The sequence below is a fragment of the Pyrobaculum calidifontis JCM 11548 genome, from assembly GCF_000015805.1.
Classification (GTDB): domain Archaea; phylum Thermoproteota; class Thermoprotei; order Thermoproteales; family Thermoproteaceae; genus Pyrobaculum; species Pyrobaculum calidifontis.
Genome location: NC_009073.1, coordinates 1,932,523 through 1,986,754, shown reverse-complemented (window position 1 = coordinate 1,986,754; position 54,232 = coordinate 1,932,523). Strand labels below are relative to the sequence as shown.

General features: G+C 53.0%; 66 protein-coding genes and 1 tRNA gene (2 of these 67 running past the window's edge). 25 read left to right on the top strand and 42 right to left on the bottom strand.

Annotation, left to right across the window (positions count from 1 at the left end; genetic code table 11):
* Positions 1-554, top strand: partial view of a tRNA guanosine(15) transglycosylase TgtA gene (tgtA, locus tag PCAL_RS11390; RefSeq protein WP_011850822.1) — the 3' end only. The gene continues 934 nt to the left of window position 1, outside the view; the window shows 554 of its 1,488 coding nt (coding positions 935-1,488); its start codon lies off the left edge, out of view; the stop codon is at positions 552-554.
* Here tgtA and PCAL_RS11385 read toward each other — a convergent pair.
* From PCAL_RS11385 to PCAL_RS11370, 4 genes are read right to left on the bottom strand one after another with little or no spacing between them, the layout of a single operon-like run.
* Positions 538-1,251, bottom strand: a complete 714-nt coding sequence (locus tag PCAL_RS11385) for a proteasome assembly chaperone family protein (protein WP_011850821.1) — start codon at positions 1,249-1,251, stop codon at positions 538-540. The two genes, tgtA and PCAL_RS11385, sit on opposite strands and share 17 nt — an antisense overlap.
* Entirely contained in the window at positions 1,248-1,760 is a 513-nt protein-coding gene (locus PCAL_RS11380) for a transcription factor (protein WP_011850820.1), read from the bottom strand. Before PCAL_RS11380 ends, PCAL_RS11385 begins: the two co-directional genes overlap by 4 nt.
* A gap of 29 nt (positions 1,761-1,789) precedes the next feature.
* A complete protein-coding gene (hflX, locus tag PCAL_RS11375; protein WP_011850819.1) occupies positions 1,790-2,947 on the bottom strand; it encodes a GTPase HflX in 1,158 nt (385 codons plus the stop codon).
* On the bottom strand, positions 2,937-3,422 hold the full coding sequence (locus tag PCAL_RS11370) for a multiprotein bridging factor aMBF1 (protein WP_011850818.1): 486 nt from the start codon (positions 3,420-3,422) through the stop codon (positions 2,937-2,939). The genes hflX and PCAL_RS11370 overlap by 11 nt, the downstream gene beginning before the upstream one ends.
* A gap of 27 nt (positions 3,423-3,449) precedes the next feature.
* Here PCAL_RS11370 and PCAL_RS11365 point away from each other — a divergent pair, with 27 nt between their 5' ends.
* Positions 3,450-3,911: a PUA domain-containing protein gene (locus tag PCAL_RS11365; RefSeq protein WP_226951966.1), complete on the top strand. Its 462-nt coding sequence runs from the start codon at positions 3,450-3,452 to the stop codon at positions 3,909-3,911.
* On the opposite strand, the gene PCAL_RS11360 is transcribed toward PCAL_RS11365, so the two are convergent.
* Both PCAL_RS11360 and PCAL_RS11355 read right to left on the bottom strand, forming a co-directional pair.
* Positions 3,883-4,158 (bottom strand): hypothetical protein, encoded by a 276-nt coding sequence (locus PCAL_RS11360; protein WP_011850816.1) that lies wholly within the window; start codon positions 4,156-4,158, stop codon positions 3,883-3,885. The genes PCAL_RS11365 and PCAL_RS11360 overlap by 29 nt on opposite strands.
* Entirely contained in the window at positions 4,142-4,441 is a 300-nt protein-coding gene (locus tag PCAL_RS11355; protein ID WP_011850815.1) for a PDDEXK family nuclease, read from the bottom strand. Before PCAL_RS11355 ends, PCAL_RS11360 begins: the two co-directional genes overlap by 17 nt.
* A gap of 72 nt (positions 4,442-4,513) precedes the next feature.
* Between PCAL_RS11355 and PCAL_RS11350 the strand changes: the two genes are divergently transcribed.
* The 5 genes from PCAL_RS11350 to PCAL_RS11330 are packed head-to-tail and all read left to right on the top strand — an operon-like array spanning position 4,514 to position 6,925.
* Positions 4,514-4,756, top strand: coding sequence for an LSm family protein (locus tag PCAL_RS11350; protein WP_011850814.1), 243 nt, complete (start codon positions 4,514-4,516; stop codon positions 4,754-4,756).
* Complete coding sequence (locus PCAL_RS11345) at positions 4,753-4,911, top strand: 50S ribosomal protein L37e (protein ID WP_011850813.1); 159 nt, start codon at positions 4,753-4,755, stop codon at positions 4,909-4,911. The genes PCAL_RS11350 and PCAL_RS11345 overlap by 4 nt, the downstream gene beginning before the upstream one ends.
* 47 nt (positions 4,912-4,958) lie before the next feature.
* On the top strand, positions 4,959-5,552 hold the full coding sequence (locus tag PCAL_RS11340; protein WP_011850812.1) for a MarC family protein: 594 nt from the start codon (positions 4,959-4,961) through the stop codon (positions 5,550-5,552).
* Between the two features lie 34 nt (positions 5,553-5,586).
* Positions 5,587-6,507, top strand: a complete 921-nt coding sequence (locus PCAL_RS11335; protein WP_011850811.1) for an Mrp/NBP35 family ATP-binding protein — start codon at positions 5,587-5,589, stop codon at positions 6,505-6,507.
* Positions 6,508-6,544: 37 nt separating this feature from the next.
* The gene (locus PCAL_RS11330; RefSeq protein WP_011850810.1) at positions 6,545-6,925 is read left to right on the top strand and encodes a hypothetical protein; all 381 of its coding nucleotides are present in this window, start codon (positions 6,545-6,547) and stop codon (positions 6,923-6,925) included.
* Here the strand turns inward: PCAL_RS11330 and PCAL_RS11325 are convergent.
* Positions 6,906-7,592 (bottom strand): molybdenum cofactor biosynthesis protein, encoded by a 687-nt coding sequence (locus tag PCAL_RS11325; RefSeq protein ID WP_193322734.1) that lies wholly within the window; start codon positions 7,590-7,592, stop codon positions 6,906-6,908. The genes PCAL_RS11330 and PCAL_RS11325 overlap by 20 nt on opposite strands.
* Positions 7,593-7,680: 88 nt before the next feature.
* Here PCAL_RS11325 and PCAL_RS11320 point away from each other — a divergent pair, with 88 nt between their 5' ends.
* The 5 genes from PCAL_RS11320 (at position 7,681) to PCAL_RS11300 (ending at position 11,948) form a co-directional block, all read left to right on the top strand.
* Positions 7,681-8,955: an FAD-dependent oxidoreductase gene (locus PCAL_RS11320; protein ID WP_011850808.1), complete on the top strand. Its 1,275-nt coding sequence runs from the start codon at positions 7,681-7,683 to the stop codon at positions 8,953-8,955.
* Entirely contained in the window at positions 8,952-9,242 is a 291-nt protein-coding gene (locus PCAL_RS11315) for a ferredoxin family protein (RefSeq protein ID WP_011850807.1), read from the top strand. Before PCAL_RS11320 ends, PCAL_RS11315 begins: the two co-directional genes overlap by 4 nt.
* A gap of 4 nt (positions 9,243-9,246) precedes the next feature.
* Positions 9,247-10,041, top strand: coding sequence for an electron transfer flavoprotein subunit beta/FixA family protein (locus PCAL_RS11310; RefSeq protein WP_011850806.1), 795 nt, complete (start codon positions 9,247-9,249; stop codon positions 10,039-10,041).
* 1 nt (position 10,042) lies between these two features.
* Positions 10,043-11,083, top strand: coding sequence for an electron transfer flavoprotein subunit alpha/FixB family protein (locus PCAL_RS11305; RefSeq protein ID WP_011850805.1), 1,041 nt, complete (start codon positions 10,043-10,045; stop codon positions 11,081-11,083).
* Positions 11,084-11,174: 91 nt separating this feature from the next.
* Positions 11,175-11,948: a DNA polymerase sliding clamp gene (locus tag PCAL_RS11300; protein ID WP_011850804.1), complete on the top strand. Its 774-nt coding sequence runs from the start codon at positions 11,175-11,177 to the stop codon at positions 11,946-11,948.
* 61 nt (positions 11,949-12,009) lie between these two features.
* On the opposite strand, the gene PCAL_RS11295 is transcribed toward PCAL_RS11300, so the two are convergent.
* Genes PCAL_RS11295 through PCAL_RS11280 form a run of 4 tightly spaced genes read right to left on the bottom strand, consistent with a single transcriptional unit; the run spans position 12,010 to position 15,239 of the window.
* Positions 12,010-12,303, bottom strand: coding sequence for a succinate dehydrogenase (locus tag PCAL_RS11295; RefSeq protein ID WP_226951965.1), 294 nt, complete (start codon positions 12,301-12,303; stop codon positions 12,010-12,012).
* 56 nt (positions 12,304-12,359) lie between these two features.
* Entirely contained in the window at positions 12,360-12,782 is a 423-nt protein-coding gene (locus PCAL_RS11290) for a succinate dehydrogenase (protein ID WP_011850802.1), read from the bottom strand.
* Positions 12,779-13,489 (bottom strand): succinate dehydrogenase iron-sulfur subunit, encoded by a 711-nt coding sequence (locus tag PCAL_RS11285; protein ID WP_011850801.1) that lies wholly within the window; start codon positions 13,487-13,489, stop codon positions 12,779-12,781. The genes PCAL_RS11290 and PCAL_RS11285 overlap by 4 nt, the downstream gene beginning before the upstream one ends.
* A 1-nt stretch (position 13,490) precedes the next feature.
* Complete coding sequence (locus PCAL_RS11280; protein ID WP_011850800.1) at positions 13,491-15,239, bottom strand: succinate dehydrogenase/fumarate reductase flavoprotein subunit; 1,749 nt, start codon at positions 15,237-15,239, stop codon at positions 13,491-13,493.
* A 94-nt stretch (positions 15,240-15,333) separates the two neighbouring features.
* On the opposite strand from PCAL_RS11280, the gene PCAL_RS11275 reads away from it, so the two are divergent.
* Positions 15,334-15,939: a hypothetical protein gene (locus PCAL_RS11275; protein ID WP_011850799.1), complete on the top strand. Its 606-nt coding sequence runs from the start codon at positions 15,334-15,336 to the stop codon at positions 15,937-15,939.
* A gap of 25 nt (positions 15,940-15,964) precedes the next feature.
* Entirely contained in the window at positions 15,965-16,396 is a 432-nt protein-coding gene (locus PCAL_RS11270; protein ID WP_011850798.1) for a bis(5'-nucleosyl)-tetraphosphatase, read from the top strand.
* On the opposite strand, the gene PCAL_RS11265 is transcribed toward PCAL_RS11270, so the two are convergent.
* A complete protein-coding gene (locus tag PCAL_RS11265) occupies positions 16,386-20,129 on the bottom strand; it encodes a S8 family serine peptidase (protein WP_011850797.1) in 3,744 nt (1,247 codons plus the stop codon). The two genes, PCAL_RS11270 and PCAL_RS11265, sit on opposite strands and share 11 nt — an antisense overlap.
* Positions 20,130-20,199: 70 nt before the next feature.
* Here PCAL_RS11265 and pth2 point away from each other — a divergent pair, with 70 nt between their 5' ends.
* Positions 20,200-20,556: a peptidyl-tRNA hydrolase Pth2 gene (pth2, locus tag PCAL_RS11260; protein ID WP_193322733.1), complete on the top strand. Its 357-nt coding sequence runs from the start codon at positions 20,200-20,202 to the stop codon at positions 20,554-20,556.
* Between the two features lie 30 nt (positions 20,557-20,586).
* Positions 20,587-20,784: a hypothetical protein gene (locus tag PCAL_RS11255; protein WP_011850795.1), complete on the top strand. Its 198-nt coding sequence runs from the start codon at positions 20,587-20,589 to the stop codon at positions 20,782-20,784.
* Here the strand turns inward: PCAL_RS11255 and PCAL_RS11250 are convergent.
* Complete coding sequence (locus tag PCAL_RS11250; RefSeq protein ID WP_011850794.1) at positions 20,781-22,478, bottom strand: radical SAM protein; 1,698 nt, start codon at positions 22,476-22,478, stop codon at positions 20,781-20,783. The two genes, PCAL_RS11255 and PCAL_RS11250, sit on opposite strands and share 4 nt — an antisense overlap.
* A gap of 51 nt (positions 22,479-22,529) precedes the next feature.
* Here PCAL_RS11250 and PCAL_RS11245 point away from each other — a divergent pair, with 51 nt between their 5' ends.
* Positions 22,530-23,051, top strand: coding sequence for a transcription elongation factor NusA (locus PCAL_RS11245; protein ID WP_011850793.1), 522 nt, complete (start codon positions 22,530-22,532; stop codon positions 23,049-23,051).
* A gap of 27 nt (positions 23,052-23,078) precedes the next feature.
* The gene (gene aspS, locus PCAL_RS11240) at positions 23,079-24,365 is read left to right on the top strand and encodes an aspartate--tRNA(Asn) ligase (protein WP_011850792.1); all 1,287 of its coding nucleotides are present in this window, start codon (positions 23,079-23,081) and stop codon (positions 24,363-24,365) included.
* Here the strand turns inward: aspS and pcm are convergent.
* The 7 genes from pcm to PCAL_RS11205 form a co-directional block, all read right to left on the bottom strand.
* Positions 24,362-24,985: a protein-L-isoaspartate O-methyltransferase gene (gene pcm / locus PCAL_RS11235; RefSeq protein WP_011850791.1), complete on the bottom strand. Its 624-nt coding sequence runs from the start codon at positions 24,983-24,985 to the stop codon at positions 24,362-24,364. The genes aspS and pcm overlap by 4 nt on opposite strands.
* The gene (gene fen, locus PCAL_RS11230; protein ID WP_011850790.1) at positions 24,985-26,025 is read right to left on the bottom strand and encodes a flap endonuclease-1; all 1,041 of its coding nucleotides are present in this window, start codon (positions 26,023-26,025) and stop codon (positions 24,985-24,987) included. Before fen ends, pcm begins: the two co-directional genes overlap by 1 nt.
* A gap of 20 nt (positions 26,026-26,045) precedes the next feature.
* Positions 26,046-26,267: a hypothetical protein gene (locus tag PCAL_RS11225; protein ID WP_011850789.1), complete on the bottom strand. Its 222-nt coding sequence runs from the start codon at positions 26,265-26,267 to the stop codon at positions 26,046-26,048.
* Positions 26,264-28,459 carry a CDC48 family AAA ATPase gene (locus PCAL_RS11220; RefSeq protein ID WP_011850788.1) on the bottom strand — a complete coding sequence of 732 codons (2,196 nt, stop codon included), beginning with the start codon at positions 28,457-28,459 and terminating at the stop codon, positions 26,264-26,266. Before PCAL_RS11220 ends, PCAL_RS11225 begins: the two co-directional genes overlap by 4 nt.
* Positions 28,460-28,491: 32 nt before the next feature.
* Entirely contained in the window at positions 28,492-28,770 is a 279-nt protein-coding gene (locus PCAL_RS11215) for an elongation factor 1-beta (RefSeq protein ID WP_011850787.1), read from the bottom strand.
* Between the two features lie 32 nt (positions 28,771-28,802).
* Positions 28,803-29,000 carry a zinc finger domain-containing protein gene (locus PCAL_RS11210; protein WP_011850786.1) on the bottom strand — a complete coding sequence of 66 codons (198 nt, stop codon included), beginning with the start codon at positions 28,998-29,000 and terminating at the stop codon, positions 28,803-28,805.
* Between the two features lie 150 nt (positions 29,001-29,150).
* Positions 29,151-29,250: transfer RNA gene (locus PCAL_RS11205), tRNA-Ser, on the bottom strand.
* A 107-nt stretch (positions 29,251-29,357) separates the two neighbouring features.
* On the opposite strand from PCAL_RS11205, the gene PCAL_RS11200 reads away from it, so the two are divergent.
* Genes PCAL_RS11200 through PCAL_RS11185 form a run of 4 tightly spaced genes read left to right on the top strand, consistent with a single transcriptional unit; the run spans position 29,358 to position 32,817 of the window.
* Positions 29,358-30,779 (top strand): ABC transporter substrate-binding protein, encoded by a 1,422-nt coding sequence (locus PCAL_RS11200; RefSeq protein WP_011850785.1) that lies wholly within the window; start codon positions 29,358-29,360, stop codon positions 30,777-30,779.
* Positions 30,776-31,600 (top strand): carbohydrate ABC transporter permease, encoded by an 825-nt coding sequence (locus PCAL_RS11195; RefSeq protein WP_011850784.1) that lies wholly within the window; start codon positions 30,776-30,778, stop codon positions 31,598-31,600. The genes PCAL_RS11200 and PCAL_RS11195 overlap by 4 nt, the downstream gene beginning before the upstream one ends.
* Positions 31,597-32,403 carry a glucose ABC transporter permease GlcU gene (glcU, locus tag PCAL_RS11190; protein WP_011850783.1) on the top strand — a complete coding sequence of 269 codons (807 nt, stop codon included), beginning with the start codon at positions 31,597-31,599 and terminating at the stop codon, positions 32,401-32,403. The genes PCAL_RS11195 and glcU overlap by 4 nt, the downstream gene beginning before the upstream one ends.
* Before the next feature lie 27 nt (positions 32,404-32,430).
* Entirely contained in the window at positions 32,431-32,817 is a 387-nt protein-coding gene (locus PCAL_RS11185; RefSeq protein ID WP_011850782.1) for a universal stress protein, read from the top strand.
* Here PCAL_RS11185 and PCAL_RS11180 read toward each other — a convergent pair.
* The 3 genes from PCAL_RS11180 to PCAL_RS11745 all read right to left on the bottom strand — a co-directional run bounded on the left by PCAL_RS11180 (position 32,803) and on the right by PCAL_RS11745 (position 34,768).
* Positions 32,803-33,456: an endonuclease V gene (locus PCAL_RS11180; protein WP_011850781.1), complete on the bottom strand. Its 654-nt coding sequence runs from the start codon at positions 33,454-33,456 to the stop codon at positions 32,803-32,805. The two genes, PCAL_RS11185 and PCAL_RS11180, sit on opposite strands and share 15 nt — an antisense overlap.
* Complete coding sequence (locus PCAL_RS11175) at positions 33,449-34,120, bottom strand: DUF357 domain-containing protein (protein WP_011850780.1); 672 nt, start codon at positions 34,118-34,120, stop codon at positions 33,449-33,451. The genes PCAL_RS11180 and PCAL_RS11175 overlap by 8 nt, the downstream gene beginning before the upstream one ends.
* A gap of 93 nt (positions 34,121-34,213) precedes the next feature.
* Positions 34,214-34,768, bottom strand: a complete 555-nt coding sequence (locus tag PCAL_RS11745) for a UPF0179 family protein (RefSeq protein WP_011850779.1) — start codon at positions 34,766-34,768, stop codon at positions 34,214-34,216.
* Positions 34,769-34,796: 28 nt separating this feature from the next.
* Between PCAL_RS11745 and PCAL_RS11165 the strand changes: the two genes are divergently transcribed.
* Both PCAL_RS11165 and PCAL_RS11160 read left to right on the top strand, forming a co-directional pair.
* Positions 34,797-35,705: an RIO1 family regulatory kinase/ATPase domain-containing protein gene (locus PCAL_RS11165; RefSeq protein ID WP_011850778.1), complete on the top strand. Its 909-nt coding sequence runs from the start codon at positions 34,797-34,799 to the stop codon at positions 35,703-35,705.
* 3 nt (positions 35,706-35,708) lie between these two features.
* The gene (locus tag PCAL_RS11160; protein WP_011850777.1) at positions 35,709-37,460 is read left to right on the top strand and encodes a DUF460 domain-containing protein; all 1,752 of its coding nucleotides are present in this window, start codon (positions 35,709-35,711) and stop codon (positions 37,458-37,460) included.
* Here the strand turns inward: PCAL_RS11160 and PCAL_RS11155 are convergent.
* From PCAL_RS11155 to PCAL_RS11065, 19 genes are all read right to left on the bottom strand, one after another.
* A complete protein-coding gene (locus PCAL_RS11155) occupies positions 37,452-38,660 on the bottom strand; it encodes a methionine adenosyltransferase (protein ID WP_011850776.1) in 1,209 nt (402 codons plus the stop codon). The genes PCAL_RS11160 and PCAL_RS11155 overlap by 9 nt on opposite strands.
* A complete protein-coding gene (locus PCAL_RS11150) occupies positions 38,657-38,917 on the bottom strand; it encodes a U6 snRNA-associated Sm-like protein LSm6 (RefSeq protein WP_011850775.1) in 261 nt (86 codons plus the stop codon). The genes PCAL_RS11155 and PCAL_RS11150 overlap by 4 nt, the downstream gene beginning before the upstream one ends.
* A 31-nt stretch (positions 38,918-38,948) precedes the next feature.
* Positions 38,949-39,149: a DNA-directed RNA polymerase subunit N gene (locus PCAL_RS11145; protein WP_011850774.1), complete on the bottom strand. Its 201-nt coding sequence runs from the start codon at positions 39,147-39,149 to the stop codon at positions 38,949-38,951.
* The gene (locus tag PCAL_RS11140; RefSeq protein ID WP_193322731.1) at positions 39,146-39,586 is read right to left on the bottom strand and encodes a 30S ribosomal protein S9; all 441 of its coding nucleotides are present in this window, start codon (positions 39,584-39,586) and stop codon (positions 39,146-39,148) included. The genes PCAL_RS11145 and PCAL_RS11140 overlap by 4 nt, the downstream gene beginning before the upstream one ends.
* A 4-nt stretch (positions 39,587-39,590) precedes the next feature.
* Positions 39,591-40,151, bottom strand: a complete 561-nt coding sequence (locus PCAL_RS11135) for a 50S ribosomal protein L13 (RefSeq protein ID WP_011850772.1) — start codon at positions 40,149-40,151, stop codon at positions 39,591-39,593.
* Complete coding sequence (locus tag PCAL_RS11130; protein WP_011850771.1) at positions 40,148-40,516, bottom strand: 50S ribosomal protein L18e; 369 nt, start codon at positions 40,514-40,516, stop codon at positions 40,148-40,150. Before PCAL_RS11130 ends, PCAL_RS11135 begins: the two co-directional genes overlap by 4 nt.
* A gap of 25 nt (positions 40,517-40,541) precedes the next feature.
* A complete protein-coding gene (locus tag PCAL_RS11125; RefSeq protein ID WP_011850770.1) occupies positions 40,542-41,318 on the bottom strand; it encodes a DNA-directed RNA polymerase subunit D in 777 nt (258 codons plus the stop codon).
* Positions 41,319-41,762, bottom strand: a complete 444-nt coding sequence (locus PCAL_RS11120; RefSeq protein WP_011850769.1) for a 30S ribosomal protein S12 — start codon at positions 41,760-41,762, stop codon at positions 41,319-41,321.
* Positions 41,763-41,791: 29 nt separating this feature from the next.
* Entirely contained in the window at positions 41,792-42,226 is a 435-nt protein-coding gene (locus PCAL_RS11115) for a NusA-like transcription termination signal-binding factor (protein ID WP_011850768.1), read from the bottom strand.
* Entirely contained in the window at positions 42,219-42,524 is a 306-nt protein-coding gene (locus tag PCAL_RS11110) for a 50S ribosomal protein L30e (RefSeq protein WP_011850767.1), read from the bottom strand. Before PCAL_RS11110 ends, PCAL_RS11115 begins: the two co-directional genes overlap by 8 nt.
* Positions 42,525-42,557: 33 nt before the next feature.
* Positions 42,558-43,706 carry a DNA-directed RNA polymerase subunit A'' gene (gene rpoA2, locus PCAL_RS11105; protein WP_011850766.1) on the bottom strand — a complete coding sequence of 383 codons (1,149 nt, stop codon included), beginning with the start codon at positions 43,704-43,706 and terminating at the stop codon, positions 42,558-42,560.
* Entirely contained in the window at positions 43,694-46,348 is a 2,655-nt protein-coding gene (gene rpoA1 / locus PCAL_RS11100; protein WP_011850765.1) for a DNA-directed RNA polymerase subunit A', read from the bottom strand. Before rpoA1 ends, rpoA2 begins: the two co-directional genes overlap by 13 nt.
* Before the next feature lie 237 nt (positions 46,349-46,585).
* Complete coding sequence (locus PCAL_RS11095) at positions 46,586-49,969, bottom strand: DNA-directed RNA polymerase subunit B (protein WP_011850764.1); 3,384 nt, start codon at positions 49,967-49,969, stop codon at positions 46,586-46,588.
* Between the two features lie 30 nt (positions 49,970-49,999).
* A complete protein-coding gene (locus PCAL_RS11090) occupies positions 50,000-50,227 on the bottom strand; it encodes a DNA-directed RNA polymerase subunit H (protein ID WP_011850763.1) in 228 nt (75 codons plus the stop codon).
* A gap of 28 nt (positions 50,228-50,255) precedes the next feature.
* Positions 50,256-52,040, bottom strand: a complete 1,785-nt coding sequence (locus PCAL_RS11085) for a V-type ATP synthase subunit A (RefSeq protein ID WP_011850762.1) — start codon at positions 52,038-52,040, stop codon at positions 50,256-50,258.
* Positions 52,030-52,602, bottom strand: a complete 573-nt coding sequence (locus PCAL_RS11080; RefSeq protein ID WP_011850761.1) for a V-type ATP synthase subunit E — start codon at positions 52,600-52,602, stop codon at positions 52,030-52,032. The genes PCAL_RS11085 and PCAL_RS11080 overlap by 11 nt, the downstream gene beginning before the upstream one ends.
* 33 nt (positions 52,603-52,635) lie before the next feature.
* Entirely contained in the window at positions 52,636-52,926 is a 291-nt protein-coding gene (locus tag PCAL_RS11075) for a V-type ATP synthase subunit F (RefSeq protein ID WP_193322730.1), read from the bottom strand.
* 30 nt (positions 52,927-52,956) lie between these two features.
* Positions 52,957-53,454, bottom strand: a complete 498-nt coding sequence (locus tag PCAL_RS11070) for a CDP-2,3-bis-(O-geranylgeranyl)-sn-glycerol synthase (protein WP_011850759.1) — start codon at positions 53,452-53,454, stop codon at positions 52,957-52,959.
* A complete protein-coding gene (locus tag PCAL_RS11065; RefSeq protein WP_011850758.1) occupies positions 53,447-53,758 on the bottom strand; it encodes a C2H2-type zinc finger protein in 312 nt (103 codons plus the stop codon). The genes PCAL_RS11070 and PCAL_RS11065 overlap by 8 nt, the downstream gene beginning before the upstream one ends.
* 45 nt (positions 53,759-53,803) lie before the next feature.
* Here PCAL_RS11065 and PCAL_RS11060 point away from each other — a divergent pair, with 45 nt between their 5' ends.
* Positions 53,804-54,232: the 5' portion of a hypothetical protein gene (locus PCAL_RS11060; RefSeq protein WP_011850757.1), read on the top strand. The gene runs 21 nt beyond the window's last position; the window shows 429 of its 450 coding nt (coding positions 1-429); it begins with the start codon at positions 53,804-53,806; its stop codon lies off the right edge, out of view.

Below are 54,232 nucleotides of genomic sequence, written 5' to 3'. Positions count from 1 at the left end.
TAAGGCAGAGGATCCACGAGGGGACACTCTGGGAGTACCTAGAGGCGAAAGCCCGGGCACACCCCTCCCTATACAGATTCCTCAAAAAATTAAGCAAATTCCGCCGCTACATCGAGGCGCTGGACCCAGAGACGCACCCAAAGCCCCACGGCCTCTTCTTCTACCACGACACCTCACCCTCAAGACCAGAGCCGCTTCGACACTTCACAAGACTGGAAAACGTAGATCCGCCGTCGAAAAAGGCCCTCGTGGTTAAAGCGAGCACAAAGCCGTACAATCGGAGCTGGGAATACCGATATCTGAAAGAGCTAGTAGGCGAGCGTGTTCACATAATTTTCTACGACCCCGTCTTCGGCGCCGTGCCTGAGGAGTTGGCAGAGGTGTACCCCCTGTCCCAAAACGAGGCCGAGGGCGAGAGCGAAGAGGCGAGGGCGCGCCTCTACGAGTGGCTAAACCGATACGACGAAATATATACCTACGGCGTAGATATTCCCTTAGTGGGGAAAGCCGTGAGGCGCCTCTCTTCAATAGAGGATGCTAGATATATAGCTTAGATTCTTCGCGCTTTGCCTGCTCTTCTAGCCTACGACGCGCCTCCTCTAGCTCTCTCTCAAGCTCTTCGGCCATCTGCCTTAGTCCGCTTGTATTTACTGGGTAGTCGTACAGTTTTGAGAAGAAGTCAAGCGCCACGCTTGCTGCATATGGGTCGGCTGGCCTCGTTACGTCGGCATAGGGCAATATTACGAGAGCTGGGAAGTCTAGCTCTTCGAAGAACGAGGTGAGGAGGGCCAAGGGCCCCACCACCTGAAGCCCAGCCTCCAGCACTTTGGCTCCGCCCGTAGGTAGTCCCCTCCTCTCATAGGCCGAGGTGTAGACAATGCGGAGTAGCTCGTCCCCCCTCTTCAGCCTCCCGTCTAAGCCGCCGAAGAGGACGGCCACTTTGAACTCGTTAGCCGCGACCCAGTTGGCCAGTGCCCTTGTGTAGTCGTAGAGGGCGGCCTCGTGTATGCCGTAGTTGTTTACCACGCCGACGAGTCTGCCGCAGGAGAAAATCTCGTTTTGTAGCACAAGTCTCCCGCCCTCAATTGACACAATGGGGGGCTCGCCTCGGTATCTTACCACGCCGACGACTTCGCAGCCCCTCGATATGTACTTGGTGGCTATGTGGCCTACAATGCCGATTCCGGCAAAGCCTGTGACAAAGATCTCGTAGTCTTCCACAGGCTTGTAGATCCTAAATTCCACCCTCATATCTTGTCTAGTTTTTCAAAGACTTTGGTGAGCTTATTTATCTCCTCTACGTTTTCCACGTACTCGAGATGTGAGCCGCATATTGGGCACACTCCTCCCCGTTCCATGACCTCTTCGACGGGGTACCGCATGAAGCAGTTTGGACAGACGTAGAAGGCCTCCTCTGTCAAAGCCTTTATCATAAGCGAAATTTTTTCTCTCACGACCTTCGCCCTATACTTAACTGCTTGAGATATCACCTCGTCGTTTACATACCACGTATACTCGATCCTATAGTCCTCTGTGCTCCTCTTCTTCACGCCGACTAAGTTCTGCTTCATTAAGTACTGTAGGATTCTCCTCGTCTCGGCTGTTGAAATGTTGAGGAGGATTGCGATTCGGTCGTCGGTGAGCTCCTCCTTCCTATCATAGAGGAGCTCCACGGTCTTCCTCGCCAATCTGCCGTATTCGGCTGAGTCGAACTCAAGCGCTACGCTTTTTTCAACTATGTAAAGATACACGTCTTTCACATGTGCGACGTTTGCCCAGCTTTAAAAGCTTAGAACCTCCCCGCGTCTTCGGGGATTGGCACGAACACTACATCTCCGACACGTAGCCCCCTTGCCTCTCTGTCCTGTGTCTTTGTCAAAATGTAGCCCGGCACCTTGAAGAATAGGACGGCCTTTAGCGCCTCAATGCCGAAGCCCGTAAGCGCTGATATGGGGATAAACCAAGTGAAGTACTTCGCTAACACAGACCTCAGCTCTCTGACACGCCCTATGCCTATCCTGTCCACTTTATTTACAACCGGGATCACTCTGTCCCTTGAGACGCCTACCTCTCCCAGGGTCTCCATAGATGTCTCAAGCTTTCTGCTAAGCTCGCCAGGCGGATCGGACCCGTCTACGACTAGTAGCACCACGTCTGCCTCTGTGACCTCTTGGAGAGTCGAGTGAAACGACTCTATTAGGAAGGGGGGCAAGTCGTCTATGAACCCTATTGTGTCTGTGATCACAACTCTCTTGCCCCATAAGTCTAGGGCCCTGCTGTAGGTCTCCAGCGTCGCGAAGGGCCTGCCGTCTACTAGCTTGTCCTCGTTGGTCAACCTATTGAAGAGGGTAGTCTTCCCCGCACTTGTGTAGCCGGTTATGACCACCTCTGGCACGCCCGACCTCTTCCTCCGCTGTATGTGCATGGCCCTGTTTTTCCTAACTTCCTCAAGCTTTCTCTTTATCGTGGCCATGCGTTTGACCATGTGGCGGTAATAGGCGTCAATTATGTACTCGCCAGCGCCCATAAACCCCAGCTGCTCGCCCATCTTTGCTCTCCGCAGATATTCCTTTACTCTCGGGAGCTCGTACCTAAGCCGTGCAAGTTCAATCTGCAACTTAGACTCTGTGCTTCCGGCCCTCTTTTCAAAAATTGTAAGTATTAAGTAAACTCTATCCAAGACCCTCCTTTTAAACAATTTTTCCAAGTTGAAAACTTGTAGGGGAGTCAAAGTGTGGTACGCGACAAATATGTCAAAGTCGCGGAGCGCCACCTCCCGCGCTTTGCCTGTGCCTAGGTAAAACCTGGTGTCGGGTCTGCCAAACTGTGTAACAACGTCGACAACGTCAAAGCCCGCGGCCTCCGCCAGCGAGACGAATTCCTCAATTTTATTGCTCAGGGCCTGCTCCTTGGGGCCGACGTAGGCGAGAAGCGCCCTACTCTTCACCTTCGTCTCGTATTTCAGCGACCTCGCCCAAGGTGAGCCCCTTTTCAAGCTTGGCGCTACTGCTCGACGCGGTCTCCTCCCTGCTCTCGACAAGAATCCTAATCCCAAGCGCCTTTTCAATTTTTCTAGCAAGAGCTAGGTCGGGCTGTAGCTGGCCCGCCTCTATTCTCCTCAGCACCGTCTCCTTTATGCCCAACATAGCCGCCAAAGTCTCTCTTGAGAGACCCAAGTTCTCCCGCGCCCTCCTAATAACGTCGCCGAAGTCGTCGACTAGTTCCAGCTCCGGCAAGCGGCTACGCTGGGGCTGTGGAATTGGCTTAGCCGGCTTTTTCTGCTGTTGCGGCTGAGGCGTCTTGGACAGAGTCTTGCCGCCGTACTTGGCCGCACAACTACGGCACACGTACAACACTGCCCCATCTAGTTCTATGGCTATAGGCTCCCCCTCTATGGGCCGCCCACATATTTCGCAGTACACAAGGTGGACATGTTGCATATTTAAAACGTGTCTCTCCTCTACGTGTCCACCGCCGTCTTGGTACAACTGTCCTACCTATATGGCAGAGGAGTCGTGGAGAGACTTAGGGGCCGCAAAATCGAGGTGGAATATAACGCAAGCGGCAGAATACGCCGTGTGTACGTAGACGGCAGACTTGCCTTTGTGTTACGCAACAACGACGGCTATCTACTGCCCACTTTATACGGCGCCACATTTATAGACAGGTACGTAGTAGTGGGGGATGAGGCTGTTCAATATGTACAAGATGGGCGCAACGTCCCCGCCAAGTACATAACTGCAACGTCGCAGGATCTGCGGGCAAACGGCGAGGCTGCCGTGAGAGACTCCAGTGGGAGAATTATAGCCGTGGGGCGCATGGTCTACAGCGTAAGAGAGATAAGTTTGGGGAGGGGATACGCGGTGAAGGTCAGGGAATCCGCTAAAGGCTTGAAAGAGCCTCTTCAATAGATTTGAACTCGGCCACTAGCTCAGCCCCCTTGTACACCTCCACTTTTTTCACCACGCACTGTTGCAACACGTTCTGCGGAGTTATCCCGGGGAATACCCTAGACCAGGGCGCGGGCCTCCCCTCCTCGTCCAGAGCCTTGACCTCTCTGTCAACGCCAACTTTTCCGCGGCACTTGGCAAAGTGTATGACGAAGCGCACGCCTCTGCTTCTAGACGCCTCAACAAGCTTCTCAAATAGCTTCAGCATAGTACACATTGCGCGTTAGCCTTATCCTTCGCACAAAGTAGTAGGTCACTGTCCCGTCGTTGCTCACAAGGGCCAGCACCACGGGCATGGAGAGGGTCTCGCCCATGTTTATCACCTTGAGCATAGTTGATATACTTACCTCGACGCCCTCAACCATCACGTAGAAGAGGTACTTCTCCTTCTTCTCGCCTATGAACATGTTGTCGGCCAGCTGTTCTACTATGCGGAATCCTCGCAGCCGCAGATCTCTAAGTACCTGCTCAAGTAGTACGTCAGAGGCCACGTCTCAAAATGGCAGATATTATAAATGAGGAGGCGTCGATAAACTTTATATACTGCGCGGAAGTGGGGACCCATGGCCACGGATTTATCCAAGTGCTTCGCCACGCTGGGAGCCACTCTGCAAGACTCCATTGGGAAACAAGTGTTGGTAAAACTCCGCGACAGCCACGAGATCAGGGGCATACTGAAGGCCTTTGACCAACATGTAAACCTCCTCCTAGACGACGCCGAGGAGATCATAGACGGCAATGTGTATAAACGCGGCACCATAGTGGTGAGAGGAGAAAACGTCTTGTTTATTTCGCCTGTGTCATGAAGGGCACACCTTCGATGGGCAAGCACAACAAGGGGAAGACGCACATACGGTGCCCGAGATGCGGCAGACATTCATATAATGTGACAAAGAAGTACTGTGCTTCTTGCGGCTGGGGTCGGAGTAAGCGTTGGAGAAGGTACAACTGGGCCAAATGAGGAAGGCCCGTCATCGCTGAACTAGGTGTGGAGAAATCTGGGTTCTGATGGACCTCCACAGCTTAGCCCTCTCAATACTTGTGTTATATATCGTGGTTGACCCAGTTGGGAATATTCCACTTTTCATGGCTGTGACGAGTAGAATCGGGGAGGGGGCGCGTAGGAGAGTGCTTTCTCTCTCCGTGGTAGTGGCCTCCCTAATTTTGGCCTTCTTCGCCTTAGTCGGCGTAGAATTTTTCGCCTACTTCGGCGTGGGTCTGGGGGACTTCATGGTGGCGAGTGGCCTGGTACTCGCGGCCTTTTCTCTTCTTTACCTGTTGAGGCCTTATGAGGCCCCAGTGTCGGAGGGAGTTGAGGTGGCAGTTGTGCCTCTAGCCGTGCCGTATCTATCAGGCCCTGCCTCTATCTCGTACGTGTTAGTGCTGTCGAATCAGTATGGCAAAGTCTTCGCTCTAGTTGTAATAGTGGCCGTGGCGGCGCTTACATACCTGACGCTGTCTGCGTCGAGGTATGTGATGAAGGCCTTGGGCGTGATTGGGATAAGAGTCGTTGAAAAGATCATGCTCGTAGTAAGCGTGGCTATAGGGGTTTCCCTTGTGCGAAAAGGCGTGGCGCTGTGGCTCAGCGAAGGCGCCGTATAGCGAATTTATATATAGATATAACAGTTGTAGAATCATGAGCGTCAAGGTTAATATCCGTGGTCAAGCCTCTGCGCCCGGATCGCTTGCCCACGTGCTCAAGGGCGTTAAGTTAAAGCTTGTGACACTGTCGGGCAAGGGCGGCGTGGGGAAGTCGTTGGTGACGGCTTCTGTGGCCTTGGGCTTTGCCATGAGGGGGTACAGCGTCGGCATACTGGACGGGGACGTATATGGCCCCACGATCCCCAAGATGCTTGGACTCTCCGATAGCACGCTGTATGTGGATCAGAAAACTGGGAGAATACTCCCCGCGGTGGGCCCTCTTGGGGTTAAAGTTGTGTCTATAGAGTTTGCGCTGCCCAGCGACGACACGGCGGTAATTTGGAGGGCCCCCCTTGTGAACCAGGCTTTGAGAGACTTCATAGCCCAGGTGGAGTGGGGCCAGCTAGACGTATTGGTGGTGGATCTCCCGCCGGGCACCGGCGACGCGCCTCTCACCATTGCGCAAAGCCTCCAGGGGGGCCTCGACGGAAGCATCATTGTCACAATTCCGACGGAGATCTCCAGGAGGATTGTGGTAAAAGCCGTGGATTTCTCGCGCAAGTTAAACATAAGGGTGGCGGGCGTCGTGGAGAACATGTGTTGTTTCAAGTGCCCAGGCGACGGCAAGGTGTACTACATATTTGGGAAAGAGGCTGGGAAGAGGATTGCCGAAAGCGCGGGTGTGCCCTTCTTGGGGGGCATACCCATGGACCCAGAGCTTTCCCACTACCTTGACTCAGGCCGGCTTCACGAGTTTTTAGCAAAGGATACGGAGACTTCGAGAGCCATACTCGCCGTTGTTGACAAACTAGCCGAAATGTACAAGGAGAAGCTCGCCCAGCAAGAGCAGCCAAAAGAGGAGAAGCCGAGGAGGATCTCTCTATTGAAGTTGCCGGGGGAGGAAGAGGAGGAGTAAGGCGTGATTTTAATATACACTGTGGTGTAAAGACTTAGTGCAGACGCTTGAGGACAAGGTAAAGGCGCTGACTAGGCTAAGGGTATACATGTTGGTGGAATCCACAAATCCGGAGGTGAGCAGAGATATAGGCGAGTTTTTCGCCGCGGCGCTGTCAAGGCCGTTGGAGATACGGTCAGAGGGCTTAAACATAGCACTGACCTTTCTCTGGAGCCTAGTAAATAGGGTGGCCACTCAGCTTGAGGAAATGGGGGAGGCGGTAGTCGACGTAGTATTTGAGAGAGGCAAGACCCTAATAGTCACAAAGGGCGGCTATGCCATTAGCGTAGTGGTAAAAATGCGGCATAATCAATACGTAGCCGAGGTGGAGGGGATCGTAGAAGTGGAGGAGTCCCCCTTCAAGGTTGAGGACTTCTAGGAATACGTCTGCCGTCGCCGACTACCCAGAACTCTCCATCGCTTCTACGCTCAAGCTTAAAAATTGGGACTTCGTGTTTTACGCGCTCTAAGGCGTCCCGCGCCACTCTAAAAGCCACATCCCTATTGATGGCTGAGACAAAGACGTATATGGTAGTGTCTCCAGGCTTTAGGGAACCAACCTTGTGGTACACTCTAGCGTCTAAGACGCCCTTCTGCGACCTTGCCCACTCCTCAATCTCTTTAATCTTTTGGTCTGCGTAAGGCTCGTAGGCCTCGTACTCGAGCACATTTACCGCGGCGTCGTCGACAACGCCTTTTACAAAGCCCACGAATATTACCACCCCCCCGCCTCCCTGTGTAGCGCTTTTCTCTATGATGTCTCTAACTTCTTTGTCAATGCTTATGTCGCTTGTGATTATCCCCCCACCGCTGACGGGGGGCATCAGCGCCACCTCGTCTCCATCTTTCAACACATAGGAGCCTTCAACTGCCCTGCCGTTTACTAACACCACTAGCTCCTCTCTAAAGGCCTCTGCCTTTGGGTACTTCTTGAAAAACCACGTAAGCAGGTCGGAAACGGTGACAGGGCCTTCAAAGGCCACTTCTTCCCTGGCGCTTCCCGTTATGTCTCGTAGCGCTGAGAAATACTTGAGAAGCACACGCATGGGGCTTCTACGTTGTGTATTTTTTAAACTTGAAATATTTGGCTCTTGTCGAGAATACATATTTTAACGATGGCACAGTCTCTCCCCGATGAAATTCGACGTGGCAATTGTAGGCGCAGGCCCAGCTGGCTTAGCCGCCGCGTATAAACTCGCCTCTGCCGGTTTTAAAGTGGTAGTGCTAGAAAGAGGCAGAGAACCGGGCGCCAAGGAGCTCTACGGCGGGCGGATATACGCCTACTGGCTCGATAAATATCTACCGGAGTTTCGTAAAGACGCGCCTGTGGATAGGTGGGTGAGGAGGGAGAGAGTGACTTTTCTCACAGAGGATAAGGCATTGACTGTGGAAAGTGCCGTGGTAGAGAAAGAAAAGAAGAGCTTCGTGGTGCCGCTCGTCTCCTTCGTGTCTTGGATGGCGAAGTTGGCGCAGAGTGCTGGCGCAAAAATTGTCACAGAAATAACCGTTGATCAATTTGTAAAAGACGAGAAAGGCAGAATAGTCGGCGTTCAGTCTGGCCCAGACGTGCTACACGCGGAATACGTCATAGATGCCGAAGGGGTCAACCGCCTCCTCCTTGAACGGGCAGGTCTTGCGAAGAAGCTTGAGCCAGAGGCTGTTGCAGTAGGCGTCAAAGAAGTCTTAAAATTTGAGAACAAGAAAGTGCTTGAAGAAAGGCTAGGCCTCGACGAGGATGAAGGCCTCGCGTGGGCTTTTGCCGGCTACCCAACTGAGTATCTGCCGGGCGGTGGCTTCATATACACCTACAAAGACGCGCTGGCGCTAGGCGTGGTCGTATACCTCAGAAATTGGCCAAAGCTGAAAACGCCTGTGTACGAACTTGTGGAAAAATTCAGGCTACACCCCTACGTGGCGCAGCTTGTCAAAGGCGCCACGTTGCAAGAGTACGGCGGCCACATGACTCCAGTCGCTGGAATAAACATGTCTCCTCAAAGGCTTTACCACGACGGGCTCTTAATAGTTGGCGACGCCGCAGGCTTTCTATTACACACTGGAGTCCTCATAAGAGGCGTCGACTTCGCAATAGCGTCCGGCGTTTTAGCCGCGGATGCTGTAAAAGAGGCTAGAAGCCCCTCGGCGGAGGACTTGTACGTGTATGAGAGGAAGTTGAGGTCCAGCTTTATACTACCGCAACTTGAAAAGTTTAGACACGCCGATAGACTACTAAGCGATGAGAGCCTATTCAGAGATTTGGCGCTATTTTCAACAGAGGCGGCGTATAGATACTTCTCAATAGACGAGAATCACAGGACCTTGTTTGAAGCAGTCCGCGAGGCGTCGAAACACACCAAGGTAAGTCTGTTAAAGTTAATGATAAATATGATTAGGATGATTAGGAACTTATGAGCTTGAAATATTTTACAATAGAGGAGAGGCTCAACGCCAATGCGTGGGACGTTGATATACATCGTCCTCATATAAAAATCAAAGATCCAGACATGTGCAGAAAGTGTGAAAAAAAGCCATGTACATATATGTGCCCAGCTAAGTGTTATGTACAACAGGGAGACATAATCGTGTTAAGTACCGAGGCGTGTGTAGAATGTGGAACATGCAGGGTCGTATGTCCACACGGCAACATAGAGTGGAACTATCCGAGGTCTGGCATGGGAATTTGGTACCGCTTCACCTAGGGCTATGAAGATCGTAGTACTCACAAAGGCGGCCGTCCCCCTCTCCTCAGCAATTAGGATAGACCCAAAAACCGGCACCTTGGTCAGAGAGGGAGTTCCACTTACGACAAATGTTTGGGATAGAGACGCCGTAGAGTTTGCACTAAAGCTAAGGGACAAGTACGGCGGGGAGGTGATAGCGCTTTCCATGGCCCCTCCCAGCGGCATCCCAGCGCTGGAGAGTCTCATAGGCATGGGAGTTGATAGGGCAATTCTAGCGTCTGACAGAGTCTTCGCCGGCGCTGATACGTGGGCAACGGCGCACGTCCTTGCAAAAACCATTGAGAAATATGTGCCAGACTACGACTTAGTCGTAGCCGGGGAGGAAACCATTGACAGCACCACGGCGCACATAGGCGCCCAGACGGCCAGCTGGCTTGGCGTACCCTATGTGTACTACGTGTACGACGCCGAGGTTAAGGGGAGGACCTTAATAGTCCGGCGATTTCTCGAAGACGAGGGCGTAGATGAAGTATACGAGGTAGAAATGCCAGCAGTTATATCGGTGCTAAAAGGCTCGCAAGTTCCGAGGGAGACTAGATTGAGTCGAAAGCTCATCGCAAGAGAGCATATACAAATTATCAGCAACAACGATCTGAAGCTAGAGCCTGAATGTGTTGGACTACGTGGCAGTCCCACCGTGGTTGCAGGGCTGGCGCCTGCCACATATCCGCCTAGAAAGAGAGTAGTTATACAAGGCGAGCCGCAGGAAATAGTGAAAAAGCTAGTTGAAATATTAAGGCAGGAGGGAGTTATATAACATGCCCTGCTCTCTCTGGCCTCCCATTAATAAGGAGGAGTATAAGGGAGTTTGGGTGTATTTAGAGCGCGACGGCGATAAGCTGAAAGATGTAGGCCTTGAACTCTTAGGGAAGGCGAGGGAGTTGGCCGCAAAGCTCGGCGGCACTGAGGTAGGTGGGGTAATAGTCGCGGGGACCGAGGAAATGGCACGTGAGGCAATTTACCACGGCGCAGATAAAGTCGTGATCGTCGAAAACCCTGATCTCAGAGTTTACACGCCCGCCGAATATGCGGAGGCAATTGCTAAAGTTGTCGCAAAGTATAAGCCAGAGGTATTCCTAATAGGGGCCACAAAGAGGGGGAGAGAACTAGCTGCGTACATAGCTAATACTCTTATCACGGGCATAACTGCGGACTGCACAGCGCTTGACATAGATCCAAAGACTAGAGATCTGCTACAAATACGCCCAACCTTCGGCGGCACTCAGCTTGCCACCATAAGAACTCCACAGAGGCGTCCGCAGATGGCCAGTGTGAGGCCCGGCGTATTTCCCAAGCCGCCGCGTGACACAAGCCGCGTTGGACAAATCATAGTGGAAAAAGTGGAAATTTCTAGGAGAAGAACTCGCTTGATATCAGTGGAGAAGAGGCTAGAAAAAGACGTGGCAGATTTGCCCCCAGTGGAGTCTTCCGACATAGTGGTGGCCGGGGGGAGGGGCCTCGGCTCTGCAGAGGGGTTCAAGCTGTTAATAGAGTTGGCCAAGCTGTTAGGCGGAACAGTGGGCGCCTCGCTCATGGCTGTACGCGCCGGGTGGGTTCCGCACAATAGGCAGATAGGTCAGACTGGGAAGACTATAAGGCCTAAGCTCTACATCGCCGTCGGAATCAGTGGAGCAATCCAACATCTAATGGGCATGCAAGAGTCTAAGACCGTGATTGCGATTAACCCAGACCCCCACGCCCCCATAATGCAAAACGCGGACTACGCCGTAGTGGCCGACTACAAGCAAGTAATACCGCTCCTCATAGAGGAGCTGAGAAAGATTAAGAGTCAGTCGTAATACCACTCGTCACACATTCGGCGATCGGGGTCTTCTTCACAATACTCTTACATGAAGCTCACTTATATAATTGTCTGCCCAACTTAATCTCATGAGTGTGGCCCGGGCGTTGTTTCCAAAGGGGAAGGAGCCGCGCTACGCCTTCGAGGTACTCATTCGCTTACTGCCAGAGGCCTCGCTCACGTTTACACAAGACGGAATTTCAATAAAGGCGCTCGACCCCACTAAGACCTCTATCCTCGACTTATCCTTCTACGCGGCGAGCCTAGAGGACTACGTCCTAGAGGAGGAGGTCAAGGTGGGCCTCATATTCACCACGTTGAAGGACGTAATAAAGCGCATAGGCGCCACAGAGAAGCTTGAGGTAGAGGTAGACAAGGAGAGGAACAGATTCAACCTCTACGTGTACCCAAAGAGGGGGAAGGAGGCCGGCCTCGTCCGCCGCTTCTCCTTCCCCATAGTCTCAGTCATAGAAGAGGAAATACCAGAGCTTTCTCTCACCTTTGACGCGTCGTTTGAAGTAGACGCAGGTGTATTCGACGACTTGTTGGCCATGGTGGAGGAGGTCTCCGACTGGGTGCAGATCTCAGTCTCGCCGGAGGGGGTAACCATTAGGGGCGTCGGCGAGGGCGGCAAGGCGGCTGAGGCCACGTTGAGTCAAAACGACGAGGCCTTGTTCAGCGTGTCGGCAGAGGAGACCGTGACGGCCAAATACACTGTTGAAACTCTGAGAGACATAACAGGCAAGCTCAAGAGCTTGTCCAAAAGGGTCAAGGTTGAGCTGTCTGAAAACAAGCCCATCAAGCTGACCTATGAGTTTACTACGGGCACTTTTAAGACTATTGTCGCGCCGAGGGCCGATTAGTCAGCTTTGGTGTCTTTCTTCACGGCTCTGTAATACCAGCTCTCATCAACAGTAAAAAAGGCTAGTTCGGTATAAAAACTAGCACGTAGAACATGACGATCCCAGTGACGATCATTATGGCGTTTATTATGACGTCTAACACCCTTCTGCCTCGTTCAGATTTTACAAGCTCCCCTAAGATCCTCCTCATGCCATGCGAGCCGTGAACTACCCAGTCTACTGCAACGATGGCCCATATGAGGCCCCAGCCGATTTTTACAAAGGCGTATGGTATTATCACAAGCGGGTGTGTAGAAAGGGCCTTTTCAAGCGGTATTTTTCCTAAAGCTATCGCCGCCATTATAACCGCCGGCATACCCACCACCATAATAAAAGCACCAACAATCAAAATTAGTCTCTCTGTGCTGGCTCTCATGGCCACACCTCTGAGCCGTATAGCACTAAGTATGTGCCTAAGAGTGTACCCACTACCGTGCCTACAATGGTGAGTGCCATAAGTAGCCAGTTAAGTTTAGACGTCCGGAGCGCAGGTATGAATCTTATGGGTTCACGTATTGGCCTGCCCTTTATTACTCCCAACTCTATTAGCATGATCCTGAGCCCATTGATGCCGTGGAATGCGATTGAGAAGATGAAGAGCGCCGCAAGGGCTCTCCCAATCGGCGTCATGTCGAACTTTAGGGCCTCCTCCCAAGAGCCGTGGAGCAACACGAGGTAGGGCCTGGGGAATATGTACAACACGAGGTAAATGGCGGTTAGTCTGTGAATCGCGAAGTATATGCGCTCCCAGTTTAATCCTCTGAACCACTCCCAAATCCCTTTTCCCGCCCTCATGGCCTCCGCCTCCTAAGTATCGCGCTTTTTAACAGTTGTATTGCATAGCCCGGATCCACCCCCCGCGGACACACGGCACTGCACGTGTACGCCAAATGGCATGGCCACAGCCCATCTTCTGCGTCTATTATTGCTCTCCTTATCTCCCAGCCTCGGTCTCTACTATCAGCGCTCCACCTATACGCAGCCGCAAGAGCCATAGGCCCTAGGAATTTCTCATTAGAGCCCAGTATTGGGCACGCCGCCATGCACAGTCCGCATTGGATGCAATATGCAAAGTTGTAGTACTTCTCTAGCTCCTCGGGCCTTTGTCCAAACTCTGCATCACTCCCGTAAATTTCCTTCGCATCCCTAATTATGTACGGCTTAACCGACCTAACTTTCTCAAAATCCGGCTCTGTATCAACCACGAGGTCCTTTATAACTTTGTGGTTCCAAAGAGGCTCCACGGTTAATCGCGAATCCTTTAGTTCTGAGAGCAACGTCTGACACGCAAGCCTAGGAAGACCGTTTATCACCATGCCACAAGACCCGCAGATAGCCATGCGGCAGCTGTAACGCACAGCCAGCGTCGGGTCTTGCTCCTCCTTAATTTTAAGCAGTACGTCGAGCACAGAAATTCTTTCCGAGGGCACCTCAACCTTGTACTCCTGCCACCAGCTCTTAGACCCGTCGTATCTCTTTACCTTAACTATTACAGACTTCATACTAATACTTCCTCTCCTCTGGCTTCCATTTTGTAATTGTTACCGGCGTATATGTGAGCTTTATTTCGCCTCCGTATAGATACGCAACGGTGTGTTTGAGCCAATTCACGTCGTCTCTCTTGGGGTAGTCTAGCCTATAGTGCGCCCCCCTAGACTCTGTCCTCGTATATGCGCCAATACCTACGACAAGCGCAAGGTCTATCATGCCGTCTACCTCAAGGGCGTCTTTCAGGTTCTGGTTGTACACACGGCTGCCGTCGACAATCTTAAAGGAGGAGGCCGCTTCCCTGAGTTTTTTCAGCTTTGCCAACCCCTCCGCCATCGACGACCCGTGTCTAAATGGGCCAAAGTGCTCCTCCATTATGTCGTTCAGCTGCCTCTTTATTTCGTAGGGAGTGGGGGCGTTAGTCTCTCTGTGGATGAGTTTGTCAAAGACCCGTGCCTCCTCTTTCTTGGCTATGTCTAGTAGTTTTCCATCGGGCTCTGGCAGTGGGGCCTTCTCCATGGCGTATTTCGCCGCCTGCTCTCCCGTCAGCCTGCCCCACACGGAGCACTCGCTTAACGAGTTGGAGCCGAGCCGGTTTGCGCCATGTACGCTGACGGCCGCTGCCTCGCCGGCAGCCCACAAGCCCCTTATCCACTCGCCGTTCGCGGTTAAGACACGGCCCCATGTATCTGTGTGAATGCCGCCCATGGTGTAGTGCACGGCTGGTCTAACTGGGATAGGCTCAGACAATACATCTACGCCAGCGTACTTATGCGCCAGCTCGCGGATGAATGGAATTCTGCTATTAATCTTCTCCTCGCCTAGATGCCTAAGGTCGAGGCCCACGTAGCACATGCCAGACTCGTGCTGGAACCCCCTCCCCTCGGCGCACTCGGTCAAAATAGCCCTCGACACAATGTCTCTGGGGGCCAGCTCCATCCTCTGGGGGGCGTACCTCTTCATAAACCGTTCCCCCTCCTTATTTATTAGGTAGCCGCCCTCCCCCCTCGCCGCCTCGCTCACCAAAATGCCGCTGGGGACAAGGGCCGTGGGGTGCCATTGGACAAACTCCATGTCCTTTATCGCAATGCCCTCCCTAAGTGCGTATCCCAGGGTCTCCCCCGTGGTGGAGTGAGCCGTTGTAGTAAAGCGGTACAGCCTCCCCGCACCTCCAGTGGCTATGATGCCGGCTTTCGCATAAAAGAGTTTAAACTCGCCGCTCTTGAGGTCGTACGCCGTCACGCCTTTAAACTCGCCGCCTTCCACGATCAACTTTGTGACAAAATGCTCGTGGTACACGTGGATGTTTTCAAACCTCCTAGTCTCAGAAAAGAGGGTAGACATTATGAAGAACCCCGTCTTGTCCGCGGCGAAGGTGGTGCGCGGTATAGTCATGCCGCCAAAGGGTCTTTGGCTAATTCTCCCATCGGGCTCCCTAGTCCAAGGCACTCCAATTCTCTCCAAGTATCGGACCTCCCTAGGCGCATATTCCACAAGTACCTGAACCGCGTCTTGGTCGGCAAGGAAGTCGCTCCCCTTCACAGTGTCGTAGGCATGTAGCTCCAGGGAGTCCCCAGTCTTCTCTGGATACAGCACAGCCGACATGCCCCCCTCGGCAGAGCCGCTGTGGCTCCTCATGGCCTGTATCTTCGAGAGAATCGCTATTGAGATCTTGCCGCCGCTTGCCCAAGCCGCCGCCGTGGCGGCCCTAAGCCCAGCAATGCCAGAGCCGATAATCACTAAATCGTATTTGAGAACCTCCATGGAAAAACCCCAACTATAGATACTTAACATTATATTCGACTACCGTCTAATAGACCCCCACTTAACGTTTTTAATTACATTTCCACAAAGAGCAGTGTCGTTAATTGTGGCCGCAGTTAGAGAAGAAGGCGTAGATACATGCGACGGCCAAGTACTAGCTAGGTGTTGCATAGGCGACATATGTGCAGATGTCCCCGTCAGCAGTGGAATTAAGCCCGGGGTCTACAGCATAGAAGAGGCCATGAGAGACGAGCGGCTTAGAACATGCCTAGAGGTGTTAAACAGGCAGAGAGAGCGCGGCATAAGGCGGCTTGCCACCTGCCGCGCCAAAGAGTCTGAGAAATGCGTAAGGAGGCTAACTGAGTACGTCCTCTCCAGATACGGCGGGCCTGTGATGCTGGTTGGGCTCAACAACAAGGTCGCCGCCGCCCTCTACTCCATGGCCTATGTACTCGTCGCCTCGGAAGAGGGACGCCCAGTGCCACTGGACTTAGTAGATGCCTCAAGCGTAAAGGGGTGGATAGGCCAGGTAAAAGCAGTGGTTGTGGCCCCCGGCGCACTCACAAGCGCCCAGTTGCTGGAACTGGTAAACGAGGCCAAGGCCCACGGCGTGCCCGTGATAATGTATGGCGCACTCTCTGTGCTTTACAAAGACCTAGGCATAGAATATTTCTGTCCATACGGCATAAGAGTAAAGTAAATATACTGACACATAACAATAATAAGTGAGATACTTTGAGCGCTCCGCAGGCGCCGTGGTATACGCCGTAGAAGCCGACAGAGTACTCTACCTACTCTTACACGGAAAATTCGGCTGGGACTTCCCCCACGGCCTCGTACGCCTCTACGAAACCGACGAAGTAGCCGCCCTCAGAGAAATCCTAGAAGAAACAGGGCTCATAGTCTCCCTCGTCCCACACTTCAGAGAAGAGATCGTATACAGATACTCAAGAAAGGGACGCACAATATACAAAGAGATAATATACTTCTTGGCCAAAGCCAGCTCCCTAGACGTCACACTCTCAAAAGAACACGATGCCTACCTATGGGCCACCAAGGAAGAGGCACTCAAGCTAGTGGCCAGAGACGAGACAAGACAAGTACTATTAAAAGCGGCTAAAAAAATCTTGGAGATTGAAAAATTGGCTAGCCAATAACGCTCACCCCCTCAACCGCGTACCACGGATATCTGCCGACGTTACTCCCGCTCGTCCTATACCACACGGCGTACTGAGGCGCGTAGAGAAGCGCTACGTAGTCCACAAACACTGGGGTCCTTATGTACAACATGTTAAACCTCAAGTCAGTCCCGACGATGAACATCGGCACCACAAACCCGCCGCCCATCACAGTGGCGAACTTGTGAGCAAGCAAGTAGTCGAGGGGTGGCCTACTGAGAGTAACTCTGACAAACGGCGAGGAGGTAAATATCACCGGCACATCGCCGCCCTCTATAAACGGCCTCACTTTGCCGCTCACAGCCTCAGACGTGGCGCAACCACCATACAGAGACGACCGCACTACCACGGTGAAGCTACGGACTCCGTCGACCGGGTAAGAGGCAGACATCGTGGTGTATGCATAGCCGGCGACTGAGATAGGCACGGCAAACGACGCAGATGGCACAGCGACCAGCCTAGTTGTGCCGCCGACGCCCGTCCAGTAGAACTTACCGCTGCCAATATACTGGTGGTAGGTGACACCCTGGTTCCAGAAGTACCCTGCGAAGAAGCCGCCATCAGTTATCGTGTAAAGTATCAGCGAAGTGTTGGCGCACATCCAGCTGAAGTCTATGTACAGCCCCCTCGCCAATGTCGGCGTAGATATATAGTAGACACGCCAGTCGCCAGACTCATACCTCCAAGCCCAGTCGTTCCCGCCACGTAGCTCACTGGCGTTGTACCACCAGTCGGATGGTCTGCCAGTCAGGGCGAACTCAGAGTTGACGGGCACGCTCTGTCTAGCCACGTAGCTAATCGGAACCACATACGTAGTCCCATTAATCGTGAAGAGCAATATTCTCTCATAAGCCGTGGGCGCCGCATTTGCAGGCGGCCTAACCACAACTGTGAAAGTGTAGCTCTGACGCGGCTGAAGCACCACCCTAGTAGGAATCACTTGCACATCGGGGGCAGGCGCCCTCTTAAACGCCACAACCTCAAGCGTGACTGGCACAGACGGAGGATACGGACTTGTAACGGGCCTTATGTCTATTCTGACCACCAGCTTTTCGTTCGGCGCCATTCTAGCGCCGAGCCTCGCCACTGGGACCTCAACGGCAGTGCCCCTCTGATAGCCATAGTTATACCAAGTAAGCTCATTAACCTCTGGAGCGCCGTTGTTGTTCAAATCAGTCCACCCAAACACCCAGAGAACAGGCCTAACATTCATGTTATAGTCAAACTCAGGGTCGAATGCGCGGAAGGGATACGAAATTCTAAACACAACTAAATCGGCTTGCTTCAAAACAGTCTCGTCGATCCCCAGCGAAGACATCGTGAAATATCCGCCGAGAGTTCCAACGGGTATATTCCGTGTGACAGTCTTCCTATAAATTGGGGTCAGCGTCACCGCGCTGACGCTGACGTCTAGTCTAGAACTCGTCGAAGTCACTGTGACAGTCCCAGTGGCTTGCCCTCCTGGCACCGTGGACAAGTAGAGACTTGTCATGCCTATCTGCGGCTGTGGAATAGTTGACATTTGCAACTGTCCCTCCCACTGCGTTGTCAGAATGTTGTTAAGGAAGTAGCCGAAGTATAGCGGGATGTTGATCCTCCACTGGAAGTTCCAAGAGGCGCCCAGGTTCACCTGAGAGTTTGTCCTAAACAGTGCCAGTGGGGCCTTTGGAGCTGGCAGTCCGAAGTAGGCCCTGGCCGCTATTACGGCGGCTGTGGCGTTGACGAAGCCGTGGCCGGCGGTAAACGGCGTGTAGCCTATGTCCACCGCTGTGCTTGCCAAAATTTGTTTAACCAAGAAGGGATCAACGGTGGCGGGGTCTCTGGCGTCGGCCACGGCGCTTAACACTAGGGCAACTACGCCGGCGGTGAGAGGCGTGGCCTGCGAAGTGCCTCCAAATGTGCCCCAGTTCAAGCCCACGGGGTACGCCGCTATTCCAAAGGCTCCCACGTTTACCACGTCTGGCTTCACATAGCCAGCGGGGGTCGGCCCCCTCAGAGACCAGCTTATGATGTCGCCCCACCTGTACCCGTAGAACGGTGTGCCTAACGCCCGCCAATAGTGTCCACTTGTGGCAGCTCCCACTGTTATTGCGCCGATGGCTGCGCCGGGGCTTGTTATTGTGCCAAAGCCGTACCCACCGTTGCCGCCAGCATGCACTATTATAATGCCGGGGTAGTTCCTATCGAGGAAGCCCGGCGCCACGAGCCCGTTTATGACGGCTGACTCAAAGTCGTAGCCAAATGCGGCGTAGTCGTATATGAACGATGAGATGCCCCAGCTGTTGCTTATTACATGTGCGCGCTTCTGGCCAGTCCAGTACCACCTGCCGTCTTGTCCCACGTCGAAGCCCGCGGCCCACATCATGCCCGGCTCCACCATGCCGGCCCACAGCCCCTTGACGCCGAGTACCTTGGCTCCCGGCGCTATGCCCACCAGCCTCTGCTGGCCTAAGAGGCCGAGGTTGTAGACTGCCTTGCCTCTGCCGGCGGCCACGGAGCTACAGGCTGTGCCGTGGCTGTCGAAGTCGTAGAATATGCTGAGGTAATTCCCGTCCAGGTCCCAGCCTGGGTAGAACTTGGCATATACGTCAAACCAGAGTCCCCAGTCGTAGAAGTAGCCGCCTGCGACGCCTAGGCTGACTGTGGGGGCCGCGGGGTTGTCGACGATTAGCCTATTGCCGTAGTAGCGTAGCTCTGGGTCATCTGTAAAGTCGCAGTTTTTGTTGATGTCGACGCGCGCCGCGGTGTATATGCCGGGCTGGTCTGGGTCGTACATGACGACGCCCACGTTGACATATCCGCCGTACCAGGGTATGTAGAGGTTAGTCATGCCGAATTTGTACACGCCGCTTCTGCTAGGCAGGCCGGCCACCTTATAGTTGCACTGCGCCGTGACGCTGTATATGTCTACGCCGTCAATCACGTTGAACTGACGGTTCGCTGTCTGTAGGTAGCCCCCAGACGCCGTGAGGCCGACTAGCAAGATCACTTGGGACTCGTCTGCGTCTAGCACAAGCGGCTCCACTGACGCCACTTGGGTCAGTGGGATAGACCCCGGCTGTCCCCTCAGCGTCTTGTACTGTAGCGACGTCCCGGAGAGGGCTATGGAGGCGGCGATTATCTCTCTGCCGTCGCTGGTCTTGATGAGCCACGCCAATGCGTCTTGTAGATCTGGGTGGCCGTAGTCGACGCCGGTGTCTACTACGGCGATTACCACGCCTGTGCCGTTTACGCCGAACAGCTCTTGCACTTTAGCGGCGCCGATTATCTCCCTCATGACCGGCAGAGTGGGCATGGGGGTGCCCTCTGCCAAGTTGCGCGCCTCGTCGAAGAACTCCCTCGGGGGCACCTCGGGCACTACTTTCACATAGGCCAGTTGTACATAGGGGGACTGGACCAGCGCCTTTAGCCCAGAGGCCTTCCCCCTGTAGTACAACACGGCGCCGGCGTCTGACGGCCTGCCGGTAAGCCTTATGCCGTTGACGGAGATTGAGACAGCCGCCACCTCTCTGCCTCCGACCTTTGCCGTGACCTTCTTCACGTCGGCTTTCCACTGTGCCGCAAAGGCGTTGAGGTCTGATACCACGAGCTTGGCGAGGACTTGTGAGTCTGTTTCCAATACGGCGGGGTTTGCCCCAGAAACTTTTACCGCCTGGGCGTAGACAAGAACTGCGGCAAGCAGTAGAACCGTTATTACCAGTTTCCGAGCCATAAAATGCGGTTTGATGTTGTATTTAAGTTTTGTGCGTTTTACTTATTTTTTGTCCCGTTTCTTGCCTAGTGTGAAGATGTCGATTGTCGTTAGGCGGGATTTGGGCATGTCTTGCGGCAAGGCGGCGGCGCAGGCCAGCCACGCGGCCGTGGAGTGCGTACTGCTCGCCCAGAATAGCGGCAAGTGGCGCCGGTGGCTCGACCAGTGGCTTGGGGAGGGGCAGAAGAAGATTGTCCTCGCCGTCGAGGGCGTCGAGGCGCTTTACGAGCTTTACAACAAGGCCAAGTCGCTCGACTTGCCCACCGCCGTCGTAGTAGACGCCGGCCTCACAGAGTTGCCGCCGGGCACGCCGACGGCCATGTGCGTGGGCCCCGCCCCAGACGAGCTGGTGGACGCGGTGACGGGCAAGCTGAAGCTCTATAAGTGACATTTATAAACCGGGCTTTCCCCCGCCCATGTGAGGCTCGTATACGCCTATGCCGGGTTTTCGCTCGGGGTGGCCGCGTTCTTCCTCTACCTCGCCGCGGCGGGCCTCAGGACGCCGGACGTGCCCCTAGGCGGCTACTTGGTAAACCTCTTCGACATAGTCGTCTTGGCGTTTATCGCCTTCACAATATACGTGGTCTACAGACTGGGCGCCCAGAGGCGGCCCTAAGCAGTTATGTACTTCAAGTACTCCCCCTCTCCCACCCTCCTCTTAACCTCCTCCACGCTTTTGTAGGGCCTCCCGCTCGCTATCAGCCTCGCCTTCTTCCTATCGAGGCCGGGCAAGTGGCTGAGCGTCCTTACGTCGGCCTTGTTTACGTCTACTGGGTAGGGGAGCGCGAGGACGCTTCTAGACCCGTGGTCCACTACCACAACGTCGATATACCTTCCGAGCTCTACACGCGTGGGGATGTAGGCGAGGAGCGGGTAGGACCCCACTTGCCTGGCGTAGGTGCCGCCGTGGTAGTGCACCTCTGTAAACACCTCTCTCAGCACGGTGCCTCTTGGGACTATGCGGCGCAACATCTCTCTGTCGAAGACTTCTCTAACCCACGTTTTGAACTGTTGAAAGAGGCGCTTGCGCTCTCTAAGCCTCGCGGTCAGCTTCTTGGCCATGGGCCACAGGCGCGACGTGGGGAACACCAAGACTTGCCTTATGTTCACGCGCCTAACTACCAGCCCCCTCTCTAAGACCTGCCTTAGAAACTCCATGTTAAGCCGGTACGTCTCCGCAGTCTCCCCTGGGAGCCCCGCCACGAAGTTTATGCCGGCGAGTATGTACGGCATCCCGTTCTTGCCTCTCACAAAGCCTATCCTGGTGAAAAGCTCTATGGCCTCTAGAGACTGTTCAGGCAGGGTCTTCAGGTTGTTGATCTTAATCACCCTGGGGTCCGCCGTTTCTATCCCCATGGCGGCTACGTTGCCGGGGGTCCCGTACTTCATCAACAGCTTTGTAACCTCGGCCGACTCCTGCTTCCATGTGGCGACGGTGCCCGGGTTTACGTTGTCTATGTGCAAAGTCTTGAGCCCCGGCGCCGCGCTTCTAATCCCCACCAGCAGACGCTCTATGGCGGCGGGGTTTGGCCTAGGGAAATCCTCCTTCCCCACGTCGTGCGCCATATAGGCGTAAAAGTCAGCCTGGCGGCCCAGGCGGAAGTGGACCACGCCCGCGTTATACAACGCCTCCACCTCCTCCACCACGCCCTCTATGGGCCTCGTGGACACTGGGCCATAGGCCACCGTGGTGCAGAAGGAGCACCCGCCTGAGACAAAGCGCGGACACGACCTATACGTCTCCAGCTCAACTATCAAGTTCTTGCCGTAGTTCGGGTGCTGTGTTACAATCCTTGCGCCGAGCTTTGCAAATACGTCGACGAGCCTGAACCCCTCATGCATCTCCGAGGGGGCGGCCCGCTCTGGCCCATCCTTTAACGCCCTGTACACTACTAGATCCACGTCTCCGCTTACTACTATGTCGTAGTAGCGGCGGAATTTAGAAGGCGGAACAGCCACCGTCCCGCCCTCTATGCCGTAGCCGAACTTGGCCACTGGGCCGCCCAAGATTTTCAAAGGCCCCTCCAGCCGCCCAATGTCGAGTATCTCGTCGAGGGTAATGGGTGTGCCGCCTAGGTACTTTCCGGGCGTCGTTATCCCGGCCACTACGACCACCACGTCGAATTTCGAGAGCGTGGAGAGGGAGGTCGGCCAGTCTTGCCTCAGCTGGTCTATTGTGAAATAGCGCACCTCCTCTGCGCCTGCGTAATAGGCGGCGCCTGCCACATACCTTGCATACACGTCCAAGTAGGGGGGCACGCCGAGTCCCGCGGGCTCGTCTGTGTAGCCGTCTACGATGGCCAGCCGCACGGCGTATAGGTGTTTTAAAAAATATTTAATCTCTCTAGATTAAGTGCGGCGATGGTTAAGATACCTTTTTGCGAATTCTGTGTAAAGACGCGCGTGTTGTGCCACAAGTGCCAGTCGCTGTTGGACAGCGGGAGGTATCAGTGGCTAGACGTGGAGGTGAGCGACGCGTTGTTGAAGGTTGGGCATAAAATAAATCTCTCCGACGTTGAGTATGTAAAATCCTACGAGGTAGACGACTTGGTTATTGTATTTATGAGGAACGTGAAGCGCCTGCCTAGGGGCGCCTTTATGCAACTGGAGAAGGAGCTCGCCTCTCTTCTTGGACGTGGTGTAAAAGTTGTGGAGTACGGCTCTGTGAACGAGGTGATTGCCCAGCTCGTGTCGCCTGCTAGGCTTTTGACGATTTCTACGTCGTGGTTGCCGGACGGCACGACGGAGACGGTTGTAAAAATCCCCTCGCGGGAGCTGAGGCGGTTGCCTATAAAGCCTGAGCGTTTGCAGGCCATAATTAGCCAGATATCTGGGGCCAGTGTAAAAGTCGAGTTAGTGAGAGAGAGGGAATTGAGGGCTTAGCTTTTTTACCTAGTCTTCTCCTCCTCTGTGCCTCTCAAATTGCACTGGACTTCGGACGTTACTCCGGAGAAGCACGGCGCAGAGGTTGTAGTTGCTGGCTGGGTGTGGGAACTGCGCGACTTGGGGCGGGTGAAGTTTCTGGTTGTCAGAGACAGAGAGGGCTTTGTGCAAGTCACGCTTAAGGCGGGGAAGACCCCTGAGCACCTCTTGAAAATGTTTGGCGAGTTGAACAGAGAGGACGTGGTGTTGGTTAGGGGAGTCGTTGAGGCTAGTAAAATCGCGAAAAGTGGTGTCGAGATTTTTCCAAGTGAGATAACTGTTTTGAACAAGGCCAAGCCTCTGCCCTTGGACATTTGGTCTGAGTCTCCCGACTTGGCCACGCGCCTGAGGTGGAGGTCTGTGGATTTGAAAAGGCCGCGCAACTTGGCGATATTCTCCTTTGCCTCAGACGTGCTTAAGGCTATCCGCGGCGTGTTGTACGAGGAGAAGTTTGTGGAAGTGTTTACGCCGAAGATTATAGTGACTAGCACCGAAGGCGGCGCCGAGCTCTTCCCAGTGCTCTACTTTGAGAGAGTGGCGTATCTCTCCCAGAGCCCCCAGCTCTACAAGGAGCAACTAACGGCGTCTCTTGAGCGAGTGTTTGAGATTGGCCCCGCTTACAGGGCCGAGAAGCATAACACGGACTTCCACCTCAATGAGTTTATCTCGGTGGACGCAGAGGCCGCGTTTATGAACTACTGGGACATCATGGGCCTCCTAGAGAAGATTGTGCACCGGCTGGCCGAGGTGGCGGCGTCGGCCGCCGAGAGGCTGAGGGCCGTCGGCATCTCGCCTCTGGAGCTCCCGCGGTCTAAAATTCCAAGGGTTGAATACGGCGAGGCGGTGGATAAGCTGAGGCAGATGGGGTACTCTGTGAGCTGGGGCGACGACTTGACTGTGGAAATGCAGAAGAGCTTGATGAAGCTCTATGGGCCGGTGTACTTCATAGTGGACTTCCCAGCCGCGCTGAGGCCCTTCTACACCAAGAGGAAGGAGGGAGAGCTTAGCGAGTCCTACGACTTGATTATCAACGGGTTAGAGATAGCCTCTGGAGCCACGAGGATACATAGAAGAGACGAGCTAGAGGAGGAGATGCGCCGCCGCGGTCTTGACCCCAGGCTGTTTGAAAGCCACCTCTCCGTCTTTGACTACGGCATGCCTCCGCACGCGGGGTTCGGCTTGGGATTTAACCGCCTCGTGACGGCTCTCTTAAACCTCGACAATGTGAGACACGCCACGCTGTACCCAAGGGACAGGTATAGAGTTGAGCCCTAGCCCTCTCTGAGGGGGACGAAGAGGACGTATGTAACCGCCTGTCTCTTAACCTTCCCCCCGCTCTTCACCACTTTGTACAACACCTGTCCCACCCCCTCTTCTACTGGTATCACCATGACTCCCCCCTCTCTCAACTGTTCCACCAACGCCTTTGGAATCTCAGAGGCAGCTGCGGTTACTAACACGGCGTCGAAGGGAGCATGCCTCTCAAGCCCCCGTCTGCCGTCTCCGCGGTATACTTCAACTACGCCGAGGTATCCCAACCTCTCTAGGTTCTGCGCGGCGAATATGGCGAGCTCTCTCACTATCTCCACCGTGTACACTTTGCCCTGTCTCTCTATAGCCTCTGCGCAGACAGCCGCGTGATAGCCAGACCCAGTGCCCACCTCAAGTATCTTCATGCCGGGCCTCGGCTCGATGAGCTCGCACATCATGGCCACCATGTGGGGCGCAGAGATTGTGGCCCCGGCGAAGAGGGGGAGTGGCCTATCTTCGTAAGCCATCATCCTATACTCCGGAGTCACAAACTCCTCACGCGGCACCTTCAGCATTGCGTTTTTTACTCTCTCAGACTTAATCACGCCCTCCTTTACTAACTCGGCTACCAGCCTAGCCGCCATTAGAAAAACGCGTCGAGAGACGTTGTCTTAACCTTCCCCCTGGCCTTAGCCAATCTTTCCAAGGCCTTGGCCACTCTCTCCTGTGAGAAGTCGTGCTCTTCGACGAGCAGTTCCACGATCTTTCTCTCGTCGGGGGTAGAGAGCTCTGTGCTGTACTGATCTGTGACAGGCGGGTTTAGGAAGAACTCCCTAATCTTAAGCGGGTCTACGGGGAATTGCACGCCCTTTAGCACGGTCTGGAGGAGCTTCTCTAGGCTCCCGAACTCCCATATGAGCTTGAGCGCCTTCTGAGGCCCCACACCCGGCACCCCCTCTGGGTTGTAGTCTGTGCCCAAGAGTATCGCCAAGTCGATTAACTGCTCCCTGCCCTTCAGCTTGAGCGATTTAAGCACAGCGTCTAGCTCTATTAACTCTGGCGAGAGCTCCACCACCTCCTCCCCTACCTTTCTCTTGGGAGACACGGCTAGGTTTCTAACTAGGCGGGGCGAACCGAAAAGCAGAGAGTCGTAGTCTTGGCTACCCACGGCCCAGCAGTGCCCCCTCTTGGCCATGTGGGCGGCCTGCGCCTCGCCCTCGCTTGGGGCTTGCACCCACGGGATACCCATGTAGGTCAACAACTTCTTTGCATCTTCCACCATCTCACTCGTCAAAAAGATCGCCCTCTTTGCGTACTTGGCCACGTCTTCCCTCCTCCCCTCCCTTATTGCCTTCTCCACCTCTTCCAAAGCCTTCTCCTTGGCCTTCTTCCGCTGTTCAATCTCTAGGAGCTTAAATTCGGGGGGCTTCCCATCGAATACATACACAGGCTTAACCCCCGCCTCTAGTAGGTTTATCGTGCGGTAAAATAGGCCGGAGAGGTGGCTGGTTATACGCCCCGCGCGGTCCATAAGCGGAGTTCCATCGGGCTGGCGGATAGACGCGAGAAATTGGTAAAGCGCGTTGTAGGCGTCGAGGGCAACGCACTTGCCGGCCAAACTTTCCAGCTTTATCTCACGCCTAGCCTCTTTTCCAATGAGTTTGCCTAGCTCAGTAACGCCCATGTATATACAACAACTAAATATTATTTACGCTTGAAGACTTGGAAAACCTCTCTATTCTCACGCCTCACCCGCCTGACGTAGATCTTTTTATAAATCTCAAGCGTCATGAGAGCCTTAGCCAACTCCGAGTCGCTTATCTGTACGCCGGCCCGCGCCAATACGGACTTAATATCGTCGCTTGTGACACTTTCCTGTCTCCTCAGGAGCATCTCCACGACGTTTCCCACAGTGGTGAGGATCATAGGTACAGCGGAGGCGTTGCCCTGGCCTTGGTCGGAGTAGTTAACTGTCTGGCGCGCTCAAGCCAAGACTCGTAGAACTTCAACATGTCGGGAGTCACAGAGGGTCTAACTTTCTTAAGCGCCTCCTCGAAGTGGCGCATGGAGACCTCCTTTGTGTCTATGTTTTCGCGAAGCGCGAGGAACGTCGCCTCTCTTACCAAGAGCTCTAAATCTGCGCCTGAGTAGCCCTCAGTCCTCCTAGCTATCTCCTCTAAGTCCACATCTTTGGCCAAGGGGGTAGCCCTGGTGTGTATGAGCAAGATCTCAAGCCTGGCCTTAAAGTCGGGGGGCGGCACGTATATAATTCTGTCAAATCTGCCCGGCCTCAGCAACGCGGGGTCTACCAAGTCGGGGCGATTTGTGGCCGCTATTACCACCACGTTCTCCAGGGCCTTTATGCCGTCCATCTCTGCCAAGAGTTGTGCAACAACCCGCTCACTTACGAGAGAGTCCCCGCCAAGCCCCCTAGCCGTGGCCAGCGCATCAATCTCGTCTATGAATATAACGGCCGGAGCCGCCATACGGGCCTTTCTAAAGATCTCTCTGACCATTTTCTCAGACTCGCCCACCCACTTGGAGAAGATCTCCGGCCCCCTAACTGCCACGAAGTTGGCCCCAGACTCGGTGGCAACGGCCTTGGCTAAAAGCGTCTTCCCAGTGCCTGGCGGGCCGAACAACAGTATGCCCTTGGGGGCCCTCAGGCCGAACTTCTTAAAGCGGTCGGGGTACTTAAGAGGCCACTCCACGGCCTCCCTCAGCTCCTGTTTTACATTTTCAAGGCCCCCTATGTCGTCCCAGCGGACCCGCGGCACCTCTATGTGCACCTCTCTGAGGGCAGAGGGGATAATCTCCCGCAACGCGCCCATGAAGTCGGCCATTGTGACCTTGATTTTCTCAAACACCTCGGGGGGTATAGAGGGTTGGTTCAGGTCAATAAGCCCGCTCTGAATAGCCCTCCTCAACGCGCTCATAGCCGCCTCCCTCGCCAAGGCGGCTAAGTCGGCCCCAGTGAAGCCGTGTGTAATCTCGGCGAGTTTTCTCAAATCGACGTCGGGCCCCAGAGGCATGTTCCGGGTATGTATAACAAGTATCTCATACCGGCCCTTGAAGTCGGGAGGATTAATCCAGATCTCTCTGTCGAATCTTCCCGGCCTTCTCAACGCTGGGTCTACTGCGTCTGGGCGGTTTGTGGCTCCTATGACTATTACCTGTCCTCTTTCTTGTAGTCCGTCCATTAGGGTGAGGAGCTGTGCCACTACTCTCTTCTCCACTTCGCCGGTCACCTCCTCTCTCTTGGGCGCTATGGCGTCGATCTCGTCTATGAAGATGATTGCGGGGGCGTTCTTCTTAGCCTCCTCAAATATCTCTCTCAGCCTAGCCTCAGACTCGCCGTAGTACTTAGACATGATCTCAGGCCCGTTAATGGCCACGAAGTAGGCGTTAGCCTCGTTGGCCACGGCCTTGGCCAAAAGCGTCTTCCCAGTGCCAGGAGGCCCAATAAGCAGAATGCCCTTAGGCGGCTCTATGCCCAAGTGCTTAAAAAGCTCAGGATGCCGAAGAGGAAGCTCCACAAGCTCCCTAATCTTCTGCTTAGCATCCTCCAAATCGCCGATGTCCTCCCAAGTCACGTGCGGGATCTTGACGCCTGACACCGGTTTTTCAAATATCTGAATCTGCGTGTCGTCGTTTATTATGACAATGGAGTTGGAGGGCTTGGTCTGAATTACTTGGAATGTGAGAGGCTGGCTAAGCACGTGGATTTGCAACATGTCGCCCTCAACTACCACGTACTCCCTCAACCTCTGCTTAATGTACTGCAGGAAGTTTGCATCAACGGCGATGGTCATAGACACGGGTGCAAGCTTTACAAACGCCGCGGGCTTTGGCTCGACCCTTCTCACTCTTACAGTCTCGTTGAGAGCCACGTCGGCGTTCTTCCTAAGTATGCTGTTCATCCTAATTACGCCCTTGCCCCTATCCTCGGGAAGGCCGTTCCACACCTTAGCGGCAGTCCTCCTCCTCCCAACGATTTCAACCACGTCGCCCACCATTATCCCCGCCCTCTCCATAACCTCGGGGTCTATCCTCACCACTGGACGATTAGCGTCCCGTGCCTTGCTCTCGAGAACTCTTAATTCAATCCACTCACTCACGACAAAAAGTTCGAACTAGGTATAAAAACGTGTCAGAAGCTCAGCCTGCTGAAATACTCAAGCTCAAAACCACCGACGCCCTCCACAGAGCGGAGAATCTCCTCCACCTCGTCAGAGCTATACTCGTCAGACTCGGGCATCCTAATGTAGAACCTAAGAGCCTTAATGCCAAACCCAATCTCCTCCACCTCCACCTTGTCAACCTTATACTTTGGCGCAAGCCTATTGACTATCGCCTCTTTCAACTTTTCAACGTCTACCTCAACGCTCTCTGGGAGAACCCTATATACTAACGCCACTTCTGCCGACATGGGTACGCCAAATTCGCAAAGCTATAAAAGAGTTACGGCCCTACAAACCCACACTCAGGACACCTATACGGCACCCCAAGCTTCCGCGCCCTAGCACTTCTCACAATAGTCGTCTTCCCACAGTTAGGACAAGCAAAAACCACCCCCCTCTCCAACGGCGCCAAAGGCCAGTTTGTCGTCGAATCCGCTGGAGGCGACGGGCCATAGATACGAGCACCCCTAATCGACATAGGAAGCCAAGACAGGCGCGGTATAAAAACTTTACCAACCCGCGGCCAAGTCTAATAATTCGACCTAAACGCTAACACAGCGTCGACGATGCGAGTACAGAGATCTTTTCCGCATTCTACTTTTAGTCGCAAGACAAGGGAAATTTGACACGCCGGGGGTGGGATTTGAACCCACGCCCCCTGAACGGGGACGGGATATCCCCGCCTTAGCCCTCGAGTCCCGCGCCTTGGGCCGCTCGGCCACCCCGGCGCCTCTATTTGAGTATGTGTATTTAAGTCTTGATCCTCCTTGTTAAGGCACTGCTACGTTGGGCGACGTAGCAATACTTTAAAAGCATTAGAAGTCTATGTTTTTCTATGAAGACATCCCAGCTTCTTGCAATAGTTGTGTTAGTCGTTGTTGTGGGCGTCGTTGCATATATTCTGGGCACCATGCAACAAGCGCCGCAGGTTACACAGACGGCTCCCACACCCCCCGCTCAGACGACGGCGCAGGTAAAGAAAATCTCATTCTACACCTGGTGGGCTGGCCTTGAAAGATTTGCAATAGATGCAGTTATTGGGAACTTTACAAAGAAGACGGGTATTCAGGTAGAGAAAACCGCCGTGCCCGGCGGCGCTGGTGTAAACGCCAAATTTGCAATTTTGGCATTAATGCAGGCGGGGAATCCGCCTGCGGCGTTTCAAGTGCACTGTGGGCCTGAGATTCTGAGCTATATCTATGTGGCTCCGAAGGGGGAGGCCAGCTTTGTAGAGTTGAGCAGTGTGGCAAAGGAAATAGATATGACGACTCAAGCGCCTGACGTACTTTCGGCGTGCTCCCTGAACGGGAAAGTATACGCATTGCCAGTTAATATACACAGGGCAAATCTCATATTTATAAATAAACAGGTTTTAGACAAAATTGGTGGTTCTGTTCCCAAGAGTTTAGACGACTTAGTTGCCCTATGTAATAAGGCAACCTCCATGGGCATCCCATGCCTACTGCAAGCCGGCGCCGACCAGTTCACAATACTGCACTTATGGGAGCAAGTGTTTTTGGCCGTAGCCGGGCCGCAGAAGTTCATAATATTTACGTATGGAACACTGCCCCCAGACGACCCCTCTCTACGCCAGGCCACAGAGGTGTTCTTGACGCTTTCGAAGACATTTCCTGCTAATTGGCCTTCTCTGGATTGGACGGGGGCTGTGGCAGACTTAGTTGCTGGAAAAGGCTTGGCGCATGTAGATGGCGACTGGGTAGTGGGGTTGATATACAACGTCTATCCACAGGTGAAGATGTGCCCCTACACTGCTGTCACGCCAGACTGCAATATAATAGTGGCTCCATTCCCTGGAACTCAAGGTATTTACAACCTAGTTATAGACGCGGTGGCAGTACCCGCTGGGTCTCCCACTACGCAGATGGGGATAGAATTTGTGAAATACTTCGCGGGACCGGAGGGGCAGTCGATTTTCAACCCGCTTAAGGGCTCCATAGCGGTTTATAAGAACATAGACCCAGCCATATATCCCACGCCTATACAGAGGTGGGAGGTGGAGGAGTATAGGAATGCCAAGGCCTATGTATTTAGCCTAACACACGGCGCATTATTCTCTGACGTGTGGCAGTCATTGCTACAACAGTCCATTGTACTCGTACAAACGGGTCGGACCGACTTATGGTACAATACGTTGGCCAGCGCCCTCAATACCGAGAGATCCCTCTGGAAGGATACTTGGTACATGGGAGCGCCTGGGAAACCCTTCGGCGGCTATCAGCCACCTTGGGTTAAATGAGAAAATCTCTTATACTTTTTTTACTACCGCTTTTTATTGCTATAACTTTTTTATACTCGTTTATACTGTGGAATTTATATTATTCATTAACAAATTATTCTATTCTCACTCCATATGAAAGTTTTGTTGGTTTTAATACATATGCGCAATTATTTAGCGATCCCCTATTCCAAGAAGCATTCGCTAAAACTCTTCTCTGGATCTTCATACTTGTATCGTTGGGCAATGTCGTAGGCCTTGTTGTAGCTTCCCTAATTTACAACCTTGAAAGTCCTAGAGTTAGAAACATGCTCACGGCGTATTTCATCTATCCTCTATCTCTTTCCCTGGTAACTACTGGCATTATTTGGAGATGGCTACTAGACTCAGACAGGGGATTTGGCTCTCTCCTGGGAAACCCGCTTTATGGGGGAAATGCGTTTTGGAGTATATCACTTGTCTCTGTGTGGGTTTACTCAGGGCTCGCGGTGCTATTCTACTTGGCTATGTTTTACAATGTTGAAAAGGCTCAGCTGGAGTCCGCTCAAGTCGATGGCGCAAGTAGGCTATACACAATGCTCAAGATAGTTATACCACAATCTAGACAAAGTTTTATAATTTCAACAATATTCTTTACACTTTTTGCCATACAGATGTTTGATTTACCATACTCTATACTTTTCATAAATCCAAATGTAATGACTCTAGTTATGTACACTTTTATGAAATTTACAGCTTTTTACCTAGCTGTGGCCAGCGCCACCGCTATAGTGATAATAATTCTCTCCGCGGTTATAGTCATACCGTATTCCATGTTCAGCCTTAGGAGATGGATACGATGAAAATCCTCGCACATCTACTGATAGTAGTTATTGGCATCTTTTGGGCAATCCCAATTTATACTCTAATAGTAGGCGTCGTAAAACCTCTTTCAGACGTCCTTGCCACGCCGGTATATACGCCTCCAAATAGGCTAGATTTTAGCGCACTATATAAAGTGGCCCAGGAGTTGGCACCAGTTCTATTAAACACTGCGCTAGTAGTGGTGCCTACTGCGCTTGGGGCGACGCTGATAGGCGCCTTGGGAGCATATGCATTATGGAGAAGTAGGGCCAAGAGCAAAGACCTATTAATGATACTAGTCGCTATTGCGACATATCTACCATATCAATCCGCGGCAGTTCCCTTGGCTAGATTCATGACTTATATAGGTCTTTTTGATACTCTATATGGCATAGCACTAGGACTTTTAATATTTTTTATACCATTTGCAACACTTATGATGTTAATATTCATAACAGCGTTGCCCAAATCTGTGGTAGAAGCGGCAGAGATAGATGGAGCAAGTGAATTCGCGATATTTAAGAGCGCCGTGCTCCCCCTGCTGGGTCCCGGCCTCACTTCTACTGCTACCTATTTGACCATCAACGGGTGGAATAACTTCTTCATACCACTGGTGCTTTCAAAAACCTATAACAATCACATAACTCTCAAGGTATTCAGCTACATTGGGCAATCTGGCAATTTATACAACGAGATGTTCGCTGCCGCGCTTATATCTTCTCTACCTCCTCTGCTACTATTCATAGCACTCGGCCGATACTTTATAAGAGGACTACTTGTGCTCGGATCAGGAGGAAAATAGATAAAAAGATTATGACCAATATAGGATATGTATAAGAGGATTCTAGTGGCATATGACGGCTCTGACCACGCAAAGAAGGCGGTTGAACACGCCGTATCGCTTGCGAAGGTATTGAACTCTTCTCTATACGTTATCACAGTAGCCGTGGACCCCTCGCAAGAGGCCTTGGAAAAAGCCAAGAGGATTGCCGCAGAGGCGGCGGAGAAAATTGCCAGTAGCGGCCTCGCGGTGTCCGACGTCGCGGTGAGGAGCGGCGTGCCTGCGAACGAGATATTAAACTATGCGGAGGAGATTAGGGCCGACTTAATAGTGATGGGCTCGAGGGGGCTGTCGACGATTCAGCGGCTTGTCTTGGGCTCTGTTTCACAGGCCGTGGCATCTAGGGCGCGGGTCCCCGTCTTAATAGTCAAGTAGCGCCTCTCCCCACTGGTCAAACTTCTCGGGCTTTATACGCTTGGCCAACTGTGTATGTTTGTGGGCTAAGTCCACTGGCACTATTTCGCCGTTTTTACACAGCTTCTCCACTAGCGCCGTGGCGTCTTCTAGCGTTGCGTGAGAGCCCACAGAGATGTACCTCTTTTTGCCTCCGCAGCGGATTACTCTTCCGATTTCCTCTCCTGTTGAGGGGTCTATCAGCGCCTCTCCCTGCTCCTCTCCGTAGAGGCGGGATTTAGCCACGCCTATCGTCGGCCTGCCTAAGACTACCCCTATGTGCGAGGCTATTCCAAACCGCCTTGGATGCGCCAAGCCGTGCCCATCCACAAGTATGACGTCGGGCTTGTTCCGCAGTTTTAGATATGCCCTGAGCATCGGCGTAATTTCTCTAAATGCCAAGAAAGTTGGGACGTACGGCATTACCGACTTGTTTATTGAATACGCCACCTCAACCGGCTGTATGTCGTCTACTTTCACGACTACTGCGACTCCATATGCGAGGCCGCTTGCATAGGAGACGTCGAGGCCGCCCACCGTGTCCACGGGGGGTAGAGGCTTGAGTACAACCCTCTTGGAGAGGAGTTCTTGTACCTTCTTGGCGGCTTCTAAGTTAAGCATTAAATGTGCGCAGTATCTTTTCTATGATCTTGCTTGTACTGCAGAGCTCGCACTGGGTGTAGGAGGCTCGTAGTACCTCAATGTTAAGACCGCGCTTAGCCGCCTCTCTTTTGACGTCGTCTTCTGATACCCTCTGGTTGGGGCCGAGTAGTACTACGTCGGGTTTCACCACATCGAGAATGTCGTAGATGTTCCCCTCGCCCCCGGGCACGACTCTGTGCACGTAGTAGACGCCGGATAACACCTCGGCGCGTTGACTCTGTGGTATAACGATCTTCCTGCCTTTGAACCGCTCGGCGTTTTGATCCGACGATACTACGGCCGTGACGTAGCCCAACTTCCAAGCCTCTCTAAGATAGGCCAAGTGGCCGGGGTGCAGTATCTCAAAGGTCCCAGCCACCATTACCCTCCTCGTGTTTTTCACCTCGCTAGGCTTTTTCCAAGTGAACTCGGCGCCGCCGATGATCCTCAGTGCATCGAGGAGGCCCTCCGCGTATGAAACTGTGGCGAGGGCAGTCTCTCTATCGCCGACAGAGTAGTAGTACTTGGCGTCTTTGAGGTATGCCCGAGCCAACTCGACCACGTCTCTATACGCCGGGTCTTTTAACACGAGCGTGGACAAGGCCTCTTCTAGGTTCTTGATATAAACCGCGACGCGGTCCACAGAGGCCGTTGGCTTAAAACTTTTAAAACGTTACCATATGCCCCCTCATGGCTGAGGAGCTAGAGGCTGTGGCGGCAAAGTTAATCACTAGGCTTAGGGAAGCCGAGAGGTTGGCCCTCGAGGGGAAGACTTCTGAGGCGAAGGCGATTTTGAAGGAGGTTTTGAAAGAGGCACGCGAGAGGGGGCTTGAGAAATCCCTGCGGAACTTGCTCCTGAGAGTGAAGGCGCTCCTAAGGCGTAAAACTCGACGATAGCAAATTCGCGGCCGCGACACTTGGCTCTGCCCAACACTTTTACAACCTTAATCTTCTCTCCCTTGGACACCATGTTGCTCGGGCATCCATCGCAACCGGCGCACTCGTCCTCGTAAGTAACTACGACGCCCTCCAACGCCTTGTTAAGCGGTAGCAGGCCAACTATGGGGGTCTCTTCCACCACCACGGGCACCATTTCGCCGCCAGTAATCTTACACTTCTGCCCCATCGAGGGTCTCACCTCCACTACTATGTAGCTTCTGCCCGGGGTCAGCCGCCCGAGACACACAGAGTAGAGCCTACACTCTCTACACTCGTCTGGTATGCCAAAAACTCTAAATCTGTGGCCAACCTCGGCCTGCTCTCTTGAAACTAGTGTAACAATCCTCTTCACGTTTAAAAGACGTAGCCGGGGTATATATGTGATAAAAGACGTCGTAGAGGCGTATGGCCAGCTGGAGAAGAGGGATTTGAGAGTTCTGAGGATGATTGAGGCTGGGCATAGGAGGTACGAATTTGTGCCACAGGAGGTTATTGAGAGGTGGTGCAGATGTAGACGCGAAGAGGTGGCGCAGATAATTCGGCGGTTGCACTACCTCGGCCTACTACGCCGCAATGTTGCCCCATATCTTGGGTGGAAGATAACGGCGCAAGGCTACGACGTGCTTGCAATACATACTCTAAGGGTTAAGAGAAAGGTCTTGAAGCTGTCTCCCACGCCCGTCGGCGTTGGCAAGGAGGCGGTAGTTTACGTGGGGGAGAGCCCCTCTGGCTTTAAACTCGCCGTCAAGTTCCACAGGGGCGGAGTCTCTGTCTTTAGGTATGAGAAGGCGTTTCAAAGACTTGTGAAAAAGTACGCGCACCTCGCCCAGGTATACGAAACTAGGCTCTCTGCGCTTGCCGAGTACTTTGCCCTTGAAAAAGTGTTCGAAGCGGGGGGGCACGTCCCAGAGCCCATAGCGGTGAATAGACACGTCGTTATTATGGCATATATAGACGGCGTAGAGTTGTATAGATGTAGGAGTTGCGACTTTAGACGAGTGGCGGAGGACGTGTTAGAGACGGTGGCCACGGCCTTGCGCATAGGCATCGTCCACGGAGACCTTTCTCCCTACAACGTCATTGCCGGAGAGCGCGGCTACGTCATCGACTGGCCGCAGTGGATGCCTACAGATAGCCCAGGCGCCGAGGCGTATCTAAGACGCGACCTTGAGAACATCTCAGCGTTTTTCCGAAGGGTTGGGGTTGAGCTTCAGTTAAAGGACTTCGAGCTCGGCCGCGGCATGGGGGACGCGTTTGTGGAGCTCATAAATAAAAACCTGAGAATGTAACACGTGCCCATCCTTGGCATAGACGTTGTGCCTGGCGGCGGATTTGCCTACGTGGTTCTTGAGAATAATGTCGTCGTGGAGAGAGGGGTAACAGACGTACGCAACTTGGTTAATCTGTTTAAAAAATACCGTTGCGAAGTTTTGGCTGTCGACAGCGTAAGCGAGCTGTTTCAACACGGCCGGCTGTTGATCAAGGCGTTGGGCAGACTGCCCTACGTGGTTAACGTGGTGGAGGTCACCAGGGGCATGGAGCTTAAAAGCACCGAGGACCTTGTCAGAGAATATTTCGGTGTTGAAAAGGGGCGGCTAGACCCCCTTGAGACCGCGTTTTACCTAGCCATGCTTGCACAGAGGGGGGTAGGCACGCCGGTTAAACTTTTTGAAGAGGAGACCGTAATCTTGATACACCGCCGCATTTCCACGACGCCGGGCGGCATGAGCAGGAATCGGTATATGAGGAATGTGACTCATAGGATAAAGGCGCTTATGGCCAAGATCGAGGCAAGGCTTAAGGAGGCTAAACTAGACTACGACTTGTTTGTAAAAGAGGAGTCTGGCGAGGTGAGCTCTGCGAAGTTTGTAGTGTATGCAAATAGAGAGGTGGTGAGGCGCTACGTCAAGCCCATGAGGAGCATAGACGTGGCAGTCTCCATATTTTCTCTCCCAGCCAAACGCGGCGAGGAGGCGCATACATTGCGCTACCTAATAATCGGCGTGGACCCAGGCGTTGTGACAGGCTTAGCCATTTTGACGCTGGACGGGGAAGTTTTAGACACGGTGGCACGGCGCAGTTTTTCACGCGGGGATTTAGTTAGATATGTACAACAGTGGGGCGTCCCCGTCCTCGTGGCGACAGACGTGGGAGAGGCCCCGGAGTACGTCAAACGCCTCGCCGCAATGGTGGGGGCGGCGTTGTACACACCTGGCAGAGACTTGTCGACGGAGGAAAAGGCGCAGATAGTTGAAAGAACTGGCTGGCGGGTCAAGACTACTCATGAGAGAGATGCGCTGGCCGCGGCGTATAGGGCGTATTTGGAGTACAAGCCCAAGTTTGAGAGAATTGAGAAAGAGTTTGGCGCCATTCTTAAGCCGGAGCAGATGGCGTATGCGAAGGCGCTGGTAATAAGAGGCTACTCTATTGCGCAGGCGGTTTCCGAGGCGCTTAAGAGAAAGGAGAGGGGTGAGACAAGGGTGGTGTATATAACGGTCGAAAAGCCCTGTAGTTCAGAAGACGAGAAGTTGTCCTCGCTTGTAAAGGCGTTGCAGTACGAGAACCAACAGTTGCAGAGGGAAGTAGAGGAGTTGAGGAGAGAGAATGCCGCCTTGCGTAGGGCAATGGAAGACGAGAAGTGGAAGGACGTCAAATACAGGGAAATGCAAATGAGAATAGAGCAGCTTCTGCGAACATTAGGCGAAAAGGAGGCGGAGATCAACTCGCTCAAGAAGACTTTTGTAGAAGTCCTCATGGACAGAGAGAGATACAGGGTGGTTCACAAGACTGAGCTGTCCGAGTGCCGCGGCGGCGAATATGCCGGGACCATATGTAAAAACTTTGAAAGTCTCGATGAGGCAGTTGCGCGCAAGTCGCTCGGGGTGCCCCTCAAGGAGGTGGTGAAGCTAGACCTCGGCGAGTTCTACGTAGTAGACATGGACAAGGTGGCGGAGCTCGTAGCCGAAATTAAGAGGAGGTTAGACGAGCGCAAAGGCGTTGACTTAAAGAAAATAGTGGAGGAGTACCGTCGGGGCCTAGTATAGGCTTACTTCGCCTCTCAGAATTAGCTCAGTTACCTGCGTTATTCGGTCCATTTCCTCTTTAGCAATAGCCTCGGCTTCTCTGCGCAGTTCGCCAGTCAGCTCGCCACTGCTTAATATTTCCACGTTCAAGATCTTGGGCTCGTTTATCGGCTTGCCGATCTGCGAAACTACCTCCACGTAGACTTCTACGACGTCTTTTACCTCTTTGTATATCCTATCCGCGATTCTCTGCGCCACGACGTTGTAGATCTTGCCAACGTGGCTGACGGGGTTCTTCCCGGCAGCCGCTTCAAGAGACATGGAGCGCATAGGGGTTATGAGCCCGTTTGCCTTATTGCCTCTCCCCGTCATTCCATCGTCACCGTGTTCAGCCGATGTGCCTGTCACCGTGAGATAGAATATGTCGTATTCCGGCTTGTCTGCCGCATTTACGGTGACCTCCACGTTGTAATCTGGCATAATCTTAGCCGCCAAGTCTTCAATGGCGCGTTTTACATCCTCTTTCACTGAGATGTAGTGACTCTTATCTTTGACAAGTCGGCTAATCATGGCGCACGCCACCGTCAATTTGACCTCCTTCCCCACTCTAACGCCCATTACTTTGACGTCTTCGCCAACCTCGGGGTACTTGGACTTAAAATCGCGGGAATTCAACAACCTCTCCGTCTTGTACACAAGCTCCTCAAGCGGCGTCAAGGGGGCATAACCCACGCCGACCGATGTGTCGTTTGCGAGAGGCACCCCCCTCACTCCCAAGTCGTAGATGCCCACCAAATCGGCCGAGCCTTGACCAATTCTGTAATCGATTATTGTATGCACGTCTGGGTCTAGGAAACGAAAGTGGCTCTTCAGCCAATCCCGCGCGGCTTGGATCACAATGGTTCCAAGCGGTATCTTCACAGTCCCATCTTTTGTCTTAACTTCTGAAGTGGCTCTGCCTGACACTATTATGTATATGGGCTGTATAACTTCGCCCCCGCCGAACTTAGGCGCAGCCTGGCCGCCAACTACCAAAGTCTTGTCCACGTTGTGGTGTAGAATTACGCCGAAGTGCTCCAGGTAGTACCTAGATAAGTACCGGCTCACCCACTCGGAAATCCCATCTGCTATGTAGTCTGGGTGCCCTTGGCCCTTCCTCTCCACTATTTCAACAAGCCGCTTGGCCGTCGGAATTTTATCAACTTTCTCTACGACTATCATGAGGACACGTCGATGGCTGAGACATATATAACTTGCGACCCGCGGACCACTATACGGCCATACCGAGTGACTGGTTCTCCACTTCGGTCGAGCTCAGCGGCGTCGTCCAACACTAGGTTCATACAACTGTCGTAGGCGGTCAATACGCCTTTTACGGCAATGCCGCCCTTAAGCCGCGCCACCACCTCCTTGTTTAACATCTTTGTAAGCACTTTAATAGGAGATGGGAGCTTTACTTGTTGCGACGACTTCGACATATTGAGCCTTAAACCCTCCAATATATAAAACTTAGCCCCTTCTCTCGTAAACCAGCAAGTCGTCTATCCACTCCACATGGGCCATTAAGGTCCTTCTGCAACAATACCTAACGACGCCCAGCTCGTCAAGGACACGGCCGGGATGTTCGCCGGCCAGCACCCGCTTTTTAAAAACGGCGTAGAGATGGCCCAGCGGCTTTCCGCAAGTAAAACACCTAACTGGAATAATCATCTATAAGCCTTCTGCCTTTTGCTTCTCGCGTGCTTTATTCCAGGCTTTTTAGGCTCAGTCCTACGGGGATCTCCCTTAAGCATGTAGGGGTCGTACTCCTCGTACAGCTTCTTCAATTCCTCGCTCTGGAAATAAGCTACAAGACCCCTGGCAATGGCGATCCTAGTGGCAATTGCCTGCCCCATATACCCCCCACCTCTCACATTAACCTCAATATCCACCTTCTTAGCCAAATCGCCGGCGAGAATGAGAGGCTCTTGCATCTTGACTCTCGCCATTTCTATCGGCCAAAGCTCAAGGGGATATCCATTAATTCTCACCCGCCCCATCCCCGGCTTAATTATGGCCCTGGCTACCGCAGTTTTCTTCTTCCCTACAGAGATAATGACTCTGGGGTTCTCCTGCAAGATAGAGACCCAAGGCATCTCGCCTTCCATAACCCTATCCGCTGGTTGCTTGTTTTATTTTTTTCGCCCACACCTCCTTGGCCTTGTTCCACTTCTCCCACGCCGCTGGGTCAATACTGCGCCACACCTCTTCAAGTGTCACAAACTGCATGAGCGGCCTAACCCTCAGCTTGGCGGCAGGAACCTCATAGAGGACTAGGCGCCGCCGCTGAATAAAGTCCAGGGGGATCGACATATAGACCCTAAGCCTCTTTAACGCATCACGCCCACTCTCAACTTTCTTGGGCAACATCCCCCTGACAACTCTCTTAAATACCCTATCGGGCCTCCTCGGTATCTTTGGCCCAGCCTTCTCAGGATTGTAGTGAGTCCTCCACTCGCTGATTTTGCGCATGAACCACTCCACTACCATCTTCCTATCCCCCGTCACAACAAGTTTCTCCGCGTTCACCACCACCACCCGAAGCTCAGGCTTAGACAACAGGATTTTGGCCACATATGACGCAAGACGGCCCATTATGTGTCCCTCGGCGTCTATTACTATTTCGCCTTTCTCAGGTATTTGCGAAAGGTCGAGAACTTTTTTGACGATCATATCACTATCTTTACGCCGCTCCCCTTGGGATTCCGCCTAACTAACTCAGGTATTGTCAAAACCTCTCCGCCGGCCTCTACCACCTTCTTCCACGCCTTTGGAGTTACGCTGACGGCCGCTACAACGACACGCTTTTTGAGCTCGCCTCCGCCAAGCAACTTCCCAGGGATTACAACTACGTCTCCATCATTGGCAACTCTATTTAGCTTGCCCACATTGACTACAACTCTACTCCGCCTAGGCCTCTCCACGAGTTCGGCAATGGCCCTCCATATGTTGGCAGAGTTGGCAGTGGCGGCCTTTCTAAGAAATCTGATAAGCATCCTCAACTGCCTATTTGTCGGACCCGTGGGATTAGGAGGCATACCGCCACCCCGAGATGCCCAGTATTTAAAGTTTTGCCTCAGCCTTCCTGCTCAAGGCGTCTAGAAAGTCTTCAAATTTTTTCTTCAATATTCTAAAAGCCTCGCGCAACGCAGTCTCGGCGTCATAATTCCCAAACGACTCAATCCAAAACACATACTTATCCTTTTCCCACTCTACCACGATGCCGCCTCCGCACATCTCTTTGCACGTGGTCGCCTTGTTAAACGTGCACTCTAACGGGTTTTCAAGATTGCGGCACACCTCTTTACACATTTCTCTACACTCCTCTCTCTTCACAACTACCTTGGGATAGTAGTAGTAGCTTGCCAGTGCGGCTTGCCACTTTGCGTGATCTCTGGCTCGGCCGAGTTTCGCATAAGCCTCAACAACCACTGACTGGCCTTCTACAAGTTTTACAATTGGAATATCTTTATATACCGGTGCGACATCTGGTCTATCGGCCACTAGGTCTCCGGCATATACCACCACATCTCCTGTCGCGTTTACTTGGAGAGTAAGCCTAACGGTGCATTCAGAGGGGTCCACGAGGCCCGATTCGCAGTCTTCTATCGGCGGCAGGTCTTTGAGCGGCGTTGTAAGCGGTATAAGGCCAAGTCTGTGCGCCAACATTTCGTCGTACATCACCGACGTATTGTTAACCACAACCACGCTGTCTATGGCTAAGACGGGCAACTCGGAGATGATTACCCTCCTGAGCGAGTTTATAAGCGATGGGGGCACGCCCTCTACAACTGCCTTGGCAAAAAACTGCGACTTTTCAACTATGGAGACCTTTGGCATTTACCTTGTCGGCTTCTGCTTTTTACCACGCCAAATGGCCCAGAGAGATACGCCGTTTACTTTGACGACTTTAAACCTGACCCCCGGGATGTCTCCAAGAGACTTGCCCTCGGGGCCTCCTATGCGTTCTATTATAACTTCGTCGTGCTCATTTATGTAGTTTAAGCCACCGTCGTATGGCACAAAGGCTGTCACTACTTTCCCATTTTTTACCAACTGTACTCTGACGCATTTTCTGACGGCGGCATTAGGCTTCCTCGCCTCAACTCCAACTTTCTCGAGCACTATTCCTCTAGCCATGGGGGCGCCCTCAAGTGGGTCATACTTCTCTGCAAGGCCCAACATCCTGCGCTTGTAAGTCACGTCGTTCCACCTAAACTTCTGCCGCTTTTTCTTAAGCTTGCCGCCTGCGAAGAGGCCGTACGGCGACTTTTTCCCAGGCACGCCTACCGCAACTGCTTGCTTAATAAACTTTATGCCAGGATAATTTTCTCGATGTCGTAATAACGCTTGGCCAAAAGCTTTGCCCTAGCTATGTTACGGCCGTTCTTCCCTATCGCTATTCCCTTGTCCTCTGGCACAACCGTAGTTATAGCCACCTTGGCCCCCGACGGCGCCTTTGTAATTTTCACCACGATAACCCTTGCCGGGTACAGACTGTTTTTAATAAGTTCCTCTGGCGTGTCGCCTGCCTCTACTACCTCTACGTCTTTCCCAATTATTTGGCGCAACATTTTCACATTAGCGCCGCCCTTGCCCACGGCCAGCGCCGCTTGGTTTTTCTGTACCACAAATATGATACGAGAGTACTCGTGGTCTACTACGACGTCTATGGGGGTGACCCCCGTTATGCTCTCGAAAAGAGTGGCGTACCTAATTTCATCTTCAGTAAGCCTGATATCAGGCATGCTCCACAAGCTTCAAAATTTCGCTCTGACCTGGGTCAACTACGGCGAGTGCCATTATCTTATGAGGCCTCTTCGCCGCGGCGCCCAGTTCTATACTCGAACCTGGAAATGTGAAAATGGGCACTCCCGCCAGCTTCGCATAGTATTCTATGTCTTCTCTAGCCCACCTGGGGGCATTTGCCGCTATTATTACCAACTTCGGCGCGCCAGTTAGGAGAGACTTCTTAGTTTCCCTAAGCCCTATAATCACCTTGCCAGTGTTTATTGCCACCTGCAACTCTCTGCCTATGTCAATCACGTCTGCGCGATTAAGAGGAATTTTTAAGCTTTATCAAAATCGCATTAAGAGCTTGACGATCCCCGTGCCTATTGGCACGTGCTTTCCAGCAATTATGTTCTCCACTACGCCTTTGAAGCGCTCCTCCTCCCCCCTAACCGCGGCCTCTATCAACGTTTTAACAGTTACCTCAAACGCCGCGCGGGCGAGTGGAGACTCCTTAGCTCCAACGACGCCGTGGCGGCCAATGGGCCTTACTCTACCAGACCAAGTCATGGCATCTGCCACTAGGTACATGTGGCGTATATCTACGTCAAGGCCCTGTTCGTCCAACACACGTTTTATCTCGTGTGCTATTAACGTCCTCGCCGCCTCTATGCCCAAGACCTCCTCAACCTCGTGTAAGTCGTTGCTGTAGGTCCTCGCTTTGTCCACCTCCTCCAACTGTAGCACAGCCTCAAGATTTGTGCCCTCAGTCACTATATACCACTCGTCATTCTTAGAATCGTACTGCAATACTACTTTTTTAATACCCTTTATCCCAGATATCTTTACTTGTAGCAATTTATCTCTAGCTTTCTTAATCTTTAAAATATCTGGAACCGCAAGAGAGGCAACTATTACATTCCCCTTCATGGAGATGCTCAAATCCTTCCCCCTGACCTTTGACACAATTTTTTCCACATCTTTTAAAGACAGCCCTCTGTACCTTAACTGTTCTTGGTCGAGAACTAGGCTAATAGTACCTGAGACATAGTCTACATCAATCTCCTTGGTCAACATCTCAAGAGTTACTTGTTGTATTTGCTTGGCAACTTTTTCTGCGGCCTCCCGCGTCTTATTGTAGGGAGGCTTTAAGTATACAAACATCAGAGGCGTCGATGGGTGTCTTCTGGCGTCGACGACCTCTATTAGGCGGGGCAGACCCCTCGCCATTGAGAATTCCCTAAGACCAGCGTAGTGGAAAGAGCGCAGAATCATCTGCGTGCCTGGCTCGCCTATGGACTGCGCCGTAACGATTCCTATGGCCTCCCCGGGGTCTATCAGAGACGCGAGGTAAAGCCTTAGGACGCGGTATATCAACTTAGTGGCACGCTCCTCGTCTAATTCGCTAACCGCCGCTTCCAGCTCTTTATATATTGGCTGTGGTAATATGCTCCTGATCTTTGCTAGTAGCTCTTGCTTAGAGATTACCGCACCCATAGCCTAAGCGATTTTACGTCAGCAACTTTTCCGTGGTCGGACTTGCTGACGTCGACGCCGTCTTCCCCGTACAACACTTGGAGCAAAGTTGACCCGCTGAATCTCACTGTGCCGTCGTAGGCCACGTAGACGTCTTGAAGCGCGTTTATAAGTCTACGTTGCATGTAGCCCGACTGCGCGGTGCGTACTGCAGTGTCTATCAGCCCGTCTCTCCCCGCCGCTGCGTGGAAGAAGTACTCCACTGGAGATAAGCCGCACCTAAAACAGCTTTTGACAAAGCCGCCTACGTAGGCGCCTATGTCTCCCACAGGGAAGTGGGGCAGAGTCCTCGTTCGGTATCCACGTCTTATACGCTCGCCGCGTATAGTCTGCTGGCCAAGGGTGGCCACCATTTGCACGATGTTTACAATGCTACCGCGTGCCCCCGTCTTGGCCATTAGGTAGCCCTCGCTATTTTTCCTGATGTACTTCTCAACAACGGTTGCTGCGTCTTCGCGGACTCTCGACAACACCTCTGTAATCTTGTTCTCAAAGGTCTCCTCCACTGTGAAGCCCGGCATTGCCTCAAGCCTCCCGCTCTTAAACTCTTGGATTAGCTCATCGGCCTTCTTCAAGCCGCTCTCTATTAGCTTGTCCAGTTCGTCGTATGCCTCCTTAGGTAGGTACACCGAGTCCATGCCGAAGGTGAATCCGCGTAAATCTAGCCACCTGAGGAAGAGTCTGAGAGATGAGTCGAGCCACCTCCCAGCCACCTCTGGCGGGTAGTCGCGCGCAATGCGGTGCCACAGCGAGTCCACTTGCTCGGCGCCTATGGACTTCTTGTCTAAAACTCCTTTGACCAAGTTGCCGTTTATCACAATGATCCACTCGTCGCCGTCGCAGGTATATGCGTCTTGGCACTTGCTCTTAAACGCGGTGGGCTGAACCCAGTTTAAGTCTTTTGGAAGGAAGTGGGATATTATCTGTTTGCCAGTCCACAGCTCTACTGGGTGTAAAATGGCCGGCTCCGGCGGATCCTCCGCGGACTTTCCAGCCCCGAGTAGGTACGCCACCTCCTTCTTGGTGAGAAACGTGGACTTATGCGACAAGAGGTAGGCGCCAATTATGTAGTCTTGTCTTGCGCCAATAATTGCGCCGCCGTAGCGCGGCGTTATTATGTGCTTCTCCACCAACATCAAAGTCCTAGCCTCGGCCCTCGCCTCCTCTGTCTGAGGGACGTGGAGATTCATCTCATCTCCGTCGAAATCGGCGTTGTAGGGCGGACACACGGCCAAGTGAAGCCTAAAGGTTCTCCCAGGCAACACCTTCACCAAGTGCCCCATCATTGACACCCTGTGTAGACTTGGCTGCCTGTTGAATAGCACTATGTCGCCGTCTACGAGGTGTCGCTCCACAATCCAGCCGGGCGCCAGCCTCTCCGCCAGCGCCCTCCGGTCTTTCACATATCTCAAGTCTATCCTTCTCCCCTCTGGCGTAATTACGTAGTTGGCCCCGGGCCACGCCTCGGGACCCCTGAGCACGTACTCACGCAGTGCATCTATATTCCACGTGGTGACTCTCTCTGGCACAGTCAAGACCTTGGCTATGTCTATGGGCACGCCGACTTCGTTTATGCTGATGTGGGGGTCGGGGCTTATGACAGTCCTCGCGGAGAAGTTAACGCGTTTGCTTGAGAGAGACCCTCTGAACCTCCCCTCCTTCCCCTTTAGCCTTTGGGCAATCCCCTTCAGCGGCCTCCCCCCTCTGTGTTTGGCGACGGGTATGCCGGGGAGCTCGTTGTCAAAGTAAGTGGCCACGTGGTACTGGAGGAGGTCCCACAAGTTGTCCACGACGTTCGTGGGGGCGCCTGTCTCAAGGGCTATTTTCAACTTCTCATTCATCCTAATGATATCCACAAGCTTGTGCGTCAAGTCGTCTTCAGATCTTATGCCTGTTTCAAGCTGGATTGACGGCCTCACGTGCGGCGGAGGCACAGGCAGTACCTTGAGTATAGCCCACTCTGGCCTAGCCACTACTGGGTTTATGCCTAAAAGTTCTAAGTCATCATTTGGCACCTTGGCGAGCCGCTCTCTGAGCGTCTCCGGGTCCAGCTTAACCAAGGCGCCGTTCTCCGTCTCTTCGTAGAAGTAGTAAGGCCTTTCAAACCTCACCTTGTTCCTCTTATACCCACAGTGTGGACATGTGGCCCGCTCCGCCGCCTTCTTCTTTATCTTCTCCTGTAGGTTTTGAGCCAACAACCTCCACCTGCCCTTAAGTCTATCAAGTCTCTCCTTGTACCTCTTTATCTCCTCGTCTTTGAGCATTATTCTGCCACAGTTGGGGCACGTAGCCCTCAACACGTCGTAGATAATCCTCGCATAGCCCACATGTATCACAGGCTTTACCAGCTCTATGTGCCCAAAGTGGCCTGGGCAGACGTCATGTGTTTGACCACAGGTCTCGCACCTAGCGCCTGGCTCAGACACGCCAAGCCTCCTATCTGCAATGCCGCCCCTCACGGGAAGCCCGCCCTCGTCATACACCTCCGACGTGGTGACCTCCATCACTGAATATTTCCTAATCATGTCGGGGCTTAAGATCCCGAACCTAATGGACTTGATGATTTTGCGAGGTACGCTATCTAGGGCCTCCCTTAAGGACACGGCGGTAGATACAAAACAATATATAAAGTTTAATCTACGCCGCGCCCCTAGCCTAGCGCGGCTAAGGGCTTCCGCCTCGCCCACGCGGCTCGTGGGAGCCACGCGAGGTCATGGACTGCGAACGCGAGTAACGCCCTAAAGACTCAGCCTCTTGTCGGCACGATGACAGACATGATCGCTGTGTTTACCACTTCTGCCTATCCAGACTTCTTCTGCTTCCTTACCCCGAAAAGGCTACTAGTCTAAGACCTCGGAAAGCTCAAGCTTGGGGTAAATTCCAAGTGCCATTAGCTCTTGAAGCAGTAGCTTGAACGCATATGGGACTACCACCTTGGCAAATTGGCCAGTGTCTCCGTGTATGGGGCACCTCGGCTTATTTGTCTTAGCGTCTAAGTACGCGGGCAATCCGCACAACTCGCACACGTACATGACGTACTTATCGCTCGACTCGACGAGTCTTTCGTACAAAAGCGCAGAGGCGCCGTGCGCTATGAGGACGTCTCTCTCCATTTCGCCAAGCCTAAGGCCTCCCTCGCGCGAACGCCCCTCGGTGGGCTGCCTTGTCAATATCTGCACAGGCCCCCTCGCCCTTGCGTGAATCTTGTCGGCCACCATGTGGTGCAACTTCTGGTAGTACACTATGCCTATGAATATGTCGGCGACGAGCTTCTCCCCAGTGATCCCGCTGTACATGACCTCTTTCCCATCCCAGCGGAAGCCCAGCTTTAACAACAACTTCCTCAAGTCCTCCTCCCCCACGCCCTCGAACGGCGTCGCATCTACCAATTGCCCCGTGGCGGCGCCCACTTTGCCGGCTATGCTCTCCAGGAGCTGGCCCACGGTCATACGCGAGGGGAGCGCGTGTGGGTTGACAATTATGTCGGGCACTATGCCGTCTTCTGTAAACGGCATATCCTCCTGCCTAAGCAACATGCCGACGACGCCCTTTTGGCCGTGGCGCGAGGCAAACTTGTCCCCAAGCTCGGGGATTCTAAGCTCTCTAAGTCTAACTTTCACCAGCTTGTTGCCCTCAGGAGACTCAGTGATGATGACCCTGTCCACAATGCCCTTCTCTCCCCTCCGCACGGCCACAGACGCGTCTCTCCTCTCCTTGAGAATGCGCTCGGTCTCAAGCGTTGTGTAAAACCTCGGCGGAGACGTCTTCCCAATAAGCACCTCGTTGCTGCTCACATAGACCTCGGGCGGCGCGATGCCGTCTTCGTCTAAGTGGCTGTAGGCCTCGGGCCCTCTGTAGCCTTTGACAGAGCTGTCGGGGACCTCTATCCTGTCCTCCTCGCCGCCGGGGTACTTCTGCTCCTCTGTTTCATAAGTGCGGTAGAAGACTGAGCGGAACATGCCGCGTTCTACAGAGGCCTTGTTTAAGATTACGGCGTCTTCTATGTTGTACCCAGTGTATGTCAACAAGGCGACTACGGCGTTTTGGCCAGCCGGCCTCTTGGAGTAGCCCACCAGCTCAAGTCCCCTAGTTGTCACAATGGGCCTCTCGGGGTAGTACAACATGTGGCCTCTCGAATCCAGCTTGTAGAGGAAGTTGGACTGCGGAAGTCCAAGGGACTGCTTTGCCATTGCCGCCTCGTACTGGTTGCGCGGAGACTGGTTGTGTTCTAGGTAGGGGATTATGGAGGCTATTGCGCCAAGTATGGCCGATGGAATTATTTCCACATGCGTGTAGCCGGACAGATCCCCTCTGGGGTCTACAGCTATGTGTGCATTCTCCTCCTCGTCTGCGTCTAGGTACTCCACCACGCCCATTTTCACTAAGTCGTCCCAAGTCAAGTCTCCCTTTCTCACGCGCTCCACTATGTCTTTTGTAAGCTTCAGCCTACCGTTTTCAACCACCAGGAGAGGCCGCCTAATGCGGCCGCCGTCGCAGTTGACCAGTACAGAGCCGTTTATGTGGGCTATGTTGATTTCATCGCTTATCTTCCCCTGCCTCCTAAGGCTTCTCACAGTGGCGACAAGCTCTTCGGCGTTGGGGTGAATCCCTATGAGCCGCCCATTGAGATACACCTCTGCGCCGCGTATGCCGTCTTCGCGGGCCTTGAGCACAGGCACAGTCCCCAAGTTGTACAGTAGTTGTTCAACCTCTCTCTCGTCTACCCCTGTGGTAATCTCGGCGAGAAGGGCCAAGTTCTTTACTAGGCCGACGTTTTGACCCTCCGGCGTCTCGACGGCGCACAGCCTGCCCCACTGGGTGGGGTGTAAGTCGCGGGCCTCAAAATGTGGCTGCGTCCTTGAAAGCGACGAGACTACTCGCCTTAGATAGCTCAACGTGGACAAGTAGTTTGTTCTGTCTAGTATCTGCGAGACGCCGGTCTTGCCTCCAACCCAGTTGCCCGTGGCGAGCGCCTGCCTCACTCTCTCAGTGATAATGTCTGGCCTAACTATGGTCTGGATGTGAGGTATCCTCCCCCTAGCGTAGTATTTCTCAAGCTGACTCCTTAGCTCTTGCAGAAACTGCTTAAATACGGTTCTAAATAGTTGCGTCATTAAGTCACCGACAAGTCTAACCCTCTTGTTCCCCACGTGGTCCTTATCGTCGGGCTTTCTACGGCCAAGTTGAAGCTCGACAAGCCCTTTGACTATTTGGCCTAGCATAAGCGCCTTCTTTAGCCTAATTTCCTGTTGCTTCTTCTCGTCTGGGGTAGTTGTGCCAAGGTGCGGGAGGAAGTACCTATCCAACAACTGAAGCGCACGCTCAATTCTCACAGGCCGCGGCTGGCCCACTGCAACTTTGCCGCCTATGTAGTCGAGCGCGTCTTCCCTAGTTATAGCCACCTGATTCGCCGCGATAAGCGAGGGGAGAAGCTCTTTCTGAATATCGGGGTCGTCTGAGACAGCTTTCACCACATCTTCATCCGTCTCTAGGCCTAAGGCCTTCATGTATATTGGGAACGGGATTTTTACAGGCATTGCGGAAAGCGTGACGTATATAACGCCGTCTTTATTCAGTTCCACGGTCAATGTACTCCTATACCCAATCCCCGTGGAGATCGTCTTTGCTAGGAATTTTACAGAAGGCTTATCGCCTACGTCGTATATTGGCCTGTCTGTTACTAAGTCCTCCTGTGAGATTATAACGCGCTCACTGCCGTTGATGATGAAGTACCCTCCAAAATCCTGCGGGTCTTCGAACTTTTTCGCATATTCGCTGGGCTTTAGCCTCGTCAAGTTACACCTCTTAGACTTAACCATAATAGGCAACTCACCTATGTAAAAAGTCTCGGTGACATAAGGCTCGTCATCGACATACAGCGTCGCGGTGAGATAAAGAGGCGCGGCGTAGGTGGCATTTCTAAGTCGAGCCTCCATGGGGTATATCAAAGACTCAGAGCCGTCGCTCTCCTTTATCCTAGGCCACCCCACCTCGATCTTTTCCAATACCAGCTTAAGCCCCTTGATCTCAGTTTCGACAACCTTAAACTCTTCAACAATGCGCGGTAGCCTTTTGTCTAGAAAATCGTTAAACGATTTTATCTGGTGATTCGCAAGCCCCTTATCTTTAATAAATCTCTCAACAAGCGCCCACCTGTCGTCCCGGGAAGGAAACTCACCATCGCCATCCTTAGAGAGTATCGGGAGGGGGAGCAAGTCGACCATTGTGACCCCCGTAGTAAGTATTTTAAAAAGTTACCCAGGCACCACGAGTCTGTAAACCACCGCCTCGCCTGCGGTAGGCGAATCGCGAACGATCTTCAATACATCCCCCGGCTTTGCTCCCACAGATTTTGCAAGTGGGTCACTTGCCCTAATCCACGGAAGTTGCCAAGGCCTTAGCCTCAGTTGCCTCATTAAGGCCTTGGCCTCCTCTTTTGGAATTAGTATCACATCTCTTACTCCAAGCGTCTGTTTAGACACGTGACGACTTAACTAGCCCTTTAAAAAATTATGGCCTTCTGCCAGCCGTTGTAGACCTAATTTCGCTTGTTAACGCCTCTATAAACTTGGTAAGCTCCTCCTTTGCCACATCGTTGGTGAGCTCCATTCTAAGCCTTGGCAGACGCTTCACAGTGTCTAGCTCTCTTAAAATAGACGCGGGCACCCCTGCCTCAATGGCCTTGAGCCCCTCCTCGTAGTAGACGTATATCGCCTTCATCAAGAGGAACTGCTTAATGGGCGAGGTGGGCGTGTCCACCGGGTTGTATGCATCCTGCTTCAAGAAGCCCTCTCTTATCATAAATGCCACGTTGAGAATGTGCTTCTCGTACTCGCTGAGCGCCTCTGTGCCCAGAATTCTTACAATTTCCTGTAGCTCAGCCTCCTTAACTAAGATCGACTGCAATACGTCTCTTATACGCCTCCACTCGGGCGAAACGTTCTTACTCCACCAAACCTCCACCGTGTCGACATACCGCGAAAAAGCCATGAGCCAGTCAATGGCGGGGTAGTGGCGGGAGTATGCAAGCCTCGGCGACAGAGGCCAGAAGGCTCCTATGAAGCGCAGTGTGTTAGACGTGACGGGCTCTGTGAAGTCTCCGCCCGGGGGACTGACGGAGGCCGCTATGGTCAACGAGCCCACTCTCTCCCCGCTGCCAATTAGGACCACGCGTCCAGCTCTCTCATAAAATTCGGCAAGGCGGGTGGGCAGATACGCCGGGTACCCCTCCTCCGATGGCATTTCGCCAATTCTCAACGCCACTTCACGCATTGCCTCAGCCCAGCGCGAAGTTGAGTCAGCCAACACCAACACGTCGTATCCCTGGTCTCTGAAGTACTCGCCCAAGGTAGTGCCCATGTACACAGACGCCTCTCTCGCGGCCACTGGCATGTTTGACGTATTTACAATTATGGTGGTCCTCTCTAGCAGAGGCCTGCCAGTTGATGGGTCCTTCAGCTTCAATAGACCCTGGAGGGCATCAGCCGCCTCGTTTCCTCTCTCGCCGCATAAGACTGGAATAATTATCCTGCTCTGGGCAAACATGGAGAGAGTCCTTATCATAACAGTCTTCCCAGAGCCAAATGGCCCCGGCACCGCCGCCGTCCCTCCCTTGGCAATTGGGAACATTGTGTCAATAACTCTCACGCCTGTGATAAGCGGCTCCACTGGCGGGAGCTTCTCACGGAATGGCCTAGGCCTTCTCACGGGCCATTTATGCCACATTTTGACCTCCACTACGCCCCGCTTTGTCTTAATCCTGGCAATTACGTCGTCTACCTTGTATTTTCCATCGGCGACCCACTCCACTTCGCCAGGCGCGTTCTCTGGCAGAGGGGGATAGGTTATGTAGTGGGTTATAAGCTCGGTTTCCTTAACCGAGCCTAACACATCGCCGGGTTGCACAAAGTCGCCTGGCTTAACTGCTGGCTTGAAGTCAAACACAGCATTTAAATCGAGCGGCGGCGCCTTGTCGTAGCCGATGCCCCGGGCTATAAACGGGCTCTTAGAGATGCTCTCTATGTCCTTAAGCGGCCTCTGGACACCGTCATAAATTCTTCCGAGGATAGTAGGCCCCAGCCAGGCGCTTAGAGGCTCGCCAGTTCTCTCCACAGGCTCGCCCGGCTTAAGCCCGGTGGTGTCCTCATATACTTGTATAAACGCCTTGTCTCCCTGGATTCTAACCACTTCTCCAAAGAGCTTTAGCTCTCCCACAAAGACCAGCTCGTACAGTCTCGCGCCGGGTAGCTCAGCCTTAACAACGGGCCCCGATATATACTCTATTCTACCGCTCATAAGTCATCTCGTAGAGGAGGTGTTTTATCTCTTCCACCTTGTTAGCTATAATGGACTCTATCGAATAGTCGACTACAATGGAGCCGTCTTTCGACGCCACCACCACGCCGCCCTTCATATCCCTCTCTGCTATGAGTCCGGACAGACCAAGCTTCCTTGCCAAGGTTTCTACAACGCCTCTATCCTTAGGGGAGGCGTAAATCACCACTTCTTTTGACTGGATGTAGGTTACTGCGTTTTCAAGGAGTCTAGAGAGGAAGTTTATATAACGCTCGCTTCCCCTCATCCTCTCTATTTCATTGTATATTGAATTTATGAGGTCTTGAAGTAGAGACTCATAGGTCTCTGCGATCATTTTCCTCGATTCAACAACGGCGTCATACAAAATCTTCTCTCTTTCAAGCAACGTCTCGCTCTCCACCGTGGCTATTCGTTCAAGCGACTTGTTCACGACGGCTTCGGCCTCCTTCCTAATCTTAGTCTCAACATCGATTAACAGGTTCTTTTTAAGATCTTCCAGCTCCTTGATCTTTGCGTTGATTAAATCTTCGAAAAGCGACATCGCCGCACTTATTGTGAAGGTTTTTAAATAATCTCAACCGCCGAGCACTTGTCGTACTATTTGTAGATAGTTGACCTCTCTCTCCATGCCCTCTTTGACGCTGGGTACCTCCACTAGAAGCTTGCGTGGATTAGCCATACGCAGATCGTCTAGCTCTCTTCGAACCGCCTTGGCAAGAGTAGACGTGAGGAATATTACATCGTAGTTCTGGAGAGCCTTTTTAATAAAATCCAGGGCACTGTGGGGGTCCTCAATCACTCTGCCCTCAAATCCCAGAAGCTTAAACAGCGCCACTGTGTACTCGTCGCCAACTACAATGTGCATTGCGTAAAGCATTCTCCGACTTTTTATCTTTTACCAAGGCTCCTTCTTAAGCCTCAGCTTGTAAGCCGCGTAGTTTGTAGCGCGGTGTATTACGGGCGTCAGAACCACCGCGGCTAGGAGAAGCGGGATGTGTAGCTCTCTGTATAGGCTATACACCAGCAAGGCCATGAGGAGGAAGTCGAGCTGATCTAGGGGAAATGCCGGGTAGCCCCTGGGCATGCACAACCGCCTTTTAACAAACGCCCCAAGCAAATCGCCGACTATGGCCGCTGTGGCCAATAGAAATGCGTCAAGAAGCGTTAAATAGCTGTAGGCTAGGTTTGGCGCATAGCCCAGTAGCGTGCCCGCAGATACGCCGATGGCAACTCCCTCAAAGGTTTTGCCATCTCCAAAAATCCTTCTCCCATCGAGAAAATTTTTGCCAAAGTCTAGGGGGTGTCTACGCCTCAGTCTTGCGGCTAAGACAGCCGACCCGTTTGCGACATAGGGGGGCCAAATGAGGAGAAAAAGTTGGACAATTTCATTCATGCATTTTCTGTATATGCACAAGCAACGACCTCAGCGTGATAAACGACCTCCCACACACGCCGCACATGTACCCCCTCTCCCTCCTTTTAACAAAGTGCATCCTCACGTGGCGCCTATACTCGCGGCTTTTCACCTTAGCGCCGCACAGAGGACAAGCCACGTTGTCGCCGCTTCTCTTGCCGTGCTCTGCATAGTGCTTAACCGCCTCGCGCCAGCTCACAGTCTTTTTACATATAGTACAGGTTACGTTTACCACAGGCACTGCGTACTCTCTGTCTGTACATGCGAAGCACAGCTCTGCCATGACGCGCTTGAAGAAATCAATTTATAAAACTCAACGCTGAGAGACATGCGACGAGGCGCCGCGCTTGTGGACTGGAGGAGAGGGGTCATCGCGTATGTAGAGGCCAGCGACGACGTCTTAAACGAATTCAGGAAGGTTTTAGAGCTGTGCGGCGGGGATCTCAAGCCTAGGAATTTCCCGTGTATATCATCGCTCGCATCCCGGCTTCAAGCGAAGTCCATACTATATATAACAGACCTATACGGAATTACAAACTCGCTAGCCTTCTCCACTAGGAGTCCCCGCGCCAAGTTTCTAGACGAAGTGTGGCAAATGCTCAGCGAAGTGTTCTGTAAAAATGGGGGAGAGATAGAGTGCGACGAGGAGCTAAAACTAGAATGTTGCAGAGAGTGCGGGCTGGCTTGCCTATTAGCCAAGGTGTTGGGAATAGCGCATGTGGGGGTAGAAGTCGACTTGAGAAAACAAATTGAGGCG

Excerpts from the sequence above, each read along its gene's own strand:
- PCAL_RS11385 (WP_011850821.1), bottom strand. The coding sequence starts at position 1,251 with ATGAGGGTGGAATTTAGGATCTACAAGCCTGTGGAAGACTACGAGATC.
- PCAL_RS11360 (WP_011850816.1), bottom strand. The coding sequence starts at position 4,158 with ATGCTGAAGCTATTTGAGAAGCTTGTTGAGGCGTCTAGAAGCAGAGGC.
- PCAL_RS11350 (WP_011850814.1), top strand. The coding sequence starts at position 4,514 with ATGGCCACGGATTTATCCAAGTGCTTCGCCACGCTGGGAGCCACTCTG.
- PCAL_RS11345 (WP_011850813.1), top strand. The coding sequence starts at position 4,753 with ATGAAGGGCACACCTTCGATGGGCAAGCACAACAAGGGGAAGACGCAC.
- PCAL_RS11340 (WP_011850812.1), top strand. The coding sequence starts at position 4,959 with ATGGACCTCCACAGCTTAGCCCTCTCAATACTTGTGTTATATATCGTG.
- PCAL_RS11335 (WP_011850811.1), top strand. The coding sequence starts at position 5,587 with ATGAGCGTCAAGGTTAATATCCGTGGTCAAGCCTCTGCGCCCGGATCG.
- PCAL_RS11325 (WP_193322734.1), bottom strand. The coding sequence starts at position 7,592 with ATGCGTGTGCTTCTCAAGTATTTCTCAGCGCTACGAGACATAACGGGA.
- PCAL_RS11320 (WP_011850808.1), top strand. The coding sequence starts at position 7,681 with ATGAAATTCGACGTGGCAATTGTAGGCGCAGGCCCAGCTGGCTTAGCC.
- PCAL_RS11315 (WP_011850807.1), top strand. The coding sequence starts at position 8,952 with ATGAGCTTGAAATATTTTACAATAGAGGAGAGGCTCAACGCCAATGCG.
- PCAL_RS11310 (WP_011850806.1), top strand. The coding sequence starts at position 9,247 with ATGAAGATCGTAGTACTCACAAAGGCGGCCGTCCCCCTCTCCTCAGCA.
- PCAL_RS11305 (WP_011850805.1), top strand. The coding sequence starts at position 10,043 with ATGCCCTGCTCTCTCTGGCCTCCCATTAATAAGGAGGAGTATAAGGGA.
- PCAL_RS11300 (WP_011850804.1), top strand. The coding sequence starts at position 11,175 with ATGAGTGTGGCCCGGGCGTTGTTTCCAAAGGGGAAGGAGCCGCGCTAC.
- PCAL_RS11295 (WP_226951965.1), bottom strand. The coding sequence starts at position 12,303 with ATGCCGGCGGTTATAATGGCGGCGATAGCTTTAGGAAAAATACCGCTT.
- PCAL_RS11290 (WP_011850802.1), bottom strand. The coding sequence starts at position 12,782 with ATGAGGGCGGGAAAAGGGATTTGGGAGTGGTTCAGAGGATTAAACTGG.
- PCAL_RS11285 (WP_011850801.1), bottom strand. The coding sequence starts at position 13,489 with ATGAAGTCTGTAATAGTTAAGGTAAAGAGATACGACGGGTCTAAGAGC.
- PCAL_RS11280 (WP_011850800.1), bottom strand. The coding sequence starts at position 15,239 with ATGGAGGTTCTCAAATACGATTTAGTGATTATCGGCTCTGGCATTGCT.
- PCAL_RS11265 (WP_011850797.1), bottom strand. The coding sequence starts at position 20,129 with ATGGCTCGGAAACTGGTAATAACGGTTCTACTGCTTGCCGCAGTTCTT.
- PCAL_RS11245 (WP_011850793.1), top strand. The coding sequence starts at position 22,530 with ATGGTTAAGATACCTTTTTGCGAATTCTGTGTAAAGACGCGCGTGTTG.
- pcm (WP_011850791.1), bottom strand. The coding sequence starts at position 24,985 with ATGGCGGCTAGGCTGGTAGCCGAGTTAGTAAAGGAGGGCGTGATTAAG.
- fen (WP_011850790.1), bottom strand. The coding sequence starts at position 26,025 with ATGGGCGTTACTGAGCTAGGCAAACTCATTGGAAAAGAGGCTAGGCGT.
- PCAL_RS11225 (WP_011850789.1), bottom strand. The coding sequence starts at position 26,267 with ATGATCCTCACCACTGTGGGAAACGTCGTGGAGATGCTCCTGAGGAGA.
- PCAL_RS11215 (WP_011850787.1), bottom strand. The coding sequence starts at position 28,770 with ATGTCGGCAGAAGTGGCGTTAGTATATAGGGTTCTCCCAGAGAGCGTT.
- PCAL_RS11210 (WP_011850786.1), bottom strand. The coding sequence starts at position 29,000 with ATGTCGATTAGGGGTGCTCGTATCTATGGCCCGTCGCCTCCAGCGGAT.
- PCAL_RS11200 (WP_011850785.1), top strand. The coding sequence starts at position 29,358 with ATGAAGACATCCCAGCTTCTTGCAATAGTTGTGTTAGTCGTTGTTGTG.
- PCAL_RS11195 (WP_011850784.1), top strand. The coding sequence starts at position 30,776 with ATGAGAAAATCTCTTATACTTTTTTTACTACCGCTTTTTATTGCTATA.
- glcU (WP_011850783.1), top strand. The coding sequence starts at position 31,597 with ATGAAAATCCTCGCACATCTACTGATAGTAGTTATTGGCATCTTTTGG.
- PCAL_RS11185 (WP_011850782.1), top strand. The coding sequence starts at position 32,431 with ATGTATAAGAGGATTCTAGTGGCATATGACGGCTCTGACCACGCAAAG.
- PCAL_RS11180 (WP_011850781.1), bottom strand. The coding sequence starts at position 33,456 with ATGCTTAACTTAGAAGCCGCCAAGAAGGTACAAGAACTCCTCTCCAAG.
- PCAL_RS11155 (WP_011850776.1), bottom strand. The coding sequence starts at position 38,660 with ATGATAGTCGTAGAGAAAGTTGATAAAATTCCGACGGCCAAGCGGCTT.
- PCAL_RS11150 (WP_011850775.1), bottom strand. The coding sequence starts at position 38,917 with ATGTCGAAGTCGTCGCAACAAGTAAAGCTCCCATCTCCTATTAAAGTG.
- PCAL_RS11145 (WP_011850774.1), bottom strand. The coding sequence starts at position 39,149 with ATGATTATTCCAGTTAGGTGTTTTACTTGCGGAAAGCCGCTGGGCCAT.
- PCAL_RS11140 (WP_193322731.1), bottom strand. The coding sequence starts at position 39,586 with ATGGAAGGCGAGATGCCTTGGGTCTCTATCTTGCAGGAGAACCCCAGA.
- PCAL_RS11135 (WP_011850772.1), bottom strand. The coding sequence starts at position 40,151 with ATGATCGTCAAAAAAGTTCTCGACCTTTCGCAAATACCTGAGAAAGGC.
- PCAL_RS11130 (WP_011850771.1), bottom strand. The coding sequence starts at position 40,516 with ATGCCTCCTAATCCCACGGGTCCGACAAATAGGCAGTTGAGGATGCTT.
- PCAL_RS11125 (WP_011850770.1), bottom strand. The coding sequence starts at position 41,318 with ATGCCAAAGGTCTCCATAGTTGAAAAGTCGCAGTTTTTTGCCAAGGCA.
- PCAL_RS11115 (WP_011850768.1), bottom strand. The coding sequence starts at position 42,226 with ATGCCTGATATCAGGCTTACTGAAGATGAAATTAGGTACGCCACTCTT.
- rpoA2 (WP_011850766.1), bottom strand. The coding sequence starts at position 43,706 with ATGGGTGCGGTAATCTCTAAGCAAGAGCTACTAGCAAAGATCAGGAGC.
- PCAL_RS11095 (WP_011850764.1), bottom strand. The coding sequence starts at position 49,969 with ATGGTCGACTTGCTCCCCCTCCCGATACTCTCTAAGGATGGCGATGGT.
- PCAL_RS11085 (WP_011850762.1), bottom strand. The coding sequence starts at position 52,040 with ATGAGCGGTAGAATAGAGTATATATCGGGGCCCGTTGTTAAGGCTGAG.
- PCAL_RS11080 (WP_011850761.1), bottom strand. The coding sequence starts at position 52,602 with ATGTCGCTTTTCGAAGATTTAATCAACGCAAAGATCAAGGAGCTGGAA.
- PCAL_RS11075 (WP_193322730.1), bottom strand. The coding sequence starts at position 52,926 with ATGCACATTGTAGTTGGCGACGAGTACACAGTGGCGCTGTTTAAGCTT.
- PCAL_RS11070 (WP_011850759.1), bottom strand. The coding sequence starts at position 53,454 with ATGAATGAAATTGTCCAACTTTTTCTCCTCATTTGGCCCCCCTATGTC.
- PCAL_RS11065 (WP_011850758.1), bottom strand. The coding sequence starts at position 53,758 with ATGGCAGAGCTGTGCTTCGCATGTACAGACAGAGAGTACGCAGTGCCT.